Below are 57671 nucleotides of genomic sequence, written 5' to 3'. Positions count from 1 at the left end.
CTCGGATATCAGCTGTACCTGGGCGGGTACCGGCCCCTTGCCGAACGCCGGCACGTCGCAGATCACCGTAACGGTCGACGCTGTGTCTCCCGGCACCGCGAACAATACGGCAACCGTTTCCGCAGCGGCCGCTGCACCGGACACCAACCCGGGAAACAACAGCGCCACGGCCAGCGTGGTGGTCAACGCGCCCCCCATGACAACCATCGTGACGACGCTGGCTGACGATCCGGATCCGGTGGAGCCACAGGGGCAGTTCACCTTCAGCGCCACGCTCACCAATCAGGGACCGGTGTCGACGAGCAATCTCTTTGCCGTCTTCAGCCTCGATCCTGGCGTGACCTTCAATGGCTCAACTGCCGTCAAAGGCGGCGGTGGCTGGTCCTGCACGCTGCTTGGGGTCCTGGACAAGGGCTCGATCGGAAGCGGCAACACGGTGGATTGTTTTAATCCCGGTCCGCTGCCGGTGAACACCACCACCACGGTCACGCTCGACCTGACGGCGCCCGAGCAGCCAGGCATTATCACCACCGATGTGGAAATCGGATCCGATGAGTTTGGACCGGACCTGCTCAGCGAAACCACCCGCGTCGGGGCTGACGTCGACCTGTCGATCTCCAAGACGGTGAGCCAGGAAGAGGTAGAGGTGGGAGAAGAGTTCAGCTTCTCGATTGGCGTCAGCAACGCCTTGGGCACGGCGAGCGGTATCAGCGTGAGCGACGCGATAGCGCCGCAGCTGATGATTCAATCCATCAGCGGACGCGACTGGTCGTGCCAGCAGTTCCAGAACAACGTCGGCTGCGACTACCTGGGTGAGCCGCTGGCGGCAGACAGCCAGACGCCGACACTCACCATCAACGTACGCGCGGTTGAGGCCGGGCAAATCAGCAACACGGCGCGGGTCAGCTCCGACCAGAATGACGTCAATCCGTCGAACGACCGTCAGACCGTGCAGGTGAATGTTGGCGGCGTTGACACCGTGGACCTGGTACTGACCAAGCGCAGCCTCCCGGAGACTGTCGCCGCCGGCCAGCAGTTCCAGTATCTCCTGACGGTCGAAAACCTGGGGCCGTCGCAGGCAACCGGTGTGGTTGTCAGCGATCAGCTTCCCGACGGCGTACAGTTTGTCTCCGGCGGCGCGGCAGGCTGGACGTGCACCGACAACGGTGGTCTCGTGCAGTGTGTCCGGGAGGGCAACGTGTTGCCGCAGGTGGGGCCGGACACGCTGACGCTGACAGTGCAAGCACCAAGCGTTGCGGGTCAGCTCGTGAACACCGCGGACGTCACCTCGGATCAGCCTGAGGCCAATCAGGCAGACAATTCCGCCAGCGCGATCACCACCGTCGCTGACGCCGGACCGGACGTCGCAATTTCCAAGACGGTCGATCAGACCTCGGCGCGTCGTGGCGATCTCCTGACCTATGCCATCGACGTGACCAACCTCGGCGATGAACCGGCCAACGGCGTGACGGTCACCGATACTCTGCCGCTAGGCCTGAGCGTCGCTGAAGTCACCGCGCCGAACTGGGACTGCCAGGTCACCCCCCAGTCGGCCATCTGTACGCTGATGGACAATCTGGCGCCCGGCGCCAGCGCTCCGATCATCCTGACCGGTCGACTAACGGTTTCCAGCGGTCTGGTGGAAAACCGCGTAACGGTTACCACCCTCAGCGCTGACCCGATCACCGACAACAACGCCGCGGCGGCTGAAACGACCGTCATCGGCGATCCGCTGCCGGTTAACCTCTCGATCACGATCGACGACAGCGTCGACCCGGTGTTGACCGAAGAGCCCTTTGATTACCTGATAACGCTCGGTAACGAAGGCCCCGGGGCCGCCTCAGAGTACGCCATTACCGGCGATCTGCCGCCCGGCGTGGTGCCTGGCAATATTGTTGCGCCGGACCTGGTCAGCTGCAGCGTTGAGGGCCAGCGGTTTATCTGTCGCTCCGAGGGGCTGCTGCCACCCAACACCGAAAACCTGATCACGCTGTCCGTTACGGCACCGCCAGACCCCGCAGACCTGTCGTTTGTCGTGGAGATTCAGTTCACCGGCGCAGGGATTGATGAAGACGGCAGCGACAACACCGACAGCGAGCAGACGAGCGTGAGGCTGACGCCAACGGCTGAAGATCTCGAGCAGCAGCTGACGACCGCGCTGGGTGAGATCGACGATCCTCTGGTCACGAACAACCTGGCGCCTACGGCGGAACTCTGCGCTAATCCACCGGCCGGGCTCGTGCTCGACCTGTGCCGGGAAATTGCTGACGCACTGGGTGATGGTCGTGGCGGTGAGGTTGCCGAGGTCATTCGGGCCATTGTCGGTGCCCCCACCACCACGCAGCACACATCGCTCGTGGAGGCATCCACCACCCAGTTCAGCAACCTGTTTGCCCGCTTCAATCAGAACCGGCAGAACCAGGGTGCCGCCAATGGCGGAACGTTTAACGTTGACGGCCTGGCGTTTCGCTACGGCAACGAAATGATGCCGCTCAGTTTCATGCAGGCCGGTGACGAGGAACCCGCCATCGACTCTTCCGGCCTGATCAAGCCGTGGGCGTTCTTCATCAACGGTACGATCAGTGGCGGCGACCGCGATCCAACCACGCGTGAGCTGGGTTTCGATTTTGATACCCGCGGCATCACGATGGGCGTCGACTATCGCTTCAGCCCGCGTTTCATCGGGGGCGCAGCCCTGGGCTACAGCAACTTTGACTCGGACATTCAGGGGGGCGGAACGCTTGAGTCTGACACCCTGATGCTGCATCTGTTTGCGAATTACTACCCGACCGACCGGCTTTATATCGACGGACTCATCAGTTTCGGTAACGTGGACTTCGACCAGGTCCGACCGATCGACTTTTCCATCGGTGGCTTGACGGTTGATGACACGGCGATGGGCGCGACCGAAGCTGACATGCTCGCGGCGGCCCTGTCGGTGGGCTACAACTACAACTCCGGCAGCTGGAACTTTACGCCCAGCGGCAGTATCAGTCTTGTGGACGCCGATATCGACGCTTTCAGCGAATCGGGGACCGACCTGGCGCTGGACTACACCGAACAGAGCGTCGAGTCGCTGATCCTGAGCGCCAATCTGAGCGTGTCGAAGATCATCAGCCTGTCCCGGGGCATTCTGACGCCGACATTCGACGTGTCGTATCTGCACGAAACGTCGAACGACGACAGCAACGTGAACAGCCAGATTCTGGGTGCCCCGGCCGGGGCGAGCTTCCTGGTGGAGGCTGACAGCCCAGACACGAATTACGCCAGCGCCGGGCTGGGCCTGGTTTTTGTCGGAGCCAACGGAAAACAGGCGTTCCTCCAGTACCGAAATATTCTGGGGCTGAGCGGCTTCTCCCGGTGGACGGTTAATGCCGGCGTGAGGTTCGAATTCTGATCGGCTGAACTGAGACTGCACAGGAGAGTCGCAGTCTGGAGGTGTGATATGGAAACGTTATGCGCGAAGAGCAAGGATGACTCGATGGGCTTAAGAAAACTGTGGCTGACGCTGGCCGTCGCCGTGATGACGGGCGCCGCCGGCATGGCTGGCGCGCAGAAGGTTGACCCCAATGACTATGCAGGGGCGATTAAGGTCGATGATCTGTTTATCGTCGACTGCCTGTTGCCGCCTCAGGTCCGGCAGATGGGGCAACGTTTCACCTACCTCGCTGCTCGTAAACCCATCAGAACCTCAGCAAAAGATTGCGCGATCCGGGGCGGTGAGTATGTCGCTTACGATCGGGCCGACCTGGAAACCGCGCTGAAGGTGTGGCTGCCAGCCGCTGAGGGTGGCGACGCGCAGGCCCAAACCTACGTCGGCGAGATGTATGAAGAGGGGATGGGCGTACCGCCCGACTATGCCGCTGCAGCTAAGTGGTATTCGCTGGCCGCCGAACAGGGTCATCCGCGGGCACAGATTAATCTAGGGGCGCTGTACGAAAGCGGTCGGGGCGTCAGCCAAGACCTGACCCGCGCGATGAACCTCTACCGTGAGGCCTCCGGCATTACCGATGGGGTGCTGGAATACACCACCGACGAACAGATGGCTCGCCGTCGCGCGCTGGCGCAGGAGGCTGAGCGCCTTCGCGCGCAGGTGCTCGATCTGACCGACCGCCTGGACGGGGCGGAGAAGAAGCTGACTCGGCGCAAGCGAGACCTTCGTCGGGCCCGCGATGAGCTGGCCCGAACGCTGGACGAACTCGAACTGGAACGTAGCCAGTCGGCCGATCTATCCGCGGCCGAGCGCCAGGCCCTTGAACAGCTGCGTAGCGACAACACTCGGCTGAAAACCGATCTCGGTAAAGCCCGGGCGGCGCGCAGCGCGCTGCTGGCTGAGCTCGGTGAGGTACAGGAGCAGAGTGAGCTTGCGCAAGACGAGCTGTCCCGGGTACGGGGCGAACTCGATCGTCGTGAGGCGGCGGTCGATCAGTCGCGCCAGGAGGTTGAACGGCTGCGCCAGCAGCTCCAGACTGCTCGGAGCAGCGGGAGCGGCGAAGCCGACGAGCTGGCGACCACAATCCAGGCTAAAGAATCCGCCCTTGAGGCAGAGCGTGCGCTGATCGCGGCGCGCGAGGAAGAATTGGGCGAAGCGCTGCAGGCGGCTGAGGCCCAGCTGAAAGCGGCTCGCGATCAAGAGAGCGCGCTGCGCGCTCAGGTTTCCGGTCAGGCCGAAGAGATCGACATCATCCGCGGCTCACTGGCACAGGCGCAGAACGAACTGATGGAGAGTCAGCTCAAGCTGGCGGCCGGGCAGGGGGCCGCTGAGGAGCTGGAGGAACTCCGTCAGGAAATCGCTGACCGAGAGGCGGAAATTGCCGCCGCTCAGGCGGACAGCGATGCGCTGCTCGATCAGCTGCTGGTGCAGGAGATCGTGGCCGCAGAAGACGTAATAAGCATGATTTCTCCGGACGTCGGAGTCGCCAGAGGCGTGCGGGCGGTGACGCTCTTCTCGGACGTCGAGGACTACGACCTCATCGGCCGTATCTCGCCGAGTTCGGAGCTGCTTGCCTTCCGGGTTAACGACCGTAACGCGCTGGATCAGATCGATGGCAATGGCCTGTTTAAGGTGCCGGTCTCGCTGGAGGGCATGGAAACCCCCGTCTCCATCGAGGCGGTGACCGTGGATGGCGAACGAACTCGCGAGAGCTTCATCATCCAGAAGGATCTGCCGCAGGCAATCGCCACGCGCGTCACGTCGCGGCAGTTCCGCAAACGGCTCCGTCGCGACCTGGGCTCGTTTAACGCGCTGGTGATCGGCAACAACAATTATTCCCATCATCAGCCGCTCGCCACCGCCACCGCGGATGCCCGCGGCGTTGCCCAGGTTCTGGATGAGCGTTATGGCTTCAACGTTTCGCTGCTGCTCGACGCTACGCAGGCGGACATGGTGCAGGAATTTGCCAGGCTCACCGAATCGCTTGGCAAGAACGACAACCTGCTGATCTATTACGCTGGCCACGGCGTGGTGACGGACGACGGAAATGGTCACTGGCTCGGCGTGGATTCGGCGGCCGGGCCGGACGCCACCTGGATCGGCAACAATCAGATCAGCGACTTCATTTCAGAAATGACCGCCAAGCACGTGCTGGTGGTGGCGGACAGCTGCTACTCCGGCACGCTGTCGGGTGCCGCCATCCGACCGATCCCTCTGGAAGTCGACGATCAGGATCTGCTGTTTATCTCGCGCGTTCGCGCACGCACAGTGCTGACGTCCGGCGGCCTTCAGCCGGTGCTGGATGATGGCGGTGACGGAAACTCCATCTTCGGCGGAGCGTTCATTCGCGCGATCTCAGGCAACGCTGACGTGATGGAGGGTTACCGACTCTTCGAAGCGGTTGAGCGAGAGGTGGAAACGCGATCTCGGCTAGCGCAGCTGCGGCAGTCGCCCGAGTACACCGCCATGAAGTTTGCTGGACATGAAGGGAGCGAGTTCTTCTTTCTGCCGGAGTCCGATACGGCGCTGGCGCGCCAGCCGCAGCGGCTGTAGCGCCGCAAGCGTGACCGGGAAGGGGTCAAGCTTTGACTAGTTGCCATCGCAGATCTGGATGATCTCTTCGGCTCGTGTCGGGTTGAGGGCAAGCAGGCCGCGCCGCGCTTCCTCGTTTTTACAGTCGAATTCCGATAGCACCTTAAACAGGTTTTCTTCGGCCTGCTCGTAGTTGTTGATGCGGGACATGCTGGCCGCTGCGGCCAGCAGCTCCTGCATGCGCTCCCGCTCCGCCACGTCCAGGTTCTGGCCCATGCCTACGCGGATTCCCGAAGGATTATTCGGGGTGGTATCGGAATCGCCGCCCATCATGCGAACGCCGACCACGGCGGCCACCACCACCGTGATCACCACGGCAGCGATCGGCACTAGCGGCAGGCCGGAACGTGCCTCTGCCGGCGTGCTTGCCGAGGGCGTGGCGGCTGGCTGCGCGGCAGCCATCTCCCCTGAGGCGAGCTCGGAGGGGGCAACGGCCAGCGTTGCGCTGTTGGCAGGGTCCAGGGCCGCCACGGCGGCCGGTTTCTTGAGTGCCGCGAGCAGTTCCCCCGCACTTTGAAAGCGGCTGTCGGGTTCCTTGGCCACCAGCCGATTGAGCAGCGGCTGATACTTAACGTACGGCTCGGGCAGCATGGGTATCGGTTCGTAGACGTGTGCGTAGCTAATGGCAAACGTATCTGCGCCCTCGTAGAGCTTGTTGCCGGTCAGCATTTCGTAGAAGACCACACCCAGCGCGTACAGATCAGAGCGAAAGTCGATGGACTTGCCGGTCGCCCGCTCCGGGCTCATGTAGTGTGGCGTGCCGACGACGGCCCCAGCCTTGGTGAAATTGCTTTCGGTGTCCTGCTCCTTGGCAATACCAAAATCTACGAGCACCGCTTTGCCGCTCTCGTGAAACATGATGTTTTCTGGCTTGATGTCGCGGTGCAGTAGTTTGATTGAGTGGGCGTGGTCCAGCGCGCCTGCCATATCTTTCAAGATCGATAGTGCTTCTTCGGCGTCGATGCCCCGTTTGATCCGCTCGGTGAGGTCACCGCCGCTCAGGAGTTCCATCGCGAGGTAGTAGTGGTGATCAACCACGCCGCAAGCGTACACGGTCACGATGTTGGCGTGACTGCACTGAGCCGCCATATCGCCTTCGAGCTTAAGGCTCTCCATGAAGGCGTCATCCTGCCCGGTCGTTGGCGCAACAATCTTGATCGCCACCTTGCGCTTGGGCTGGAGCTGATTCGCGAGATAGACCCGGGCCATACCGCCGCGGCCCAGCTCTTCGATGAGCTCAAAGTTGGGTATCTCTATGGGTGCCTGCATGATCGTCCCTTATCGGTCTGTTCGATTCTCTCCCGCATCGTGCCCGGAACAGGCGCACCTGACCTCAGCACGGCCGGCGGCGAAAGCCCGCCCAGCGGCGCCGATTGCTGCAGGCATTTTGAAGCAAGGCCCAGTGTTCTGTCACGAACATTTGTCATGCTGGACTCAGTGGCGGTAGGCGTCGGCAAGCGCTCCCAGATGCGAGCGCTCCGGCTCGCGGAGATACGGTGCCAGCAGGGTCATGACCTGATAAGCCCCGCCGCCGGCCCGGGGCAAGTAGGGTGTTCCGGATGCAGACTCATAGCCGATCCAAAACGTCGCCACCATCACAACGTTGGTACTCAGGTCCTCTATTTCTTGCTGAGTCGCCGTCATCATGCCGCTGCGTTGCAGCGCCCGACACAGCGCCAGGGCAGCCTCGCGTTTTGACTTGAGAAGAAAACCAAACTGGCGGCGGACCGGACGCAGACGTCGCAAAATATCGGTCAGGTTGTCATAGATGAAACGGTATTCATTGACCCGCTCGAGCACGAGATGCAGGAAGAGCCAGACGTCCTCGAGCTCAAGGACAACGTCGGCCGGTACGTCGAGCAGGGAGGAAAGCTCATGGTGATAACGATCGTACAGTTCACTGACGATCTGATCTTTGTTGCGAAAGTGGTAGTAGAGGTTGCCCGGGCTGATGTCCATCTCATCAGCGATATGGTTGGTACTGACTGCGCCTTCACCCTGCTCGTTGAATAGCGCCAGGCTGGTTTGCAGTATCCGTTCCCGGGTCTTCAACCGCTGAGACGTTTGACCAGGTCAACATACTTGCGCATGGCCGTGTCTTGGTCGGTTCCAGCGAGGGCTTCCCACGCTTCATATTTGGCGGTAGCGACGAAGTCGAAGAAGCCGGGTTTTTCACCGCTGACGTCCCCTTCCGACGCCTGCTTGAACAGGGCATAAAGCTTTAGCAGCGTGTCGTTGTCAGGCTTCTCGGTCAGCTTTTTCGCGTTGGCCGTGGCCTCGGCAAAGGCCTTTTCTATGTCGCTCAAGTTGGCTCTCCCTCGTTACGCCGATTATGCTGCGCTGACAACGATTTCTCAACCTGCTGTCCCATGCGGCGGCTTTAGCTGGCACAATTGCAGGCCAACGGTCTGTTGAACAGCGCCCGATGCGCATATGGGTGAGGTCAGCCGGCAACTGACAACAACAAGAGGTATCCCCGATGTCCTACTTCGTTACCGGTGCCAGCGGTTTTATCGGCCGCCACCTCCTGCAGAACCTGCTCGACAATCGCAAGGGCAAGATCTATGTCCTCACCCGCAGCCAGTCGAAAAAAAGGCTGCAGGAGATGCTCAAGTCGATGCCGGGATCAGACAGGGTCATACCGGTAACAGGTGATCTCACTCGCAAAAGTCTTGGGGTGTCCAAAAAGTATCGGGAGGAGCTCGCCGGCAAGATTCGGCACGTCTTCCACCTCGCGGCCGTTTATGACCTGGGCGCCAGCGCCGAGGCCCAGATTCCGGCCAACATGGAAGGGACGCGCAACGCGCTGTCGCTGGCTGAAGAGCTCAAGGCCGGTTGTTTTCATCACGTGAGCTCTATCGCCGCAGCGGGGCTTTACGCCGGGGTTTTCCGGGAGGACATGCTTGACGAGGCTGAAAACCTCGACCATCCCTATTTCCGGACGAAACACGATTCGGAAAAGCTCGTCCGGGATCAAGCGGCGGTTAAGTACCGGATCTATCGGCCGGCGATTGTCATCGGGCATTCCAAGACGGGGGAAATGGACAAGATTGACGGGCCCTACTACTTCTTCAAGCTGATTCAAAAAATGCGCAGCGTTTTGCCGTCGTGGGTGCCGGCGATTGGCATTGAAGGCGGACGCGTGAACATGGTGCCGGTGGACTTCGTAGCGGATGCGCTCGATCACATCGCGCATCAGAAGGATCTGGACGGCGAGTGTTTCCATTTGACTGACCCTGATCCGATGCGGATTGGCGAGGTGCTGAATCTTTTTGCCCGCGCCGGCCACGCGCCGCAGATGAACATGCGCATCGATGCCCGGATGTTCGGCTTTATTCCGAAGAGCATCCGCCAGGGGCTGGCCATGTTGCCACCAGTCAAGCGGATTTCAGAAATGATTCTGAAAGATCTTGGTATCCCTGAGTCGGTGCTTCAGCTGATCAACTATCCCACCCGCTTTGATTCCCGGAACACCGAGAAGGCCCTCAAAGGAACCGACATCGGCGTGCCCAAGCTGGACGACTACGGCTGGCGAATCTGGGATTACTGGGAACGCCATCTGGATCCGGATCTGCACGTCGATCGATCGCTGGCTACGGCCGTCAAGGGCAAGGTGGTGGTAGTGACCGGGGGCTCCTCGGGCATTGGTCGGGCCTGCGCCATTCAGCTGGCCAGCCGGGGCGCCAAGGTGGTGGTGGTCGCTCGCAAGGAACAGGAGCTGAAGGAAACTGTCGCGGAAATGAAGGCGGCAGGCGGTGACGCGTATTACTACGTTTCCAACCTGACCGATCTGAATCATTGCGACAAGCTGATTGACGACGTGGTGGCCGACCATGGCTCCGTCGACATTCTGATCAACAATGCCGGGCGGTCGATCCGCCGCTCTATCGCGCTTTCCTACGACCGATTCCACGATTTTGAGCGCACGATGCAGCTCAACTATTTTGGTTCGCTGCGTTTGATCATGCGATGCCTGCCGCATATGACCGAGCGAGGCACAGGCCAGATCATCAACATCTCATCGATTGGTGTTCTTTCGAATGCACCGCGGTTCTCGGCCTACGTCGCCTCCAAGGCGGCGCTGGATGCCTTCTCGCGCTGTGCGGCGTCCGAGTTCGCGGACATGGGCATCAGCTTCACGACAATCAACATGCCGCTGGTGAGAACGCCGATGATTGCACCGACCAAGATTTACAACAGCGTGCCAACAATCAGCCCCGAGGAGGCGGCCGACATGATCGCGGATGCCATTATCCGGCGACCCCAGCGCATCGCGACCCGGCTTGGTGTCACCGCCCAGGTGCTGCACGCGATCATGCCGAAATCGGCCGAGGTGGTCATGAACACCGCGTTCCGTCTGTTCCCGGACTCATCAGCCGCAAAGGGCATCAAGAACGCCGAAGCGCGCCAACCGACCAGCGAACAGATTGCTTTTGCTTCGCTCATGCGAGGCATTCACTGGTAAAAGGAGAGCCCGTGCGGGTCAGGATTAACCTCCCAGCGCCATGCGCCGGGACAGGTTGGGCGGAAGGTTAGGAGAAAAAACGGATGCCGGGGCGAACCCCGGCATCCACATGGCCTGTTACGCGCAGCAGGGGAGGGGCCCAGCCGCGGCAGCGTCGGTGTAACAGCGCCAATCGGGGTCAGCTGCCGTCGTTAAGCGCGACGGGAGCTGGCTTTCTTGCTGCTGGCCTTCTTGCGAGTCGCCTTCTTCCGCACGGTTTTCTTGGCGGTGGCAGCTTTTTTGGTTGAAGCCTTAGCGGTCTTCTTCTTGCTTGCGAGCTTTTTGCGCGGGGCAGCTTTGGTGCCCGTCAGCTTGTCGACGGAGGTCTGCAGCTCGGCGATTCGCGCGCTAAGTGCTTTGACATCGTCGCTGGTGGGCACGCCCAGACCGGCGAGGGCCTTGGCGACGCGCTCTTCAAACACTTTCTCGAGCTTGTCCCAGGAAGCGGTGGCCTTGGCTTGCACCTGCTCTACCGTACCTTCAACGGCTTCGCGAACCTCGGTAACACGGCTCTCGGTCGCCTTCCGGGTTTTCTTCTCCATGGACAGTCCGTCACGCACCAGATTCTCAAAGAACCGGGCGCCTTCTTCACCCGCCTTGGACAGCGCGCCGAGGCCCGCGAGCCAGATCTGGCTGGCGGATTCCTTCACGTTGTCTCGTGCAGACTCAACTTGTGCGCTGCGTTTCGCAGAACGCTTGCTTGTTTTCTTCTTGGCCACTATCTACTCCATGTCGCTTACTGCGACGGTTTCTATTTGATGACGCACACGATACGAGTGATTTCTAGAATAAACACACTAGTGCAGCACCCGTTGAGCCGGTTTGTGGCGCGGAAATCGTTGCGCGAAGCCTGGGGTTCGCTGTGAACACCAACGACAGTATCCGTTTCCAGCTGGAGGTCAGCCATCAGTGGCAGCTGGAGACGGAGCAGGCCGGGCTGCGCCCTCAGGTGGAGGCGTTGGAGCGGTGGCAGAAAGACCGCTTACGACAAACCTATGGCGATTTCTGGGACCGCGAGAGTCATCGTGAGGCCATGCAGTTTTTTGTCGAAGAACTCTATGCGCCACCCAATCTTCACCTGCGCAACCAGCAGATGACCAAGATGCTGCCACTCCTGTTCAAGATTATGCCGCCCTCGGTCCTGGTGACGGTGGAGGAAGCGCTTTCAGCCCAGTCGCTAGCCCAGTCGCTGGATTTTAAGACCGCCCACACCCTGCGAACTGACGGAATCGACGTCGAGACTATGTCGGTGGAGCAGTACGCTGCGGCTTATCGCTCCAGCGCACCGGCCGAGGAGCGCGAGGAGCAGATTCGCCAGATTGTTCGCGTGGGTGAAGCATTGGAGCATCTCGTCAACCTGCCCATGATCTACGCGACGCTCAAAATGGCTCGATGGCCCGCCAAGGTAGCCGGGCTGTCCGATCTCCAGACGTTTTTGGAGCATGGCTTTCATGCGTTCGATGAGATGGGCGGCGCCGACGATTTCCTGCGAAGTATTGAACAGCGGGAGATGGCCATTGCCCAGCAACTCCGTGATCTTTCTACGGACGAGCTGGATTTTGCCTGGCGTCAGTTCTGGTAAGCCAGCGAGCAACGCGTCAGCGCGCCACACGGCTCAACTGGGTGGGCCGTCTAGGCCAGGTATTGATCGATGTAGTCGTGGATGCGTGATTCCAGGGCGGCTTTGAAGGGTGTGACCAGGAGTCCGAGCTTCGCGTCGACTTCGATCGCCTCCTCACTGACCTGAATCTGGCCACGTACAGCGCTGTGTGAAAACGCCAGCACGTCCCCCTGCCAGTTCGAGGTCACACCGAAACGCTCGCCCATTTCGCCGGCAATTTCGTCTGCCGCCTCCCGCGCTTTGTCCAGCCCGCTTTCGTGGCTGCGCCGAATCTTAATTCTACTCATGCCGCTATCCTAACAGGCGTCGACAAACGCGTGCCCAAGCGGTGTCCGGAGACTGTCTGCGGTATGATAAACGTATCGACGACTGCCGACGGCAAGAACCATGAAATTGATCAAATGGCTGTTTATCGGGGTAGGGCTTTTACTGGTGCTGGTGGTCGCAGCCGGCCTGATCCTGCCGATGGTGATCGACCCGAATGACTATCGCGAAAGGATCGCCAGCGAGGCCTCAAAGGCTCTGGATCGGGAGGTTCGTCTCAACGGTCCGCTGGCCCTGTCGGTTTTTCCCTGGGCGGCGATCGAACTGAACGAAGTCTCGATTGCTAACGACACGGGATTCAGCGCGCCACATCTGTTGTCGGTCGGTGAGGCTACGGTTCGCGTTCGTTTGCTGCCACTGCTTCGAGGACAGCTCCGGGTGGGTGAGGTCCTGCTGAGGGCCCCGCAGGTCAATCTGGAAATCGACCAGCAGGGTCGGAGCAACTGGGAAAGCCTTGTTTCTGGCTCCACCGAGACGACCACAACGACCAGTAGCGACGCACCGCAGGATATCGATTTGCAGGTCGCCGGTATCCAGCTCCTCGATGCCAGCCTGTCGTACAGCGACGCGCAGGCGGACCTCAAAGCGGCCGTGACGGACTTCAATCTCACCAGCAGCGCCATCGACCCGAGCGAGCCGTTGTCGCTTGATCTTTCCATGAACCTCGTCGTTGAAGGGCAGGTCACGGCGGCGCTTGAATCCAGCCTAGAAGGCAGCGGCCTGCTGGATGCCTCACCGATGTCGCTGGCGGTCTCCAAGCTTTCGCTGACCGGATCGACCGAAGGCGGTGCAGAACAGCCGGCGCTGCCGTTTAGCTTGAGTCTGAGTGAGCCCCTGAGCTATACGGAAGCTGATGACGCCTTGACGGCGCAGGGCCTGGTTTTGGAGTCCGGCGCGGCGCGGGTGGAATTTAACCTGACCGGGACCGAGGTAAGCGGCGACGGACAAAAGCTGGTGGGCCAGCTCACGGTGGCGGAATTCAACCTTCGCAGCTGGCTCGCCCAGGCGATGGGGGCGGCATTTCAGGCGGCGGATGAGTCGGCCCTGACGGCGTTTTCGAGTGACTTTCAGTTTGAGGTTAGTCCGAACCGAGCCGCTCTCACCGCCATGACCATCCGCCTGGACGAAACAACCATCACCGGCAGCGCAGACATTTCGGACATCGAGCGGCTGGTGGGCGCCTTTCAAGTTGATGTCGACGCGATCGATGTTGACCGCTACCTGCCGGAGGGCGAAACCTCGCAGGCGCCGACTGAGGCCAGCGCCCCGGTCAACCTTGCTGACCTCGATCTCGGGCAGCTGACGGGCGAGATTGGCATTGGATCGCTGGCAGTGGCGGGAGTCTCGGCCACCGACGTGAAGCTGAAGCTCACCTCCGGTCCTGAGGGGGTTGTGCTGGAGCCCATGAACGCCGGACTATACGGGGGCTTGCTGGATACGCAGATTGAATTGAGAACCGACGGTCAGGGCCGACTGTCCCTCGATCAGTCAGTCAGCGGGGTGCAGGCTGGGCCTCTGCTCAAGGACTTTCTTGGCACCCAGTACATGACCGGTACGGGTGACCTCAAGGCCAACCTCATCATGGACGACCCGCTCGGCGCCAACCCGCTGGCGGGAGCCAACGGTACCCTCAGCTTTAACTTCAGCGATGGGGCCATCTTTGGCATGGACATCTTTGGTGCGCTCAATCGGGCGACATCGTTGCTCAATCAATCTTCCGGTGACGGCAGCGCCCAGACCGAAGAGGGGCAGACGACGTTCTCCAGCATGGCACTGGAGGCCCGCGTGACCGACGGGGTATTGCGTACTTCACGTCTGGAACTGGCTTCGCCCGTGCTCACGGTCAACGGCGACCTCACCATCAATCTCGCAGACATGACCGTTGACGGAGAACTCGAGCCGGTCCTGCTCGACGCCACGGGGCTCAGCGGGCTGGACCGGATTGCCGGCCGCAAAATCCCTCTGAGCCTCTCGGGTGACCTCGCGGCACCTGGAATTTCGATTGATGTCGCCAAGCTGGTGCTCGCCTCCCAGCAGGAGAAAATCGATCGCAAAAAGGATGAATTGCTGGGGCGACTGCTCGGCGATGACGAGGAGGGGGATGACCCTGAAAGTGAGGACGAGTCCTCCGATCGTGACCGCGCCAAAAAACGGCTTCTGAAATCGCTGCTTGGCGACGACGACGATGATGATGACGGGAACTGAATCGCGCCTCCAACCGGCATTGCGGAGGCGTTTTTGCCGGCGGCTTAGCGGCGCCGCGGGCCCGGGGCGGAATAGGAAAAACCGCACCCCGATGGTACAGTGGCCGCCCAAGGATGGTAGGGAACGCATGCGGCATGCATCTGGTATTTCCTAACGGGGAGCACGAAAAAATTCAGCTCAGTACCGGCACCTTTTCGATCGGTGCTGCTGAGACCTGCGATATCACGCTGGCTGCCGACGGCATGCTGGACAATCACGCGTTGATCGCCGTTGACCATCGGGGTATTACGTTGATGGCTGACAGCGACGCCCTCGCGCTCACCGTCAACGAAAGGCCAGTCGCGGCAAAGTCTATCCTGCGCCTCGGCGACCACGTCAAGCTGGGCGAAATCGATATGGTTTTGCTGGGCGACGCCAGGCGTCTTGAAGACACCAGCGCCGCAACCGGAAAGCTGGTGAGCGTCAACCGAGATCATCCGCCCCGTTTTCTTATCCGAGGGTTAAATGGAGCCCTCAGCGGGCAGGCCATTGCGCTCTACGATCATGTGGCCCTGGGACCCGCTGATGCCGACGTCCCGCTGGACGGCGCGACAGCCTATATCCAGGTTGAAGAAACCGGCATCTACCTTCGCAACGCAGAGGGCATCGAGGTCAACGGGCATCCTGTGAGCGACGGTCATCTCGCGGCGGGCGACCAGCTTGTGGCCGGCGCGCAGCGTTTCTTGCTCGAAGCGCCGGGTTTTGTGCCCGGCAAAGCGTATTCAGGTGTGGCGGAGGCGGCCACCGGCTCGGGCAATACCCAGGTGTTCACCGCCCCGGTCATCGACGCGCCGACGGACGAGCCAACCGCCCCTGAAACGCAGCCCGAGCCCCCGCGCGAAGCGGATCATCGGCGCCGCGACGCCATCATTGTGGCAGTATGTCTGGTGCTGTCAGCGGCCATGATCGGTTGGCTGCTCGTGAACTATCTGTCCTGAGATGGCCGATCAGGAGGCTCTGCTGGCACTGCGCAAGCGCATCGATGCCATCGATGAATCTCTTCAGCAGCTCATCACGGAGCGGGCCGAGATTGCCCAGGAAGTCGGCCGCGTTAAAGGCAGCGGCCTGACCAGCCTTGAGCTTTTTCGGCCGGAGCGCGAGGCCGCCGTCTTGCGGCAGGTTGCCGAGCGTAACCAGGGGCCGCTGTCCAACGACGAAATGTTGCGCCTCTTCCGAGAGATCATGTCGGCCTGTCTGGCGCAGCAGAATCCGCTGAAAATCGCTTTTCTAGGACCCGAGGGAACGTTCTCGCAGGCCGCCGCGATGAAGCAATTCGGTCATTCGGTCATGTCGCTGCCGCTGGGCACCATCGAAGAGGTATTTGCGGACGTAGAAAACGGGCACGCTGACTTTGGGGTGGTGCCGGTTGAAAATTCGTCCGAAGGGGCGGTGAATAACACGCTCGACATGTTTCTGATTTCTCCCCTGAAAGTTTGCGGCGAGGTAGAAATCCCGATCCATCACAATCTCCTGAGCACCGGCGAAAGTCTCGAGGTCATCGAGCGCGTCTATTCCCACCGCCAGTCGCTGGCGCAATGCCGGCGCTGGCTGCGCGAGAACCTGCCGCAGGCTGAACAGGTCGCCGTGGACTCGAACGCGGAGGCGGCGCGCCGTGTCCGCGGTCGTCCGGAAGCCGCTGCGGTAGCCGGTGAATCCGCTGCCAGCATCTATGGTCTAAATCTGCTTCACGCTCAGATTGAGGATCAGCAGGACAACACCACCCGCTTTCTGGTGGTAGGGAGAAATCTGCTGCCGCCGAGCGGCCAGGATAAGACGTCGCTCCTGGTGTCCGCTGAGGAGCGGCCGGGCCTCCTTTATCACCTGCTGGATCCGCTCGCCAAGGCCGGGGTCAATATGACCCGCATCGAGTCACGCCCATCGCGCCAGGAGAAGTGGGGGTATGTTTTTTTTCTGGACGTGCTGGGGCACGCCGACCGCGATCCGCTGGCCGGTGCTCTGCGTGAACTCAAAGATCTGAGTTCGCTGTATAAGGTCTTAGGCTCTTACCCGGTGGCGGTCGTTTGAGGGGGACGTTCGGGCACTGCCCGCAGGTTTACCGGACTCCTATTGATCATGTCAGCTGAGCCTGAGTATTACTGTCGGTCGCCGGAGGGTGGGCTACGCGGGTCGATGAGCGTTCCGGGCGACAAATCGATATCTCACCGCGCGCTGCTGCTCGGCAGCCTGGCCAGGGGGCAGACAAAAGTCACGGGGCTGCTGGAGGCGGAAGACGTTAAGGCCACGGGCGTTGCGATGCAGGCCCTGGGGTCGGAGCTGGTTTCGGAGGACGACCACCTGTGCGTGCTAGGCACCGACGAGTGCCCGCTGTCGGCGCCCGTTCAGCCCCTGGACATGGGCAACTCGGGCACCGGTATTCGTTTGCTGACCGGCCTGCTGGCGGGGCAGGGACTGGGGGCAACCCTCACCGGCGACGTTTCCCTGCGCAGTCGACCGATGGGTCGGATCATTCGCCCCCTTACGCTGATGGGTGTGGACATCCGAGCTGCCGACGGCGGCAGGGCTCCGCTGGAAATTCTGCCAAGCCGCCGCTTAAGGGCCCTGCGCTACGAAATGCCGGTCGCCAGCGCCCAGCTGAAATCTTGTTTGCTGCTCGCCGGCCTCGGTGCTGACGGTCCAATTGAGCTGCTGGAACCCGCGCCGAGTCGAGACCACACCGAGTCGATGCTGCGCGCCTATGGCGTCACGCTGGCGTCCGAGGAGGTGACGGGACAGCGCTGGCTGCGCATGGAGGGAGGCCAGGCGTTGACGGGCCCCCAATCGATCCACGTGCCGGGAGATTTCTCGTCAGCCGCCTTTTTTTTGGTGGCGGGCAGCATCAGGCCGGAGTCCGATCTCACGCTGACCAACGTCGGCATCAATCCGATGCGAACGGGGCTGCTGGATCTGCTCCGGGAGATGGGAGCCTCGATCGAAGTGCTGGATCCGCGGGAATCCGGCGGTGAGCCGGTAGCGGATCTACGGGTCCGCACAGCGACATTGCGGGGTGTTGACGTCGATCCCCGGCTGGTCCCGCTGATGATCGACGAGTTTCCCGTGGCATTTATCGCGGCGGCGGTCAGCGAGGGGGTCACTCGGGTACGTGGCGCAGAGGAGCTGCGGGTGAAGGAAAGCGATCGTCTGGCGGTGATGGCGGAGGGCCTTCGCACGCTCGGAGTTGCCGTGACCGAGCGAGAGGACGGCATCGACATCGTCGGCCGGGACACGCTCGGCGGCGGTACGGTCCATGGTCAGCATGACCACCGTTGCGCGATGAGTTTTGCCGTGGCGTCTCTGCGTGCCGAAGCCCCGGTGACCGTGCAGTCGGTCGCCAACGTTGCCACCTCGTTCCCTGATTTCCGCGCGAGCCTCAACGCGCTTGGCGGGCACATCGAGGAGCGGGAAGCTCCAACATCGTGAGCGAAACCCAGGGACCCAAGCCTGGCGTGGAGGCGGCTGGTGCCGTCAACCCGGTCCCGGTTGTCACCGTCGACGGACCGAGCGGCGCCGGCAAAGGCACGCTATCGGTGGCACTGGCCGGAAGGCTGGGGTGGCATTTTCTTGACAGCGGCGCGCTGTATCGACTGACGGCCTGGCAGGCCCTTGAGGCGGGGCTTGCCCTGGAGGATGTGCCGGCGGTGGCCGAAGCCGCGCGTGAGCTGGACGTTCGCTTCGAGCTGGACGGGCAGGGCGGGTATCAATCGATGATCGGCGTGGAGCCGGTCGACCAGCTGATTCGCGACGAGCGGGTTGCCGCGGCTGCCTCAAAGGTGGCGGCGCTGCAGCCGGTGCGGGATGCGCTGCTGCAGCGGCAGCGAGATTTTCGCGCGGCGCCGGGCCTGGTGGCGGACGGACGCGACATGGGGACGGTCGTTTTCCCCGATGCACCCTGCAAAATCTTTATTACCGCCAGCCCCGAGGAGCGGGCCAGACGCCGCTACGAGCAGTTGAAGGCGCAGGGGGCAGGTGTTACCCTTCGCGCGCTTTTAGACGACATCCAGGCCCGCGACCAGCGGGATCGCGAGCGAAGCAGCGCGCCGTTAAAGCCCGCCGCAGACGCTCACCTGCTGGATACCACCGAGCTCACGATTGAGGCGGTGGTTGAAGCAGCCTGGTTATTCATCCAAAGGCAGCTGGTGCTTTAGCGCCGGCAAGCTGGCGCAGGAAGCGCCTCGGTTCCTTCGGGAGCCAACACAGTGAAACCGGAAACGCTCCAGCAGTGGGTTGGCCCGGTAACACAGGGAAATGGGTGTTCACCCTAGCGGCATTGAGTCAGGGGTGAGCTTGGATTGGAAGCCTTCAACCAACTACAAAGAGGTTTCTAACAACGAGCAAAGCGGCCTCGTGGGCTGTTTTGCGGATGCCTGTTCCAACGTTCGGCTGCGAAGCAGCGCGCCGTTGATTGGGCGCCGAACGATTTGGACACACGAAAAATATTATGAGCGAATCGATACAAACCGAAACCGGCAGCGAGTCGTTTGCCGAACTCTTCGAGCAGAGTCTCGCGTACAGCAACCTGAAACCTGGCGCGATTGTCACCGGCACGGTGATGGACATCCGCAACGACGTGGTCGTGGTCAACGCCGGGCTGAAGTCAGAAGGCATTGTGCCGATCCAGCAGTTCCTGGATCAGGACGGTGAGATCGAAGTTAACGTCGGCGACGAGGTGGAAGTGGCCCTGGACGCCGTGGAAGACGGTTTTGGCGAGACCCGCCTGTCCCGGGAAAAGGCCAAGCGCGCGCGCGTTTGGGATGAGCTGGAGTCCGCGCAGGAAGGCGAAGAGACCGTCACCGGTAAGATCAGCGGCAAGGTCAAAGGCGGCTTCACGGTCGACATCCGCGACATCCGGGCGTTTCTGCCGGGATCACTGGTCGACGTACGGCCGGTGCGCGACCCGAGCTATCTCGAAGGCAAAGATCTCGAGTTCAAAATTATCAAGCTGGACCGGCGCCGCAACAACGTGGTGGTGTCCCGCCGCGCGGTCGTGGAGTCTGAGTACAGCGCCGAGCGCGAAGAGCTTCTGGGTAACCTGGAAGAAGGTGCCACGGCCAAGGGTGTCGTGAAAAACCTGACCGACTACGGTGCGTTCATCGATCTGGGCGGCATCGACGGCCTGCTCCACATCACGGACATGGCGTGGAAGCGTGTGCGCCATCCCTCTGAAGTCGTGGATGTGGGTGACGAGGTTGAGGTCCGGGTGCTGCGCTTCGATCGCGAGCGCAATCGCGTTTCGCTGGGTCTGAAGCAGATGGGTGACGATCCGTGGAAGGACATCGCTCGACGTTACCCGGTGGGCTCACGTCTGTTTGGCTCCGTCAGCAACATCACCGACTACGGTTGTTTTGTTGAGGTCGAAGACGGTGTTGAAGGCCTGGTGCACGTGTCCGAAATGGACTGGACCAACAAGAACGTCAACCCGGCCAAGGCGGTCACGATCGGTGACGAGGTTGAGGTCATGGTGCTGGACATCGACGAGGACCGGCGTCGGATCTCGCTGGGTATCAAGCAGTGTCAGTCTAACCCCTGGGACGCATTCGCAGCGCTCCACAACAAGGGCGACAAGGTGCAGGGCAACATCAAGTCCATCACCGACTTCGGAATCTTTGTTGGCCTGGAAGGCGGCATCGACGGCCTGGTTCACCTGTCCGATATTTCGTGGCTGGAGACCGGCGAAGAAATGGTGCGCAAGTTCCAGAAGGGTCAGGACGTTGAGGCGGTTGTGCTGGCCGTAGACCCGGAGCGGGAGCGTATCTCGCTCGGTATCAAGCAGCTCGAACAAGATCCGTTTGCCACGTTTATGGCCGCCAATCCGAAGGGATCGCTGGTCGTCGGCAAGATTCGTGAGGTGGAGCAGCGCGGCGCGTTTGTGGACCTCGAAGACGGTGTTGAGGCCTATCTTCGTGCCTCGGAGATTTCCAAGGACCGCGTCGATGATGCGACTAAGGTCCTGGAAGTTGGTCAGGAGATCGAGGCCAAGTTCATTGGTATCGACCGGAAGAGCCGGGTGCTCAGCCTGTCGATCCGAGCGAAAGAGGACGACGAGCTTGCCGAAGCACTGGAGGAGTATCAGAACGCCAGCACCGGCACCACGAGTCTTGGCGATCTGCTGAAAGAGCAGATGAGCAAGAACGACGAGAAGGATCCCGACGCCTGATCGGACGGTCCTTTGGACCGGGCAGTGCGCCCGGTCACGCTCTTAAGCGACGCCGCCGGGCTCCACGTGGGCCCGGCGCTGACCATAGCGGCGCGAGACGGTCCGATGAGGGCGAAAAAGCTCGTAAGTCACTATCACGTCTCAGATCGTGGTCAATCGTCGGCTCCTCGTGTTACTCTTGCGACAGGGGGTTATGGGCGGTCCGGCAGCGGTGCCAGCGGGCACCGTGCGGGTACTCAGATCGACCACAGCAGGCGCAGCACACTGTAATTTCATGACGAAATCCGAACTGATTGAAGCGTTGGCCTTGAGCCAGCGACATCTGGCTTATACCGACGTTGAGATGGCGGTAAAGACGCTTATCGAGCAGATGAGCGACTCACTCGCCAGCGGAAACCGAATCGAGGTCCGGGGCTTCGGCAGCTTCTCGCTGCACTTTCGCCCGCCGCGTATGGGCCGTAATCCTAAAACCGGCGACGCGGTTGCGCTGCCGGGAAAGCATGTTCCTCACTTCAAGCCCGGCAAAGAGCTCCGCGAACGGGTCAATCGCGCCAACCAATCCTGAAGACTCGCAGGTTTCAGGGGTCCGATCGGAGGTTAAGTGTCTAGCTTATGAGTCGGATTTTTACCCTGCTGCTCGTGCTCGTTTTTGTCGCCTTCGGCCTGTTTTTTGGCACGCTCAACGAGGACCCGGTCACGGTCGACCTGTTTTTTCTCTCCGTTACCCAACCGCTCGCCCTGATTGTCATGGCCGCATTTCTCGCGGGTGTTCTGCTCAGTGGGACGCTGGTCTACCTGTCCATGTGGTTCGGGGTGAAACGCCGCATACGAGCGCTCAAGTCTGATCAGGCGGCATCTGCGAGCAAAGCCATGGCGAGCAGTCATGGCTGAGACTGGTTTATTCTGGCTGCTGCTGCCGGTGGCAGCAGCGTCGGGATGGCTGGCTCACGCGGTGGCTCAGAGGCGCCAGGAAGCCCTGTCGCTCAAACAGTTTTCGACCAGCTATTTCCGAGGGCTGAACTACCTCCTCAACGAGCAGCCCGACAAGGCCATCGAGGTGTTTCTTAAGATCGCCGAAGTGGACCGCGACACCGTCGAAACCCATCTGGCGCTCGGCAATCTTTTCCGCCGCCGCGGCGAGGTCGATCGGGCCATTCGCTTTCATCAAAATCTGGTGTCACGCGAGGGGCTGAGCCACGAGCAGCGCACGCAGGCGGTGCTGGAACTGGGCGAAGACTTTATGCGGGCCGGTCTGCTCGACCGGGCAGAAAAGCTGTTCGCTGACCTCCTGAAGATGAAAGAACATCGGCCTGAGGCGCTGCGTCATCTGATCAGCATCTATCAGCAGGAACGCGACTGGGACAAGTCGATTGAACACGCGCGAACACTGCAGGAGGTTTCCGGGCAGAACATGCGCCCGGTCATCGCTCAGTTCTTCTGCGAGATCGCCCAGGCGATGTCTGACGGGAACAACTTTCAGTCGGCCCGAAACCAGCTTCGGCGTGCCCTCAACGTGGACCCGGGCTGTGTCCGGGCCAGCATGCTTGAGGGACATATCTGTGTGCAGGAGGGGCAGTGTGATAAGGCGATTGCCGCCTATCGCCGCGTGGCCGAGCAGGACCTCGATTATATTCCCGACGTGCTCGAACCGATTCTGCGCTGTTTTGAGAGTGCGGGCAGGATCGAGGACTCCCGCGAATTTCTGACTGACGTTATTCAGCGTTATCGGGGCGTGTCGCCCGTGATTGCGCTGGCGGAACTCATCTTAGTGGAGGAAGGCCGCCAGGAGGCCGCGGAGTTTATCAGCGCGCAGCTACGGCAGCGTCCCTCGGTGCGTGGGCTCGCGTACCTGATCGGTCTCAATCTTCACGATACGGAGGGCCTGCAGCGGGATAACCTGCTTATTCTCCAGGACCTGACCTCCAAGCTGCTTGAGGGTAAGCCCGTGTACCGGTGCAATCAGTGTGGTTTCGGTACCCGGTCGCTGCACTGGCAGTGCCCAAGCTGCAAAAGCTGGAATAGCGTCAAGCCGATTCACGGCGTCGCCGGCGAGTAGGTCGGCGCCATGCCCCTGTTTGCCGCCGCTGCGCTGCTGACCCTCGCGGCAACCCCCCTCCTGGCCCGCTATGCTCGTCGACAGGGGCTGATCGACAAACCTGACCCACGAAGGCTGCACGTCGGCGAGGTCGTCCGCGGGGCTGGGGCCGCCATGGTCGGTGCCTTCCTGCTGTGCACCGCGGTTGGGCCATGGCTGGCGCCGGACCTGATGACGCGACCGTTGACGCTGCCCGCCGGGCTCTACGTGGCCGTGCTCGGTGCGCTGGGCTTCTGGGACGACCATCAGCCGATCGCTGCGCGCTGGCGGGCATCAATTCAGCTTGTGGCGACGGTAGGCCTGCTCCTGGCGCTGCCGCTGCCGGAGGGCGCGCTGGCGCCGCCGCTAGTCGCGGTGGCAGGCGTGCTGCTGATCGTTTGGTGGATCAACCTGTTTAACTTTATGGACGGCAGCAACGGCATGGCCGCCGTTCAGGCCCTGTTTATGGGACTCGCGGCCAGCTGGCTCGTTGCCGAGTCGGCGGTCGGCGGGACCGAGGCCTACCACGCCCGACTTTGTGCACTCCTCACCGCTGGTGTCGCCGCCGGATTCCTGCCGTGGAATTTCCCCCGTCCGCGCGCGTTCATGGGTGACGTGGGGAGCTACGGGCTCGCCGCCATGCTGACGGTCACCGCGCTGCTGGGGCTGCGCAGCGCGTCGCTGCAGTGGGCAGAGGTGCTCCTGCTCCCGGCCGTATTTGTGCTGGACGCAAGCCTGACGCTCCTACGCCGGGTCCTGGCCCGCCGCCGGTGGTATGATGCACACCGCGAGCACGTGTATCAGCGGCTGGCTGCCGGCGGTGTCGGCGCCGCCGGCGTACTGATGATTTACACCGTTGTTAATGCGGGGTTCATCTTGCCGGCGGTATGGTTTCAGCGGCGCAATCCGGAGTTGAGTACGCTCACGGTGTTCGTCGTTTACGGACTATTGATCGCTGCCTGGCTGATCGTCAGTCGGGCCCTTGACCGCAGGCAGGGCACATGAACCGAGCATGGCAGGCAACCTGGCATCCGCGAACGGCGGTCGCTCTGCACGATCTGTTTATGGTTTGGGCCAGCTGGAACGTCGCTCACTGGCTCCGCTATCAGCTCCTCCCCTTCGATAAAGCCCAGCCGTTATGGCCCACCGAAATGCCGGTGGTCCTCGTGGCTCAGGGGGCGGTTCTCGCCATCTTTGGTCTCTACCGCGGCATCTGGCGCTTCGCCAGCTTGCCCGATCTCTGGAACATCATCCGGGCAGCGGTTGTTGGCACGTCCCTGATCTTCCTGTCGCTGTTTCTGATCAGCCGACTCGAAGGCGCGCCGCGATCGGTGTTTCTGATTTATCCCCTCGCGCTGACGCTGCTCCTAGGGATGCCGCGCCTGTTGTTTCGTTTGTGGAAGGATCGGGCGCTGAGCTTTCGATCCCGGCCGGGGCAGACTCGCGTGCTGCTGCTCGGCGCCGGTGCAACCGGCGATCTGCTCGCCCGGGATCTGCCCCGGGATGGGGACTACTACCCGGTCGGATTTCTGGACGATGAGCGTCGGCTGGCGGGGAGCAAGCTACGTGGTTTGCCGGTTTTCGGCTCGATCGCCAAGCTGTCGGAAATCGTCCGCAGTCAGGCCATCGACCTGGCGATTATTGCGATCCCGTCCGCGAGCAACCAGCAGATGCAGCGTATTGTGGAGCTGTGTGAAGCAGACGGCGTGCCCTTTCGCACCGTTCCGCGACTCAACGATCTGGTGTCGGGTCGCTCGTCCATCCACGAACTGAAGGATGTGGCAATCGAAGACCTGCTGGGCCGGGACCCGGTCGCCCTCGACTGGCTGGCGATTGAAGGCGGGCTAAAAGGGCGGTCGGTCATGGTCTCCGGCGGCGGTGGTTCTATCGGCGGCGAACTCTGCCGGCAAATTGCTGATCTTGGGCCTGCCCGACTGACCATCCTCGAGCGGTCGGAGCACAATCTCTACGAGATCGAGCGAGAGCTTCGCCGTCACTGGCCCGAACTGATTCTCGACCCGCTGCTGATCGACGTCTGCGACCGCAGCGCGGTGGATTGGGCCATGAGCGAGTATCAGCCCGAGGTGGTTTTCCATGCGGCGGCCTTTAAGCACGTGCCGCTCCTCGAGCGGCAAACTCGCGAGGCTGCTCGGAATAATATTGTCGGAACACGCGAGCTGGCGATTGCCGCTGACCGGCAGGGTGTCGGCCGTTTTGTCCTGATCTCCAGCGACAAAGCGGTCAATCCGAGCAGCGTGATGGGTGCTACCAAGCGTGCCGCCGAGGTGCTCTGTCAGGCGTTGGCGGAGAACTCGTCCACCCGCTTTATCACGGTCCGCTTCGGCAACGTGCTGAATTCCGCCGGCAGCGTAGTACCGCTGTTCCAGGAGCAGATCAGCATGGGCCGGCCGGTGACGGTCACCCATCCCGAAGTCACCCGCTACTTCATGACCATCCCCGAGGCTTGCCAGCTCATCATGCAGGTTGCCAGCATCGGCGAGGGCGGGGAGATCTACGCGCTGGACATGGGGGAACCCATTCGTATTCAGTATCTCGCGGAGCAGATGATCCGTCTGGCTGGCAAAATCCCGTTCAAGGAAGTGGAGATCACTTTCACCGGCCTGCGTCCGGGGGAAAAGCTTAAGGAAGAACTGTTCCACGAACAGGAGCGCTACCAGCCGACGGAATGGGCTCAAATCCTCGTTGCGATGCATCGGCCCCACGACTGGCATCGCGTCGAGCAATCGGTCAGCGCCATTCGGCACGCCTGTGAAACGATGGACAGCGAAATCATTGAAAGCGCGCTGACCCACCTGGTGCCGGAATACCGCCGCGGACAACCCTCAGCGGAACAGGAAAACGTCGTGCCGCTGCCGGCGCGGCCTGCCAGCGGCTAACCTACTGAAAGGACTCGCATGTCGAAGATTCGAAAAGTCATGTTCCCGGTCGCTGGCCTGGGAACCCGATTCCTGCCGGCGACCAAAGCCGTGCCGAAAGAGATGTTGCCGATCATCGACCGGCCCTTAATTCAGTACGCGGCAGATGAGGCTGTCGGCGCGGGGGCGTCCGCTCTGGTGTTTATTACCAACAGCAGCAAACAGGCGATCAATCAGCACTTCAGTGCCGCTTTCGAGCTCGAATCCCGGCTCGAGAAAGACGGCAAGAACGACACGCTGGCGCTGGTGCGCGGCACGCTCGCAGAAGGGGTGAGCCAGGCGGCGGTGCCACAGCATCAGGCGCTGGGGCTCGGGCACGCGGTGCTTTGCGGTGCGGATGCGGTCGGCGACGAGCCCTTTGGCGTTATCTTGCCCGATGATCTGATCGTCAATCAGGGGCGGGGTTGTCTCGAGCAGATGGTGGAAGTTTACGAACAGACCGGCGCCAGCGTTATCGCCGTGGAGGAGGTGCCACCGGAACACACCAACCGCTACGGCATCGTCTCCACCAGCCCGCACAGCGAACGGGTAGAAAAGCTTGAGGCCATCGTAGAAAAGCCGGACCCAGCCGAAGCGCCGTCCAACCTGGCGGTGGTCGGACGCTACCTGTTAACGCCGAAAATCTTTGAGCTGCTGAGCACTACGGGGGCAGGCGCGGGCGGCGAAATCCAGCTCACTGACGCCATTGCGGCGTTGCTGCAGCATGAGCCCGTTTACTGCTATCGCTTCGAGGGAAAACGGTACGACTGCGGCAGCAAGCTGGGTTTTGTACAGGCGACGGTCGAGCTGGCGCTGGCGGATCCCGACCTCGGATCACCGGTGTCTGCGATGCTCAAACGCCTGACGTAGCGTCCTGCGGGATATGCCCTGCAGGACACTAGGCCGGTGACCGGGTAAGCCCCGCTTCGCTGAAGCGAACCAGCGAGTCGATCGTGGCGCGCAGATAGTCCTCGCGATCGGTGCCGTCAGCCAGCTTAGTCAAACCGAAATCGCCCATGCTGTAGGTCAGTGCGCCGATCGTGAAGTCGAGCCGGCGGGCAACCTCCTGGTCTGGCAGGTGCGGCAGATGCTTGGCAATGGCGGCAAAAAATCGCCGGTTGATGTCACCGTATTCGCGGGACAAAAACTCACGAAACTGGTCTTTGTACTCCACAAAGCCGCGCGTCACGATCTGCACAAAATACTCGCCGTGTACGGGATCGGTACTCAGCCGCAGCGCGGGTGCGATAAATGCCTTGAGGAGATCGCGGAGGGGCGGGTTGGCGTCCGCGGCCATCACTTCCTCGAAGGCTTTCTCTCGTTCGACGTTCAATCCATCCAGGTGCCGCCGGAAAACCTCCTGAATGAGGTTCTCCTTACTGCCGAAGTGATAGTTGACTGAAGCCAGGTTCACTTCCGCTAATTCGGTCACCTGGCGGAGGGATGCTCGAACGAAGCCATGGCTGGCAAACAGATGCTCCGCTGCCTGGATAATCCGCTGTTTTGTTTGCCCGGTTGCCATCGCTTTAAAAGACCGTTTTAAACAGGTCGGGGAGGGTAGCAGGTCTGATCCGCGAAATTCAATTGGCTGTGGGGAAGAAAAAGTTCGGAAATACGTGCACTTAGAGGCATTGGGCGCCCCCCCGGGAGCATCCCTCAGGAGCTTCGGGCGCAATTTGACCCTGATTGCTAAGAAAAGGGGGCTAAGCTCGCGTTTACTCGGGACATTCTGTGTTAAGATCCGGCGCTCGTACGCTCGGTTGGGGCAGCGTTCGGGACTCACCGATTTTCGGGTGGAATCCGCCCCAACCGCGCCAAAAAAATAGCAACAGGAGATCCGGTGAGCACTCAACGCACCCTTTCGATCATCAAGCCCGACGCGGTCGCCAAAAACATCATTGGCGAAATCTATCGCCGCTTCGAGGCGGCCGGCCTGAAAATTGTCGCGGCCGAGATGAAACACCTGACGTCAGACGAGGCCGGCGGTTTTTACGCTGTGCACAAAGAGCGGCCGTTCTACGCTGACCTGGTGAGCTTTATGAGCTCCGGCCCGGTCATGATCCAGGTTCTGGAAGGTGACAACGCCATCGCTGTTAACCGCGAGTTAATGGGCGCCACCAATCCGGCCGAGGCCGCGCCAGGGACGATCCGTGCGGACTTCGCCGACAGCATCGACGCCAATGCGGTTCATGGGTCCGACGCGCCGGAGACGGCTGCCACCGAAATTCAGTTCTTCTTCCCGGGCCTCAGCTGATGCCCCCGGCGGAATCCCGGTCGAGCGAGGCAGCGGCTGAGTCCGCTGCGAGCTCCGTGGTGACGCCAGCCAAAAAGAATCTGCTCGACTTCGACCTGCCGATGTTGGAGCAGGAGCTCGCGTCGCTCGGCGAGAAGCCGTTTCGCGCGAGGCAAATCCTTAAGTGGGTATATCACCAACATGTCCACGACTTCAGCGAGATGTCGAATATCTCGCTGAAGCTGCGCAGCGAGTTGTCCGCCCGCTACACCATCGCGCTGCCGCAAATCATGACTCAGCAAACCTCCGAAGACGGCACCCGCAAGTGGCTGCTTGCGTTGAGCGGCGGGAACGCGGTGGAGGTGGTCTACATACCGGAACCCAGCCGGGGCACGCTGTGCATCAGCTCACAGGTTGGCTGCATGCTGAACTGTACGTTCTGCTCCACTGCCACGCAGGGATTTAGCCGAAATCTCAGCACGGGCGAAATTGTTGGACAGGTGCTGACGGCCGCCCGGGAGCTCGGTCACTGCAACGCCGACCGAAAAATCACCAACGTGGTATTCATGGGCATGGGGGAGCCGCTGCTCAACCCAGACAACGTGTTCCCGGCCATCAGGCTCCTGCTGGAGGACCTCGCCCTGGGTTTTGCGGCGAGGCGGGTAACGGTCAGCACCGCTGGACTGGTTCCCGGTATCGACCAGCTCAAAGAGGTGGCGGATGTCAGCCTCGCGGTCTCGCTTCATGGCGCTGAAAACACGCTGCGAACCGAGCTGGTGCCGCTGAACAAAAAGTACCCGATTGCTGAGCTCCTCGCGGCCTGTCGACGCTACCTCGCCGGCAAGGCGCGAGCCCGCATTACCTTCGAATACACGCTGATCGAGGGCGTCAACGACCATCCGGAGCACGCACGTTCGCTGATCCGGCTGCTCCGCCAGGTACCCTCGAAGCTCAACCTGATTCCCTTTAACCCGTTTCCCGGCACCGATTATCAGCGCTCCACGCCGCAGCGTATTGCGACCTTCCAGAAAATCATTCAGGAGGCCGGCGTGGTGGCGACGCTGCGCCGCACCCGCGGGGACGATATCGATGCGGCCTGCGGACAGCTTGTCGGGCGGGTGAAAGACCGAACCCGAAGGCAGGAACGCCACCAGACGCGACTACTTGCCAAAGGCGTAGCAACCCCGGATGGTGGACCAAACCGCCGAGCGTTAGAGGTTTCGACATGACTCGAATCAATTTACGGACAGTTGCGCTGCTGGCGCTTTCCGTTTTCCTGTCAGGCTGCGCGAGCTCCGGCAATACCGTTAACGCTCGTCAACAGCAGGCGGATGCTGCGGCTAAAGCGGCGCAGACCAACACGCAGCTGGCCGTCGGCTATCTCGAAAAAGGTGATACCGAGCTGGCCCTGGAAAAAATTGCGCGGGCGCTGGTCCAGGATCCCCAGTCGGCCGGCGCTCACACCGTGGCCGGCGTCATCTATGAGCGGATCAACCGGTTTGATGATGCGGAAAAGCATTATCGGCAGGCCGTTAAGCTCGCGCCCGAAAACGGGGACGTGCTCAACAATTACGGTCAGTTTCTTTGTAAGGTCGAGCGATACCAGGATTCGATTCCGTACTTCGAACGGGCCGTCGAACAACCGTTCTATCAGAACCCCGAGGTAGCACTTACTAACGCCGGCACCTGCCTGGAGCAGTCAGGGAAGCTCGGTGACGCCGAAGATCGCTACCGTCAGGCGCTGGAAGCCAACGAACGCTATCCGGACGCACTTTATATGCTGAGTCGCGCGCTTTGTAAGCGCGGCGATGACTTCAGAGCTCGGGCGTTTTTGCAGCGGCTGCAGGCAGCACGCGGCGACTCCCCCGAATCCCTTTGGCTTTGCTACGCTATCGAAACCCGTATGGGTGATACTAAGACCGCCAGCGACTGCGCCCGGCAGCTCAAATCCTATTTTCCGGAGTCGAGCCAGGCACAGCGACTGGGGCAGGGGAACCAGAATGATGAGTACTGCGGATAGTTCTGACCAGCAATCCTCAAAATTAGACGACGGGGCTGCGGCAGCAGCGGAACTGGGCGAGCGGCTGCAAAACGCCCGTAATGCTCGCGGGCTGTCGGAACGCGACCTCGCCCGGCAGATCAACCTGACGGCGTCGACGGTGTCGCGTATCGAGACCGGGCATTGGGACCAGCTCGGCGCCCCGGTGTATCTTCGCGGTTACCTCGATGCGCTTTCGCGGCTACTGGAGGTAGACTGCTCAATCGCGGAGGCCTACTTCACGTCCCGGGAGCGAGCTGCGCAGGAAGCCGCGCGGTCGGAGTTCCTGGTATCGCCCAAGCCTTCAGCGCTCCAGCACTCTCACCGTCTGCTGGCCTACGTCGCGGCGACCGCGCTCCTCGCCATACCCGCAACCTGGCTGATCATGGGCGCATTCAAGGGAGAGATCGGAGCGCCGTCACCGGCGACAGTCGCCGCCCGCACCGCGCCCGAAGCTTCGGCGACCGACGGCGTTTCTGCTGATGACGCGGGAACCACGACTGCGGAAACTCGAATCGAGCCACGGCTGGCCTCGATTGCGCCGCTGCCCGAATTGCTGCGTGATAACGCCATTACGACACCGACACCGATGAAGCCGCTGCCGGTGCTGCGTCTGGACTTTGGCGAAGAGGCCTGGCTTGAAGTGAACGACGCCAGCGGCAAGCGCCTGGCGTTTGGCCTGATGGCGGCGGGCTCCAGCCGGTCGTTTGAAACCGAACAAGGCCTGATCGTGCGGCTGGGCAATGCGGACGCCGTCACGGCTTTTCTTGACGACGCGGTTTACGCACTCGATGCACACCGCACCGGCGAAATCGCCGAATTTTCGCTGCCCGCGAACTGATTGGCCCCACGCCCCACGCTTAACCGGCGCCGCGCCACGCCGCCGCTTCACCCTGCATGACGGAGCCCGATGTCGATAAAACGCGTTAAGGGAATGTATGACCTGGTGCCCGGCCAAACCGCTACCTGGCAGCGAGTTGAGGCGGCCGCCAGCCGCCTGCTTGAGAGCTATGGGTATCTCGAGTTACGCCTGCCGCTGTTGGAGCGCACGGAGCTTTTCAGTCGGGCGATTGGTTTGGCCACCGATGTTGTGTCCAAAGAGATGTACAGCTTCGTTGATCGCAACGATGAGGCGCTAAGCCTTCGACCGGAGGGCACCGCCGGGATCGTACGTGCCGCGATTAGCAATGGTCTGCTGCAGGGACACAGCAGCAAGCTGTGGTATGGCGGGCCGATGTTCCGTCGCGAGAACGTACAGCGTGGTCGAAACCGCCAGTTTTATCAGATCGGTGCCGAGGTCTTCGGCCTGCCGGGGCCGGATATTGATGCGGAACTCATCATCATGTTGGCCCGCCTTTGGCGACAGCTTGGCATTCTCGGCGTCACGCTCGAAATTAACTCGCTGGGAACACGCGACTCGCGCCAACGTTACCGTGAAGTTCTGCTGGACTACTTAACGACCCGGCGATCCGACCTCGACGACGACAGTATCCGTCGGCTTGACACCAATCCGCTGCGGATCCTCGACAGCAAAAACGCCGCCATGGCCGAGCTGATTGCCGGCGCTCCCAGTCTGCTCGAGCACCTCGACGAGGAATCCGGCCAGCATTTTTCGGAACTCAAGTCCATGTTGGAACGAGCTGGCGTCAGCTTTGAGGTCAATCCTCGCCTGGTCCGTGGACTCGACTACTACAGCCGCAGCGTTTTTGAGTTCAAAACGACGGAGCTAGGGAGCCAGGGCACGATCTGCGCCGGGGGGCGTTACGACGGATTGGTAGAAACTCTCGGTGGGCCCGCAACGCCAGGCATCGGCTTTTCCCTTGGCGTCGATCGGGTCGTTGCGCTGCTGCAGGAGCAGGGAGGCGAGCTCGAGCCCACCGCTCCCCACGTTTTTTTTGTTGCAGTCGGCGATCGCGCGTGGCCGGTTGCCATGACGCTGGCTGAGCGACTCCGGGACGAAGTGCCCGGCCTGAGGCTAGTACAAAATCTGGGCAGCGGCAGTTTCCGGGCGCAGTTTAAGCGTGCAGACAAAAGCGGTGCCGAACTCGCTCTGGTCCTTGGGGAAAGTGAGCTTGAAGCACAGACGGTCCAAATTAAGCCCCTTCGGCAGGCAGGCGAAGCGACGGTGGTCGGTTTTTCCGACCTTCCAGAAGCCTTGAAAAACCACCTGGCCATGAGCGGTTCAACCCCCTGAATCGCGAGTCGGCCTCACGATCGCGGGACAACAACCCCTTTTATTGCCATGGTGGAACGCCCTGGACCATTGAAAAATGTCTCTGGGGTTGAAAAAATGGCGGGTTACGCGCACCACATAAGCAAAACAACGGAGCCGATACGGCGGTGAGAAACGAATATTACGACGACCACGAGCAGGGCGAAGCGGTCAAGCAATGGCTTAAGACCAACGGTCTGTCCATCTTTTTTGGCATCGCGCTCGGTATCGGTGGTCTTTACGGCTGGCGTTTTTGGCAGGCCAACGAGCTTGCAGGACGTGAACAGGCGGCCAACGCTTATCAGCAGCTCCTGACCGATCTCGAGGGAGATGTTGAGGCGACGAGAGAGGTGCTGGATCAGTTCACCTCATCCAACAACAACGCCGCCTACGCCACGTTGGCGGCCTTTTCGCTGGCGGGCAAAGCCGTCGAAGAACGCAACTTTACTGAGGCCGTGTCGCTGCTGGAGTTTGCCGAGCAGTCTGGGGCGCCAGAGGCGCTCAAACCGGTTGCAGGCCTGCGGAAGGCTCGCGTGCTGGTACAGACCGGACAGCTGCCGGAGGCCCTGGCGGCAGTCAACCGTCATGATCGCGATGAGCATCGAGGGCTCGCATCGGAGATTCGCGGAGACATTTTGCTGGCCCAGGGCGACCAGAGCGGCGCGCGTGAGGCTTATCAGACGGCGCTGGACAATCTGGCCGGACGCGATCGGTCAATGCTGCAAATGAAGCTGGACGACCTGGCGCCCCCAGAGGCGGCAGCTGACGCAGCTGAGGCGGTCGAGGACGCCACATGATTTCGAGCCTTCGCGCTGGGGAATTCAGCGTGCTTCGAATGCTGCTGCTCTTAAGCTGCGTTGCCTGGCTTCCCGCGTGCTCGTGGTTCGGTGACGAGGAAGAGCTCGGCCCCGCACCGCTCGTGGACTTTGATACCACGATGCAGGTTGAACGATCCTGGTCAACCCAGGTGGGCAAAGGGGTGCCAGAAAGCGGGTTCCGTCTGTCCCCGGTGGTGGCCGACTTTAAAGTCTATGCCGCGTCCAGCAACGGTGTGGTCAAAAGTATCGGTCTTGAAGCGGGTGATACGCTTTGGGAAACACGCCTGGATTTCACGATCACCGGCGGGCCGGGGGTTGAAGACGACGTCGTTGCCGTTGGCGGGCTGGACGGCCAGATTGTCGCTTTATCTGCCGAGGACGGCAGCGAACTGTGGCGCAGCAACGCCACCTCCGACATCCTTGCGGCACCGGTCGTGCATCGCGGTATGGTCATCGTGAGATCGGAAGACAGCCGCGTCTATGGGCTGAACGCCTCAGACGGGCGACGTCAATGGGTCTTTGACAGCGCCGTGCCAACGCTGACGCTGCATGGCAATGGCGACCCGCTGGCCCGCGCAGGCTTTATCTACATCGGTTTGGACAACGGAAACCTCGTCGCCCTGCGGTCGAGCGACGGATCCCTGGTCTGGCAGGAGCCCGTCTCACCCCCCAGCGGCAGAAATGTCCTGGAGCGCCTTTCGGACGTCGACGGTCACCTGGCACTCGTCGCCGGCGACCTCTACGCGGTGGGGTTTCAGGGGCGTCTGAGAGCGTTTGCCGCGGATTCTGGCCGCCTGCTGTGGGCGCGAGAGTTTTCTGCTTATGAAGGGTTGACCGCCGATCGGAACCTGATTGCAGTCAGCGATGCTGACGACGCCCTCTGGGCACTTGAGCGGCTTTCGGGCGGCACGCTGTGGAAGCAGGACGCGCTGGTTCGGCGGCTGATTGGCTCCCCCACGCTGTTTTCCGATGCGGTGGTGGTCTCTGATTTTGAGGGCTATCTCCACTTTCTTTCTACCGACGACGGCAGCTTTGTGGCCCGTCTTCGTCACGACTCCGATGGCGTTGCCGGCTATATGATCACGGCGTCGAACCGCCTACTGGTGTATGGCCGCGGCGGTCGCCTGTCGGCCTACCAGGTCCCCTGACGCCCGCCCGCTGATGTTGCCCGTTGTCGCCCTTTGCGGTCGACCCAATGTCGGCAAGTCCACCCTGTTCAACGCTCTGACACGGAGCCGAGAGGCGCTGGTGGCTGACTATGCCGGGCTCACTCGCGACCGGCGCTATGGGCTGGCGCAGCTGGAACACCACTCGCTCATCCTGGTGGACACGGGCGGGCTGACCGACCAAGCCGCCGGTATCGACGCGCTGACCGTTGAGCAGGCACGAGCGGCCATCGCCGAATCAGACCTCTTGCTGTTTATGGTGGACGCACGCGACGGTTTGACACCGGATGATCAGCTGTTTGCGAAGCAGCTGCGCGCCACCGGAAAGCCGGTGGTGCTCGTCGTGAACAAGTCTGACGGTTTGAATGAGGCCACCATCAACGCTGAGTTTTCTGAGCTCGGCTTTTCCCACACTTGCGTAATCTCCGCAGCACATCGTCGGGGTCTGTCGCGTGTCGCAGCGGTGCTGGAGGAGCTTCACGAGGTTACCGTGGGGGAGGGCGCGCAAGACGGGCAGCGCGATCAGCTGTTTCCGCCCGGGCCCAAAATCGCCGTGGTCGGCCGCCCAAACGTCGGCAAATCAACGCTCATCAATCGGCTTATCGGCGAGGAGCGCCTGCTGGCGTATGATCAGCCGGGGACCACTCGTGACTCGATTGCCGTCCCCTGGGAGATCGACGGCGAGCCCTATGCATTGATCGACACCGCCGGCGTTCGACGTCGTTCAAGGGTCTCCGAGGCTATCGAAAAATTCAGCGTGATCAAAGCGCTACAGGCGATAGAGCAGTGTGAGCTGGCGCTGGTGGTGATCGACGCATCGGAGGGACTGGTCGACCAGGACACCACCATCCTGGGAGCCGTGCTGTCGGCGGGCAAGGCCCTGCTGGTGGTTGTTAACAAGTGGGACGGGCTGGAAGCCGAGCGGCGGCGTGTCGTCAAGGCCGAGCTTGAGCGAAAGCTCTCGTTTGTGCCGTTTGCCGTCCGCGTCACCATTTCGGCGCTGCACGGCAGTGGTCTGGGTGAACTACAGCAGGCGATCAGAAAGACACATGCGTCTACGCTCAGGCGGCCGAGCACACGAGAACTGAGCGATATCCTGGAGCGCGCGGTCGCTGGACACAGCCCGCCGCTGGTCCGGGGCCATACGCCGAAGCTGCGCTACGCTCACCTCGGCGGCCACAATCCGCTGCGGATTGTAATTCACGGCAGCCGCCTGGAAGACCTGCCGGACGCCTACCAGCGCTACCTGTCGAATACTTATCGAAAGGCGCTAAAGCTGACGGGCGTGCCGGTCTGGCTGCAGTTTCGGAAGGGCAAAAACCCGTATGAAGGTCGGCGAAACGTCCTCACCGCGCGACAGCTTGCCAAGCGAAAGCGCCTGAAGAAGTTTACGGGGCGGAAAAAGCGCCGCTGAGGCACTGACGGGCCTGACGAGCCGTCGATGACGGCTCATTTCGAGGAATCAAGAGTCGGCGTTAGCCGCTTTATAGGCCCTAACTTCGTTGTTGAACGCTTCTCCAACAAGATGCATTTCGTCAACCATGGCATTGTGGCGACGGGTACGCAAAGCGCGTTCCTCTTCGATGGCCTCTTCGCTCATGACCGCCGTGGCCATGTTTTTCTCCTCGTTTTCGAGACAGGCCAGATAGGCATCACCCTCCGCCATATAGGCCTTAACCTTCTTTTGGGTTTCGATCAAAACGTCCTTGCTGGCTTTGGCACCATCCGGGATGTCGACTTTATAAGGCTTTTCGCAGGTTTCAGCGCTGGCGGTCAGCGCGGTAGCGAGCAGCGGTGCGGCCAGCAGGGGGAAGACAAACAGGTTTCTCATCATGATAGTTTCTGCCGAAAAATCCGCCTCTAGTATAAAAGGTGCCACCGTGGTTCGCCAAACGAGACGACAACCGCTCAGTTCGGCAATAATTTTGTGATTTTTTTCACCGAAAAACGGTCAATATAACTGAGGCGGTGAATCGAGCTGTCATCGATGCTCCGGGAACGGAGAAGAAACGTTAAATTATTACAGCAACCCATTGAAAATAAATAATTTTTAGGCCTTTTTGTGACATCTAACCGGTTTGCCTTCCTGCTCCTGTCTCTGGCGACCCTGAGCGGCTGCTCCCAGATCATCAGCCGGGCGACCGATTCCTTTGCGGGGTCTCTGTCAGCGGGCATTCTGAATCAGAACGACCTGGCGACGGTGCGGGATGGGGCCCCTGCGTATCTGCTGCTCGTCGACGGCTTTATCGCGGACAATCCAGACAACGAGGCGCTGCTGCTGGCGGGAGCGGATCTCTACGGGTCGTATGCCGGGGCATTCGTTGACGATCCCCTGCGTGCCCAGCGCTTGTCTGATCGGGCGCGACAGTACGCGCACCGCGCACTTTGCGTGCGAAACGAGCAGCTGTGCGACGCAATGGATGAGCCTTTTGAGACGTTCGAAGCGGTCCTCGCCGCTGAGTCAGACGAGGCGGACGTTGAGGCGCTTTATGGTTTTGGTGCCGCGTGGGCGACCTGGATACAGATTAACAGCGCGGATTGGAACGCCATCGCGGAGATTCCCAAGGTTGAAGCGGTGATGCGCCGCGTCACCGAAATCTCGCCCTCGTTTCGCCAAGGCTGGCCATACCTCTATCTGGGGGTCGTGACCAGCCAGCTGCCTCCGGCTTATGGTGGCAAGCCTGACAACGCTCGGGCCAATTTTCAACAGGCCCTGGAACTGTCGGACCGACGAAACCTGATGGTGCACGTTTTGTTTGCCTCCGAGTACGCCCGGCTGGTTTTCGATCAGCCGCTGCACGACGAGCTGCTTTCCGAGGTACTCGAGGCTGACGTTAACGAACCTGGCCTGACCCTGATCAACACTCTGGCGCAGCAACAAGCCAAGCTGCTGCTGGAACAAAGCGCGGACTATTTCTAATGACACTCTTTCACTTCAAAAACTCAACCTTGCGTCGTCTCGGCTACTTGGGACTGCTCCTGACGATCCTTATGGCGAGCGGCGGCGCTACGGCGGTCACCCTGAAGATTGCTACCGTAGCCCCGGAAGGCACCGCCTGGATGCAGGAATTGCGCGACGCGGCGCAACGCATCAAGGACCAAACCGAGGGGCGGGTGCTCTTTAAGTACTACCCGGGCGGCGTCATGGGCAGCAGCGATACCGTGCTGCGAAAGATGCGGGTAGGTCAGCTTCACGGCGGCGCCTTTACGGCCAGCGAACTTGCCGGGCGCGATCCGGACCTGCTGCTCTACGGCATTCCGTTCCTGTTTGATTCAGCCGAGGAGGCGGTGTCCGTCCGGAAAACCCTTGACCCTCTCGTGACCGCCGGACTCGCCGATGCGGGACTGACGGTCGTGGGTATCTCCGGCGGCGGTTTTGTGAACCTGTTCAGCAACAGTCCCGTGCGGGAGGCCAGCGACCTGACCAGCGCCAAGGTCTGGACGCCTGAGGGAGATGCGGTTTCCGATCTGGCGTTCCGCATGGCCGGGGTATCGCCGGTTCCGCTCAGCCTGTCGGATGTTTACACCGCGCTGCAGACTGGAGCACTCGACACGGTGGTCAACACCACCGCGGGTGCCATCGCGTTCCAGTGGCACACCAAGATGAAGTATATGACCGATTTTCCTGTTGCCTACGTGCTCGGCGTCATGACCCTGGATCAGCGCAAATTTCAGCGCCTGACGGAAGCCGATCAGCAGGTGGTTCGCGACGCGATGGGTTTGGCCTTCAGCCGTATTGAAGCCACCAACCTCCAGGACGTCGTGGGGGCGCGGGACGCACTCGTAAACCAGGGCATCGAGCTGGTCAGCCTCAACGACGCCCAGCGCGAGCAGTGGCTGGGACTCGGAGAGCGTTTGATCGAGCGGCTCAAGCAGGAGGCGAAGTTTGACCTCGAGCACCTCGAAGCCATGATGCAGACCCTCGCTGAGGTTCGAGCGGCGGCCCGCTAACACCCCGAGCCGGGGGCCGGTCGTCACCGCCCGGCCCTGAACCTCAAACCAGCATTGAACGTGACCCATCCTGCCGGTATCGTGCGGCGATGAAAATTTCCCGTCTGATTGATCACCTGGAGGCAGCGCTACTCGCAGTGCTGCTGTTCGGGCTTGTCGGACTCTCCGGCCTACAGATTGTCCTTCGAAACGGGTTCGACGAGGGCCTGGTGTGGATCGACCCGCTGCTGAGGCTCGCGGTTCTCTGGCTCGGGTTGCTCGGTGCGGTGGCGGCGGCACGTCGGGGCAAAAATATTCAGATCGACCTGCTTGGCCACGCGGTTCCGCCGGTGCTCCGCCGATTGATCAATACGATCACCCAGCTGACCGCGGCCGCCGTCTGCGCGCTGATCTGCTGGCACGGCACTCGGATGGTGCTGCTGGAGGCGGAGTTTGGCGATACTGGTGTCCTTGGCCTGCCGGTTTGGCTCCAGCAAAGCATTATCCCACTTGCTTTTGGCCTTATGGCGGTCATTTACCTTATCGCCAGCGTGATTGAGGCGGCGGGCAAAGGCCAGTCAAAGCCCAACCTTCAGCCGCCAGGCGCCTCAGACGGCGTGCCCCGGGAGTTGCCTGAATGAGCTGGCTCTCTGGCCTGTTCCTGCTGCTGGCCCTACTGGGTACGCCGCTGTTTGTCATCATTGCGGGCGGCGCACTGCTGGGGTTCTGGCAGGCCGATATCGATCTGCAGATTGTCACTATCGAGATTTTTCGGATGGCCGAGATGCCGATCCTGGTGGCCATTCCGCTGTTCACCTTCGCCGGCTATCTGCTCAGCGAGAGTGAGGCGCCGCAGCGCCTGGTGCGCCTGACCCAAACCTGGATCGGCTGGCTGCCGGGCGGCTTGCCCATTGTTTCGCTGGTGACCTGCGCCTTGTTTACGGCGTTTACCGGCGCCTCGGGCGTCACGATTGTGGCGCTCGGCGCCATCTTGGCGCCGGCGCTGATGCAGGCGGGTTATCCGGAGCGGTTCAATCTAGGCCTCATTACCAGTTCCGGCAGCCTCGGTCTGCTGTTTGCTCCCTCGGTACCGCTGATCCTCTATGGCGTTGTGGCCCAGCAGATTGGTGTCGGCGCTCCGGTCAGCATTGATGATCTCTTCATCGCGGGCATCACGCCCGGCCTGCTGATGATCCTGGTTTTATCCATCTGGAGCGCCCGTCAGGGCGCGCTGCGGGCGCAGACGCGGCAACCCTTTGAGCTGGCGCCGGCGCTGGCTGCACTGCGCGAATCTTGGCTCGAGCTGCCGCTGCCGGTGATTGTGCTCGGCGGCATCTACTCAGGTCTGCTGGTCGTCAGCGAAGCGGCCGCCGTGACCGCCATCTACGTGCTGCTTGTGCAGGTGTTGATTCGGCGTGAGATCAGCGTCAGCCAAACGATTGGTATTGCGCGCGACTCTATGGTGCTTGTCGGCGCCATCCTGGTCATCCTCGGCGTCTCGCTGGCTTCGACCAATTACGTCATCGATGCTGAGCTGCCGACAGCCCTGTTTGATTGGATCAACGAACGGATCAGCAGCCGGACGAGCTTTCTGCTCCTGCTGATCGGCTTTCTATTGCTGCTGGGTATGCTGCTGGACGTTTTTTCCGCCATCGTGATTATGATCCCGATCATTCTTCCGATTGGGGTCGGCTATGGGGTTGATCCGGTTCATCTGGGCATCTTGTTCCTGGCCGCCATGCAGATTGGCTACTTCACACCGCCGGTTGGCATGAACCTGTTTATCGCGAGCTTCCGGTTTAACAAACCGGTGATGACCCTGTACCGGGCTACGCTGCCGTTTTTCTTCCTGCTGCTGGGCTGCGTGCTGCTGATCGGGCTCTACAGCCCTCTGTCACTCTGGCTGCTCGACCGCTAGGCACGGTTGCCGTTCGTCGACGTCGTCCATAAAAAAGGCCGCCCTGCGGCGGCCTTCATGAATTGGTGCGACGGCTGGTCGCCTCGGGGCTTGGTCAACCTCCGCCTAGCGGACGACCCTCGCTGCAGCGGTTCAAGCCGGCTGCGCGGGTATCACCGCAGGCGCCACCGATCAGACGCCGCTCCTGTTGATATCGGGTCTGGTCTGCCAGCTGCTTCCACTCGAGCTTGGTGCGGCATACCCGGACGATCATGTGCGTGCCGGTCTTACGCTGGCGCTCGCAGCGAATATCGCTTTCGTCATTGACCACAATTTCCCCGATGTTTTCGTTCTCCGAGAAGTACCGCTGGACGCCGGGCGACGTGAGCAGCTCACCCTTGTTGGTGTCAACAGGTACGGTCTTGCAGGCAGTCAGGCTGGCTGTCAGCAATGCGGTCAGCAGTCCGGTGTTCGCCACTTTCGCGGCGTTTTTCAAAAATTTGTGCAACATCAGGCGCTCCGATCGGTGGCATTTAGGGCCATTTTACGAATCTGGGGGCGAATAGACAGGGAGGATGTGATGAAAAATGCGGTTTGTGAGAGGTTTTCCGCCGCCTAAGACCTAGCACAGAGGGCCGACGAGTCGGCTGCTAAGAATGGTCGCCGACGAAAGGGAAGGCCGCTGACTCACAGGCTGCCAAGTTAGGGCCTGTGAGCCAGCGTAAGATCAGCCGTATTACCGGTTGGGTGCGCCAGCGCCGACCGGCCCGACACTGCGGCTGCTGTTGTGGGCCGCCGTATTGGGTTGAGTCCGGTCTTCGTCGGACTTCGCGTCGGGCGCCACACTCATGCGCTGCGGTTCGTCAGCCTCGTCGGTCACAAACCACGGATTACCGTCCCGATCGAGGTAGAGCTTCCGCTGCTCCTCCATGTTGAACGGGCGGGAGCCCAGTCGGCCGAATACCGCTACCTGTCCACCGGTCTCATCGACGCCCCGATCGCGCTCCAGCGCGCGTGAAAGCGCCGTCGCCGGATGCTTCGTCGGGTGCCAGGCAATCAGGTTTGGCTTGGGCTCCGGACTGAAGCCGTAGAAGTTAGGCTGCCGGTCGGGTGCCGTCAGGTGAACCACTTTCAGGCCGTTGCGACCGTCCGCTACGTACGCATAGAGCGACGCATTGGTCGTGGCCACCACAACATCACGGGCATCATTAAGTTGGCCGTTGGCGGTGTACATCTCGTGCAGCCGGGGTTTATCAGCCTGAGTAATATCCACAATGGCCAATCCCTCGCTGCCGGCCGCCACGTAGGCGTACGTTCTGGCGATATGCATGTGATGGGCATCGCGTAGCGGTATCCGGGCTTCCTTGAGCCAGACAGGTCGGGTGGGTTGGGTCACGTCGATGACGTGCAGACCGTCATCCGCGGTGGCGTACAGATAACGGAACTGCAGGTGCGTTGACCGTACGCCCGGGATCTCGATGGTCGTCACGTGTTCCGGGTTCATCGGGTCATCGAGGTTCAGCACGACAATGCCAGCGTCCGCTGTGATGTAGACCCAATAGCCGGCCATATAGATGTGCTTAGCGCCGTTGAGCAAGCCGCCCGGATTCCAGGTCAGCGCGCGCTCCAGGAAGTTGTTTCGTGGCTCCAGGTCGTGCAGCGTGTTGATGTCACTCAGAATCAAACCTTCCACCGAGTCGGTGATAAACATGTAGTTGTAAATCGGGTGGAAGGGTTGTTCTTTGTTGATTTCGCGCATCAGCTCGCCGCTGTTGCGGGCTGGATGAACCGGCTGGGTGGTCGCCATCTTCACGCACGTGGCGTTTTCGCTCTTGATCCGCGTGTTGTGACCCAGGGGAGAGAACGGCGCCGTGATGAGCCGCTGCGATATGCCTTTGTTGGCAATGGACGCGGCGTCATACACGCGGGTGCCTTTGGGGCCCTCGGAGACGAAGACGTACTCACCCCGCAGCTGGATACAACCGACCGGGCCAGAACGGTGCTTGTAAGCCTCTTTGAGCTCTCGGCCGTTGTCCTCGTGCTCGGCGTACCACTTCGGATAGGCGTATTGATGCAGGTAGCTGCCGATCACCGCCTGCGGCTCGTCCCATTCGGTCACGCGAACGGCGGCCACCTGGCCCTCGGTGCCCAGCCAGGCGTTGTAACCCATCAGGTCGATGAACTTGGTGCCGTGCATCAGCAGCTGCGCCATGATCGCGTTGTTGTCGTTCTCCTTCGACAGGTGACAATCGGTGCAGGTTTTGGTTTCGGTCAGGCGCGTGGTGTGCGGGAAGTGCGGCGCCATGGCCTGGGAGCTGTAGCCCGAAGCGGCGATCGGAGGCTGCTGAATGTAGATGAGCTCCCGGTTCGCGTTCCGCGATGACAATATCAGGGCAGAGGTCGAACGGACAGGGGCGATCTTGTTGTGCTTGATTTCGCCATGGCGGCCCAGCATGAAGATCTGATCGCGCGCCACCTGCGGGTTGTAGGTGGCGTAGCTTCGGCTGAACTCACCTTCAAAATGATGCTCTTTGGCTTTCCAGTTTGCCTGGATCGGCAGGTGACAGCCGCCGCAGCTGGTGGTCCAGGACGTGTGGCAGGTGTAGCACAACATGTTGTCATAGCCGTGAGCACGCTCGTCTTCCTCTACGTGCTGGCCCCAGTCCATGCTGGCTGTGTCTTTGGACATGAGCTTGGCCCGGGCAGACTTCACGTTGTACTCGGGATGGCCCGGGGTCGAGCTGTCCTTGAGCTGGTTCACCTCCCACTCAAGGCCAGGATTCACCAGCGAGCGCTGGATCAGCTTGCCGCCCCGCCACTCGAATCGGCGCTTGCCGTCCGGGTTGCGCTTAAGCGCCAGGTTGTTGCCAGCCGGTGGGGCCATGGCGCCACTGGTTAGCAGCGTGGCGTACTCATCGGGCGTGCCGTGACAATCAATGCACTTGATCTCGACGCCCGCCATCACCTCGCCAACGATGTGGCCGTTGCTGTGGCCGTCCTGATCGAAGTGGCAATCGACGCAGTGCATGCCAACGTCCGCGTGGATGGACGACATGTGTACCGCCTTATCCCACTTCTTCGGATCGTCGTTGGCAACCTGCGCACCCTCTGCGTCGAGCAGGTTCCCCTCGCGGTCGCGCTTGAAGATGCCGCGGAAGTTCCATCCGTGGCCGTGGTAGTCGGCAAACTGGGTGTCATTGAGATCGGGATTCATCTCCGACACCTGCTCCAGGAACTCGATGTCGGCCCATTTGCCTCGAATCACCGCTTCCTCGGGGTTGCGGTCGAGGAGCGTCCGCTTAATGTGGTGCGGATGATCCTGCTGCTCCTCGGGCCACATGAACGGTGCGTCGGACTCGTAGTCCCACATCGTGTTGCCCAGATACGTGTTGAGGAACATGTTCGGCTGGTGCATGTGGCAGTTCATGCACTGGCTGGTGGGAATAGCCCGGGTGAACTCATGTTTCAGCGGGTGACCCGGGATGTCTTTCGGAATTGTCGGATCCACCGTTTGTGTCAGGCCACGGTGGCCAAACTCGGCATACATGCCGGAGCTCTTCCATTCCCGGTCGTTGGCGTACACCACGTGACAGGAACTGCAGCCGGAATGGCGGAAATCGCCCGGATTGTCGTTGGTGCCCATAAACCAGAGGTTGGGATCGTTCAGGCGGGTCTTATGGATGTTAAGTACCGGGATCGCGACACGGTTACCGGTAGCAGGTCCGCGGTTGGACTGGCGGAAGTCCGGCCGACCCGGTTCTTCCAGCCGCTGGAGCTGACCGAGCGCGTTGGGAAGCCCGGTTTCCGGAAACAGGTTGACGATGTTCCGGCCGCCGCGCTCAAAGACGCGGAAGACGTCGGCCATGGGGGTCGTCTGCCACGTCGGCAGAGGCGCCAACGTCGGCAGGATCCCGCGCGCCATCATCTTTTCGTCCACTTCGACAGGGTTCTTGATCAGCGCCGGCTTACCGTCACGGGTGAAACTCTCACCCAAGATGTACCGCTTGAAAGGCAGAATACCGTTGTTATAAGACGCGCCGCCGTACAGCATAGCGCCGGTGGCCATGATGCTGCGCTCGGACGCCTGAATGATCGGCAGGTGGCAGGCGCCGCAGGCGTCGCGAGCGATCCGCAGATCGCCCGGGTTCACGAAGCGTACAAACTCGGGATCTTCTTTGTTGAATACCGCATAAGCCGACCGCGGATTGGTGCTGGAAGGGTAGGCAAAGGTGTCCGGGTATTTGGGCTGGACGTGCGACCGATCGATGTACGACTGATAGCGCTCGCCGTAAACCGGACGGTCGTGGGCATAACCCATCTTGCCGAGCTTCCAGCTGCCGCTATGGCCACCGCCGTGGCTTTCCTTGGCGCCGCCGTGGTCCGAACCATGGTCTCCGCCGTGATCGCCGCTGTGGTCACCGCCGTGATCATCACCATGATGCTCATCCGGATAGCCGGTTTCGTGTCGATGTATCGGCTCGTAGTACAGCGGCTCTTCCGGCTGGCCACTCCAGACGACGCTGGCGTCACCACCGTGACAGTCGGTGCAGCCGAGCACGACCGCTTCCGAGGCGTGCATGGTCTTGCGGTCGGTTTGAAGGTGACAGCTGACGCAGCCTGCGCTCTTGGCGTCTGCTTGTTCCCAGGTTTGAAAAGCCGGGGCTGCCGGTGCGCGCTCGTTATGAACTTCGCGGGCTTTTTCGCCTTCGGCGGCAAAGGCGCCGGAGCTCAGAAGCAGCAGCGCGGCAAGGGCGAGGGGATGACGGTATTTCATAGGTTTCCTCGCTCAGTAGGCCAAAATGATGTTGGCAAGTACGGAGTAATGATCTTCATCGCCAAACAGTTGCTCAAAACCTTCTCCTGGAATCATGCCGGCGGCGGACAGCCGGACGACCACGTTTTGCGACATAAACGGCCGCCAGATCAGCGCTGCGGACACGTCGAGTCCAAGCTCCGAGTCGATCGGACCCTGGTTTCTCGCCACCTCCAGAATCGACGTATCGTCAAACCACATCTGGTTGACGTTGAATGACAGGCGAGTCTGGGGCGTCAGATCGAGATCCGCGCCGATACCGATGAGTTTCAGGCCAGGGTTTTCGAAGTTGGATTGCCCGAGCTCTTTAGACGATCGCATCGAGGGAAGAATCGAGTTACGACCGGACAGCGTGACGATACCGCCGCCAACCAGCGGGACGGTCTGACGGATCCAGTAGGACGTATCCGCGCCGGCAAAAATGGGGTTTTCGAAGATGGCGTCGAAACCGTTGGCCTCGTCGTCGAAGGGGTCATTGTCACCCGAGGCGTACAGAGCCGAGAGCCGCAGCCGAACCCAGTCGAAGTCTGCGCCGGCCTCAGCCGCCACAAAGGCGGCTTCGATGTCGACCTTCTGGTCGGAAAACACGGCCGGCTCAACGTCACCAACCGCCAGGTAGGCGGACGCGGTCAGGTTGTAACGCCCGAAATGCCCGTCGCCGTTGAAACCCAGGTAGGTCACGTCATAGTTTCGGGGACGTTCGTTGCCGAGCGACGCCGGACGGGCGATGAACCCATTTTCGTCAAAAAAGAACTCATCTTCCCGGTTGCGGTTGTGCACCACCGTAGCCTGGGAGAAGAAACCGAGAACCGGCCAATCCTGCGCGTAGACGTTGGCGATAAACACGTCGTCATCGCGCAGCCCTTCTTCGATGTCGTTGAGACCGGTGTTCAGATCTTTCTCAAGCCGACGGAACCAGGCGAGGTTGTACTGGTACTTGTTGTTGTCCCGGTTACCGAACAGGCGTGCGCCCATCTGCAGGTCCTGGAACAGGAAGCCCCGGAAGTCCGAGGAAAACGGCTGGATGCCGAAGCGAAAGCTGTCGAAGTCGTAGCGGGTTGACACGTTGCGCAGGTGCTTATCGACAAATAGCTCCTGAACCCCCACGTGAAAATCTTCCCGGGTTTCCTCACGGAATCGCGGATCGACAAACAGGAAGCGCCGCTCGTCGACTTCAACCCGGTTGTACTGGAAGGCGAGGGTGAGTCGATACTCCCAGTCCGGCGGCCGAAACACCGTGTTTCCTTTGTAGTAGACGGCGCCGACAATCAGATTCTCCGCGAAGATCAGCTGATCGTTTTCGCCGAAGATATCGATGGCGCCCGCGTCGGTGGTTGACTGCAGACCCACCGGCGTGGGGATGCTGCGAGGCTCGATGACCGTATCGGAGATGGCCAGGATGTTCAGGAACCAGTCGTCAAACAGCGGCTTGTCCGCTTTATAGGTGTTGATGTTGTAGGGGTCCCACCAGTTCTGCTGCTGGCCCAAAGATTCCATGATGCGCCAGCGATCCGGAACCGGCGCGTAGAACTCCCCGGTGGTCTTGGCGGGCACCGGCATGATGCGCGCCGGATCAATTTCCGGCTCCGCCTGTTCCGCCGGCGGCTCTTTGCCGGGACGCCGGCGGCCTGCCCGCTTGCGGAGCACTTCGTCCGCGCTGCTCACCGACTGTGAGAGCAGGGCGGCCGCGTCGGTCAGGCTGAGCGCCTGGGATGACCCGCTGGTCATAACGGTCAGCAGGAATACGATTGCCGTGATGCGCTGGTTCATATTACTTACCCTCGCACGGATTGATTTCGGAGCTATCCAGGAACGGCGACTGCGGACACTGGATGTAGCGGAGCCGGACGCCTCTCGGCGTCAGGTTGTCAGCCCGGATCTCCGGCGGCGCGTTGTTGATCGTACCGAGGATTTCACCAGCGTTGTGCAGGCCGAGGAACGAAATCATGTCGTCCTGATCGATGCCGTCACCCGAGACGCCGATGCCGCCGATGAGCGTATTGCCGCGATACACGGGCACGCTGCCCGGGAAAATCTGAATGCCGTTGGGCAGCCGACCGATGGTGGTGCAGTTGTTGGTGACGTCCGTGCCGGTGACCCCAGCGACAAACGCCACGTGGCCGATCACCTGGTTGTAGACCAGATCGAGCTGCAGTCCGACGCTAAAGGGGCTCCACAGCGGAAAGGGTTTGCTGAACGGGCCGTTTTCGGTGCCGACAATGCCATCAGGAAAGTAGGGGCGCGACAGATTTCCGCCCGAGCGGTCCGCAAAGGCAAAAGCGCCGTCGTCCAGCGCGGTGGGCATCTCAAGGAAGTCCTGAGCTGCGGTGACGTAGCTACCGATCGGAATCGATTCGGTGACTTCGAGACTCGAGTTGATGTAGTTGGCGTCGGGTGCACCCCGAAGGTCGTCACCGGCGAACGCGCCGGAGAAAAAGTTGGCGGTACGGGATTTCTGCAGCGAAACGTCCAGGCCGAAGATCGGCGCATCGCGAGTCCGGGCGATGCCCAGAATCACGCCGTTCGTGTCGACGATGGAGATGCTGACGCGAGCCTGCGATCCCACCGGACGTCGGATCTGGGCCCGCGCGCTGTTGGCGACTCTCAGCGCTTCCTGGAGGAGGATCCTGACCTCGTTTTCGGTCATCCCGTTGGCGCCGTCCGTGCCCGCTCTCGGCGGGAAACGGTTCTGGTTGTTTTCATCAACCAGCACAAACGCATCGAGCCCCGGATAGTCTGCGTTATCCGGCCGAATGCCGGATTCCGGTTGGCCAAATGCGGTGCCGCGGATGACGTCGCCATTGGTATAGCCAGTAACCGCGACCAGACCGCCAAGCGGCCCGTTCACGGAGCCAAAACCGGCGGCTGAGGCCGGGTCGGTCGAGAGATCGGCCGGGCCGACGTCCGCAAAGCGGAAGGTTTTGCCGTCGACGGTAATCCGATCGGCCTGCCGATCGGCTGGCGGCGCAAAGCCGAAGCTGCCGGCGACGGCGATCAGCTCGTCCGGATCTCGATCAAAGTCAGCGATCGACAAATCTGCCGTGTAGTTGCCGTCGCTTTCGATGCCGATGCCGCCGACGGGCACGCCGTCGATATAAAGCGGCATGCCTCCGGGATCAGCTGAAAGGCCGAGGGGTGAACGTTTGGGCCCGGGCGGCGTGGCGCCGCCCGCATCGAAGCGCTGCATGAAGTCGGAGCACGCCAGCTGGCTGAACTGAACCCCGAACAGCGGACCGCCCGGCTGGTTGATTTCACCCGGGTTGAAGTGCTCCTGGACAATCTGGCTGGCGGTGCGGGTCGTAAAGCCATTGCCCTCTGAAGAGAGGTAGGCGCCGGTGACCGCTTTGGCAATGGCGGATAGCGTGCTGGGGATGATCGCAATCTCCTCCAGTCCGCCGATGGCGCCTTTGCCCGAAAAAATCCGGGTGGCCGCGGGCGCGCCGGTCATCTGGAAGACGGCGAGCACGTTACCGGGTCGGTCGACAACCGCTATGGTCGCCGGGGACCCGAGCGCGTTCGCCTCAGCCACGGCCTGCGCAATGATCTGCTGAACCTGCGTCTCGGATAAAAACGAGTTGGCGGTGGCGCATGAGCCGTCGCAACCCTGGTTTTGGGTCGTATCAGGAGGCGGTTCGGCCGTCCCAGGCTCCGTGCTGGTACTGCCGCCGCCACAGCCGGCCATCAGCGTTAGGCAGAAGGCTGCGATCCCCATCCCTGTCGATCTGGTCCAGCTGGTCCATTGGGTCGACATGTTGTTCCCCTTTTCTTTACTCGGCGTTTCCCGACGCCATGATCACTTCATCGTAGATGTGATAGTTATGACAGCTTACACACGTAGACGCGACTTTGCGGCTGTTGTCCTCACCCCCGTGGCACGCACGGCAGTTGTCGATCCCGGGAATCAGCACGTCGTCACTAAAAGCGGATTCCCTCGCGTCATGACAGCTTTCGCAGGTCATGGTGGTGTGTGAGCCGTGGGTGAATTCAGCCTTCGGGAACCAGACGCCGGCAACGCGAACCGGACTCACCTGCCAGGCCAGCGTGTCGCCTTCGCCGCTTCGCGTCACCCGGTGGCATACCGAACAGGCCTGGCCCTCAAACAGATCTTCCCCAACGCGGCGCGACTTGCTGCGGGCCCAGGCGAGCGCAGCCGCCCGCTCGGTCTGGCTCAGGCGCTGGATGCTGCCCACTCGACGCCGCTGGCGAACCACCGCCGGCGCCGTGACGTCCTCATAACCGCCTTCAAGTGCGCGATTGGCGTAGTACTCTTCGAGCATAAACAGGACCTCAGCAACCTTGCCGTGGGGGACCTGCCGATCGGGGGCCTGCGCATCAAAACCCAGCGTGTGACAGTCGGCGCACATGGTTTCGTATTTCACTGGCAGCATCTTGCCGCCCCCCGGCTCGGCCTGATGGCAGTCGCCACAGTCCAGCACCTGCTTGCCGTCGGGGGCGTTGATTCCCTCGGCGGCGACGTGAACGTCGTGCGGAAATTTCAGGTTGGAGTCTTCGCTGAGCAGGTCGCTGCTGAGCGACTCCCGGCGTGGCATAAACTCGCCGTCCGCGCCCCAGGCCGCCAGCTCCACCTTGAACTGCGGATGGTTGGCGGTGAAATCGTCAGCGTTGGCAAGCGTTGTGAGCCCGTTGCTGGTGGCATCAAGGTCAGCGTGGCAGTCCGAGCATAACCGCTGATCCTGCCGCACGAGACCGTCAAGGCCGTTGTGATCTTTGTGGCAGCTTGCGCAGCGCTCCTCGGCCAGCTCAGGCAGAGCGAAATACTCCGGATCCGCGTGCGCCGCTGTGGTCGCGTGACACGCGACGCAGGCTTCGTCCTTTACCATCCGAAAGGCTTCGGTGTGGCAGGTAGAGCAGTCTTCGCCAAAGAAGTGATGCGCCGCCTGGAGGGTGCCGCTCTCCCACTGATTGTCAGAGGGGAGGGGGCTTGCCCGGAGCTTCTCCTGCAGGCCGGGAACAAAATACCCGGCGACCGGCAGTGCCAGCCCGACGCCCAGGAACAGCAGAAAAAAGCCCCAGGCAGGGCCCCGCTTGCTGAGCCAGGTTTTACCAAGGCTGAAGGGGCGATCGCTGAACTTGGAGACGTTGGGTTCGTTAGCGGCTTCCGATTCACTGATTTCGATGGCAGCGTCGTAGCCTGCCGGCGGCTTGATGATGCGGATCAGGTGATGACCAATTTCGATCCGTGAGCCAACGCCGGCGCCGGCCGCCTGCTGCAGCTTGCCGTCGACCCGAACGCCCGCTGAAATCAGCGATTCGATTCGAAAACGGTTGCCTTTCAGCGACTCGATCCGCGCGTGCTCGAGGGCCACCCGGAGATCAGAAAGAAACACATCCTGGCCTGGCGAACGGCCAAGATTGAGCGAGTCAGCCGTCACCGATTCATCGCTGTGAGCGATGGTGCCCTTGGCCTTACGGGTGATGGTTCGGATCAGCCAACGCATAAACTATCTTCTCTTACCAATAGAAAAACACCGAAACGATGTGCGCGGTCAGCGCACCGAGTAAGGCAAATGTGATGGGCACATGGAAGTAAAGCCAGATATCCATCATCGCCTGCTGCTGCACGTCCTTGGCCACCTTCGAGGCCAGAGATTTCTTGCGGCTCAGTAGATCTAGGAGCTGCCTGAGCTTCTCAGACTCCTGCCCGCCGGCCCCCGATAGAAAATCCACCATCGCAAACATGGTGGGCATTTCCGCGGTCTGGGGTCGCTCGTTCGTTTCTTTGACCTTGTCCAGCATCTCTTTGGTTTTCTCTACCGCGTCTTTTGCGCCATCGTGCGCAAACAGCTGCGAGAAAACGCCGCCTCCGAGTCGCGTTCGCTCGATGGAGCGAAGGACCATCTGGTGCACCTTGGAATCGATTCGATCCGCCACCTTGATGCACTCTTCGTCCAGCTCGGCAATTTCCTCGAGCATCGACTCGCGGCTGGTGCTGGCACGGTTGCGCGTCATCAGGGTGGGATAGCGGAGATAGGCATAAACGCCAAAAAAGCCGCTGAGCACGACAATCATCATCAGCACGTAGGCCACCGTGTGGATGTTCATGCCGAACTGAAAGCCGGTGTGCAGCGTGGCGATGATGATCAACGAGCCACCCAGATAAACGTGGGCTGACAGCCAGCCTCGAAGCGTGCCCACACGGTTGTTGTAAGTCCGCTTGCGGTAGCCGAACAGCGTCAGCCAGATGATCAGGACGGCGCCGATAGACCCTAGCGTGTAACCCAGCCAGGTGCCGCCGTTCGGAGCGGTGACCGGCGAGTGCCAAAAATAAGCCACCACGGAGCCGAGCATCAGCAGGCCCGCAAAGGAGAGGTAGCGAAAGCCGCGGTAGGTGAGAAACGAATCATGCATAGCTGCGTCCCGTCAGCTCAGCGACTGCGCATAAGAAGACAGCTCTTCCGGGCTGATGCGAATCGCCGCTCCGGTCGGGCAGGATCGAACGCAGGCCGGCCCGCCCTTGATGCCTTTGCACATATCGCATTTGACGGCCTTTTTCTCTCCTTTTGCCTTTTTCTTTCCGGCGGGATCCTGGCCCGGCCCGGGCCCGCGGCCGAACATCAGCCACTGCAAAATCCCGGGTTTCTTGGGCATCTGCGCTGACATATGAATCACGCCGTAGGGACAGTTACGCTGGCAGTTGCCGCACCCGATGCAGTTGTCGGCAATGAAAACCTCACCATTAGGTGCCCGGTGAATCGCGTCGGGCGGGCAGTCCTTCATACAGTGCGGATGCTCGCAGTGGCGACAGGAGGTCGGCACGTGCACCGTGGCGTAAGTCGGGCCCGCCTCCCGATTTAAACGTGAGGTGCCGTTATGAGTCTCCGCGCAGGCCTTCTCGCAGTTATCGCAGCGAACACACAACGCCTCGTCGATCAGCAGAATATCGGTGGCTTCGCCCACACCCTGCGCAACCAGAAACGAGATGACGTCACCACCCTCCGGCTGCGCCTCCATGCTGAGGTTGGCGGCGGCCCGCTGTCGATACTCAGCCTGTAGCCTCAGTCGAAGCTCCGGCTCACGGAGCAGCAGCTGCTTGAACGCTTCGCCGTCGAGCTGAATCGTTTCCGTGGCGATGGCGGCTTTGGCCGTGGCTGAACGCGTGTTGTCACCCAGCAGCGCCATCTCCCCGACATAGTTACCGGCGGGGACGTACGACAGCACCACTTCGCGCCCTCCGATGGTTCGAGAAATGGTCAAAGAACCGACCCGTACCAAATGAATACAGTCGCCGCTTTCTCCTTCCTCAAAAAGCACGTCGCCAGCGCGAAAGTTTTGGATGGTGGCCGCAGCCACGATGTCCTGCAGCTTTTCGGCGGGGGTGTCCGGCGCAAAGCGCGACTGGATCACCCGCATAATGAAAGCCTCGTCGATCACCCGCTTGACGGCATCCACCGAGTTGATCAGCTTGTTCATCGTGCGCCGAGGCGTCTCGATCAGCACGGCCCCCTGGCCGGCGATGGCCGTCGCTGACCGACGGCGACCCGAGATGAGGCTCATCTCTCCGAAAAATTCGCCTGCACCAAGACTGATCGTGCGGCCGGTTTCCTCGTCAACCACGATATTGACCTGGCCTTCAACGATGCTGAAGAACGTGTTGGTGTAGTCGTTGAGCGAGAAGACTTTTTCGCCAGGCACGGGCGTGCGGACGTCGCTATCCAGCATGAATTCCCGCAGCTGCAGTTCGGTGATCGGCGCCAGCAGACGAACGTTTTTCTGCACCTTGACCAGCGCATCGTGAACCGTCGTAAATCCCGGCATGTCCTGGAACTTGCTGCGCAGAAGCGGTTCATCAGCGGGTTCAACGTCGTTGCCCTTGATGAACTCGACAACCTCGTAGCCCTGATTCATGGCCTGCTTGATCAGCGGGTAGCCAGCAAGCGCCCCGATAATGTAGAGCCCCTCGACGTTGGATTGGTACTTCGGCGTAATCTCCGGCACCGACACGGGGTCGTCGTTCGGAAAGACGATGCCGCAGCTCTCGACGAACCGGCGGGGCGGAATGGCGCCGAGACGCGCAATAATCCGATCCAGCTCAACCTCCGCCTGGCCGTCAGGCGTATTCAGGATGATTTTGCCGGGCTTTTCGGCCCCCTCCACGGCATCGACACGCTCGATCGTCGTGTTGTAAAACACTTCGACCTTGCCGTCTTCGATAGCCTTGAGGATGGCCGCCTCGTTCGCGTCTTTAGCTCGGGCAAATTCGTCGCGACGATTCACAATAATCACGCGGTTTTGTTTGGCCAGCGACACGGCGTTCTCGATTGCCGCATCCCCGGCGCCGATCACCATAATGGTTTCGTCAGCGTATTCGTCCGGATCATCCAGCGTGTACTGAACGAAGGGCAGGTCCTCACCCGGCGTCCCGAGTTTACGGAAATTTCCCTGAAGGCCGATGGAAAGCACCACGTTCTTGGCGTGAATCTCACCCCCGCCCTTGACCGTCAGCTTGAATTGATCGCCCTGCTTCTCGATCGCGATCACTTCGTTCTGGTGGTAAACATTGGTTTTGTGCTGGGCGATGCCCTTGTCCCAGGCACCGAGGACGGCTTCCCGGGGGCCGGCGACAAAGTCCAGCGGACTGCGAAGGGGCAGAATGTCAGGCTCGGCCATGACGTGTTTGCCCTTCTGGTAACGGTAGATCGTGTTGGATAGGTGCAGCTCGGTTTCGAGCAGCACATGGGAGACGCCGGTCTCCGCTGCTCTGGCGGCTGCGCTCAGGCCCGCTGGGCCTGAACCGACCACGGCAATATCAAAGACTTCCGCCATGGCGCTCCCCTGTAACTGACATCCTGTTCACGCGCGTGCTTCCCCTACAAGCCGGTGCCCTGTGAAACCTGTTGCGAGCTCATCACCATGCCCCTATGCAGGTGTATTGAGCCAGTTCCAAAGGACCTTAAGTTTTATAGATCAATCCCTTGCCGAAAGCAAATTCGACACGGCTGTGTGTCTGGTGTTAGTGACACTCAAAACGCCCTCTCTTTATGCACCCTCGGAACCCGCCTGAAGCCAGGCAAAAAGCTCCTGCCACCAGATTTTGGCGGCGTTCGGGCGGCTGATGCTGTGCCCCTCATCCGGAAACAGGACGAGCCGGGACGGAACGCCGAGGTCTGTGAGCACGTTGTGCAGCAATCTGCTGTGGGTTGCGGAAACCCGCGAGTCGGCTTCACCGTGTAGCGCAAGCACCGGAGTGCGGATGTTTTGAAACCGATCGCTCGGCGAGGCGGTCAGCTCCGCCCCCCCCTCAGTCGATGGCTGACGCCAGGGTGGGCGTCCCCAGGTTACCTCCCGGCCCCAGGGGTAGTCGCTGCCATAAATCATTCGTTGCTCGGCCACCGGCGCGTGGACCACGGCCCGGGCAAAACGGTTGCTTTGCGACACCGCCCACAGCGTGAGCAGCCCACCGTAGGATCCGCCGACAAGCATGATCTTTTGCGGATCCACGTAGGGCTCAGCCGCCAGCTGCGACGCGGCCGACAGGACGTCCTCGGCTGGCAAAGCCAGCGGGCTGCCGTTAAGGGCGCTCGCGAACCCCTGGCCATAGCCGGTTGAGCCGCGGACGTTCAGCGCCACCACCAGGTAGCCTCGGCTTGCCAGCAAGGCCAGGTTCCAGCGCCAGTTGAATTCATCCAGCCAGGCGCTGTGCGGACCACCATGCAGCGCGATCACAGCCGGCCAGCGAACTGAGGGTCGCCAGCCCGGCGGCCGGACCACCAACGCATGGATTTCGGTTCCGTCGACGCTGCTGAAGCGTTGTTCGCCGACCTCGGGACGGCGGGTGTTTTGCAAAAACGCTTCGTTGAATCGGGTCAGCTGCCGAGGATGCCGACCGTTTTCGTCCAGGCGCTGAATCGCCGGAGGGTCAAGCAGGGATTCGTGCAGAGCAAAAAGCTCGTTGTCTGCGCCGGCATGCAGGCCGCTGTAGCTACCCTCGTCGGTCAACGCGCGAGCCTTGCCGCCGGCTGCGCCTACGCGGAACACCTTTCGGCGCCCCTGTTCCTGGGCCAGAAAATACACCTGTCGACCATCCTCCGAGGTCAACCACTGCTCGGGCGAGAGGCGGCCAGGATCGGTCAACGCGGTGTTTCGCCCGCTGCGCAGGTCGTGGTGCAGCAGCGCGCGAAACTCATCCAGCGCATCCGGGCGGCGACGCTGCCCAAAGAGCAGGGCATCGCCCGCGCGCGAGAAAACGGGTTTGGTATCGCTGCCGGGATTGGCTGCGGTCAGGTTTCTGGTCTCGCCCGACTCCAGGTCGAGCAGAAAGACGTCTGAGTTCCGGGACACATACGGAGGCGGTGAGCTATTGGCCGTGTAGGCAAGAAATCGGCCACTTGGGGAAAGGTCCCACTCGAAGGGCACAACCGTGCCCGTCGCCGCCACGGTTGGCATCAGGTCGATGATCAGGCCGGTATCCAGCCCCAATCTAAACACATGCTGGACAAGCTCCGGATCCCGCCCATCGCTGCCGACGACACGAGTGTCTGTTGCGCGCGCAAAGCGCCGCCGCCTTTCGGCTTCGGCAACCCGCTGGCCGACCGTCTCAAAATCGGCACCGGTGTCCGGATAGCTGGCGGCCTCAAAAAAGACGGTGTCGCTGCTGCCGGCAAAGCGGGGGCGGACCGCGGCGGTTGGTAGATCCGTCAAAGGCTGTGGCGCGCCGCCACGGAGATTCAGCAAAAAGATCTGACTGTGGGGGTTGTCGTCGGTCACCGCGGCGTAAACGATGCTGCGGCTGTCCGGCGCCCAGGCCGGATCAAAGTCGACCCCGGCGTTGCGGGTTAGCTGGCGAGGCTCATCTTTGCCAGCGCTGTCCACCAGCCAGATATCGATGCTGGGTAAATCGGCGTTTTCGGCGTAGGCCGTGACCGTAAAGGCGACCCACTTTCCGTCCGGGGAGACCGCGGGCTCGCCGGCTCGCACCATTTGCCAAAGCCGATCGGGGGTCAAACCCGAAAAAACGGTCTGTGCCGCAGGTGCGACACAGACCGCCAAACTCAATGTCGCCCAGAGTGCCGTCGCAAAAAGACGTCGGGCGACGCAGCGCTGTATGGTGGCCTGCCGGCCCCTCAGCAGCGCACCAACCGAGCTAAACCGCATTCGGCTGGCTGCTTTCGTCAATGACCGTTCGTCATTGAGTGTGATCGTAGAGGCAGCCTTAGACCACTCCGTAGGCCAGCATGGCGTCAGCCACCTTCACGAAGCCGGCGATGTTGGCGCCCTCCAGATAGTTGACCCAGCCCTCTTTTTGGCCGTATTCCACGCACTGGCCGTGAATCCCCAGCATGATCTCCCGAAGCCGCGTGTCCAGCTCTTCGCGGGTCCAGGACAGGCGCATGCTGTTCTGAGTCATCTCCAGCCCGGACACCGCAACACCGCCGGCGTTGGCGGCCTTACTCGGTCCATACATCAGATGGGCTTCGAGATACTGGTCGATCGCCGCCTGATCGGACGGCATGTTCGCACCCTCAGCGACCCCTTTACAGCCGTTGCTGATCAGGGCCTTGGCATCGTCCGCGCCAATTTCATTTTGGGTGGCACAGGGGAAAGCCAGGTCGCACGGTACAGACCAGGGTCGGGTGCCCTCGTGATAGGTTCCGCCGTACTTCTCCGTGTAATCGGAGATGCGTCCACGCCGGTTGTTCTTGAGGTCTTTGACGAATTCGAGTTTTTCTTCGTTGATACCCTCGGGGTCGTGTATAAAACCACCCGAGTCAGACAACGTCACCACCTTGCCGCCCAGATGGTTGATTTTCTCGACCGTAAACTGCGCCACGTTGCCTGAACCTGAGACCAGGCAGGTCTTACCCTCAAAACCGTCGTTTTGATGCGCCAGCATGTCCTCCATGAAATACACCGCGCCGTAGCCGGTGGCCTCCGTTCGGATCAAGCTGCCACCGAATGCCAAGCCTTTGCCTGTTAGAACGCCGGTAAACTCGTTTTGCAGCCGGAGATATTGACCAAACATGTAGCTGATTTCGCGAGCGCCGACGCCGATGTCTCCGGCCGGAACATCGGTGTAAGGACCGATATGACGCCGCAGCTCAGTCATAAACGACTGGCAGAATCGCATCACCTCGGCGTCGGACTTACCTTTCGGGTTGAAGTCTGAGCCGCCCTTGCCACCCCCCATGGGTAGGCCGGTCAAACTATTCTTAAAGGTCTGTTCAAACGCCAGGAACTTCAGAATGCTTTGCGTCACGTTGTGGTGAAAGCGGATTCCGCCCTTATACGGGCCGATCGCATTGCAGTGCTGCACCCGGTAACCGCGGTTGACCCGAACCTGGCCCTCGTCGTCCTGCCAGCAAACCCGGAAGGAAATAATCCGATCCGGCTCCGACAGGCGCTCCAGGATCTGATTGTCCCGATACTGCGGCTTGTCTTTAATAAACGGAAGAATCGACTGGGCGACTTCATAGACGGCCTGATGAAACTCGTGCTCTCCCGGATTACGGCGTTTCAGGCCGTTCATGAACTCGTCTAGCGAATGAACGGTATCGTACGGCATGGTGTTTTCCCCTTTCCCTTGGTGAACGTAAACTTCGGTGAGCACTAAAGATAGTCCGTAAGGTGGTCGAGTACAATCTGACGCACCGGCGACGCAGACGGCGCGACAGAGTCATCATCAAGCGGCGCTAAAAAGGGTCGGAAGGCGACGCCGACCACAAAAATAGCCCGGTTCTATAGAGCCTAT

The 57671-nt window shown here is 61.1% G+C and carries 44 protein-coding genes (1 of these 44 running past the window's edge); 28 read left to right on the top strand and 16 right to left on the bottom strand.

The genetic code is table 11. The features are described 5' to 3' along the window. Both AAF358_09165 and AAF358_09160 read left to right on the top strand, forming a co-directional pair. On the top strand, nucleotides 1-3397 hold the 3' portion of the coding sequence (locus tag AAF358_09165) for an autotransporter domain-containing protein (protein ID MEM7705708.1). The gene continues 2360 nt to the left of window position 1, outside the view; the window shows 3397 of its 5757 coding nt (coding positions 2361-5757); the start codon falls outside the window, past its left edge; its stop codon occupies nucleotides 3395-3397. 48 nt (nucleotides 3398-3445) lie between these two features. Continuing rightward, a complete protein-coding gene (locus AAF358_09160) occupies nucleotides 3446-5986 on the top strand; it encodes a caspase family protein (GenBank protein ID MEM7705707.1) in 2541 nt (846 codons plus the stop codon). A 36-nt stretch (nucleotides 5987-6022) separates the two neighbouring features. On the opposite strand, the gene AAF358_09155 is transcribed toward AAF358_09160, so the two are convergent. The 3 genes from AAF358_09155 to AAF358_09145 form a co-directional block, all read right to left on the bottom strand. Next, nucleotides 6023-7294: a serine/threonine-protein kinase gene (locus tag AAF358_09155; GenBank protein MEM7705706.1), complete on the bottom strand. Its 1272-nt coding sequence runs from the start codon at nucleotides 7292-7294 to the stop codon at nucleotides 6023-6025. Between the two features lie 165 nt (nucleotides 7295-7459). Further along, a complete protein-coding gene (locus AAF358_09150) occupies nucleotides 7460-8077 on the bottom strand; it encodes a TetR/AcrR family transcriptional regulator (GenBank protein ID MEM7705705.1) in 618 nt (205 codons plus the stop codon). Further along, nucleotides 8074-8331 carry an acyl-CoA-binding protein gene (locus tag AAF358_09145; protein MEM7705704.1) on the bottom strand — a complete coding sequence of 86 codons (258 nt, stop codon included), beginning with the start codon at nucleotides 8329-8331 and terminating at the stop codon, nucleotides 8074-8076. Before AAF358_09145 ends, AAF358_09150 begins: the two co-directional genes overlap by 4 nt. Before the next feature lie 173 nt (nucleotides 8332-8504). Here AAF358_09145 and AAF358_09140 point away from each other — a divergent pair, with 173 nt between their 5' ends. Continuing rightward, nucleotides 8505-10490, top strand: coding sequence for an SDR family oxidoreductase (locus AAF358_09140; protein ID MEM7705703.1), 1986 nt, complete (start codon nucleotides 8505-8507; stop codon nucleotides 10488-10490). Nucleotides 10491-10681: 191 nt separating this feature from the next. Here AAF358_09140 and AAF358_09135 read toward each other — a convergent pair whose 3' ends face one another. Next, on the bottom strand, nucleotides 10682-11248 hold the full coding sequence (locus tag AAF358_09135) for a phasin family protein (protein ID MEM7705702.1): 567 nt from the start codon (nucleotides 11246-11248) through the stop codon (nucleotides 10682-10684). Nucleotides 11249-11391: 143 nt separating this feature from the next. Here AAF358_09135 and AAF358_09130 point away from each other — a divergent pair, with 143 nt between their 5' ends. Next, nucleotides 11392-12111 (top strand): hypothetical protein, encoded by a 720-nt coding sequence (locus AAF358_09130; protein MEM7705701.1) that lies wholly within the window; start codon nucleotides 11392-11394, stop codon nucleotides 12109-12111. A gap of 50 nt (nucleotides 12112-12161) precedes the next feature. Here the strand turns inward: AAF358_09130 and AAF358_09125 are convergent, their stop codons facing one another. Continuing rightward, nucleotides 12162-12437 carry a polyhydroxyalkanoic acid system family protein gene (locus AAF358_09125; protein MEM7705700.1) on the bottom strand — a complete coding sequence of 92 codons (276 nt, stop codon included), beginning with the start codon at nucleotides 12435-12437 and terminating at the stop codon, nucleotides 12162-12164. Between the two features lie 100 nt (nucleotides 12438-12537). Here AAF358_09125 and AAF358_09120 point away from each other — a divergent pair, with 100 nt between their 5' ends. The 12 genes from AAF358_09120 (at nucleotide 12538) to galU (ending at nucleotide 26728) form a co-directional block, all read left to right on the top strand. Continuing rightward, nucleotides 12538-14679, top strand: coding sequence for an AsmA family protein (locus AAF358_09120; protein MEM7705699.1), 2142 nt, complete (start codon nucleotides 12538-12540; stop codon nucleotides 14677-14679). A 134-nt stretch (nucleotides 14680-14813) separates the two neighbouring features. After that, on the top strand, nucleotides 14814-15656 hold the full coding sequence (locus AAF358_09115; GenBank protein ID MEM7705698.1) for an FHA domain-containing protein: 843 nt from the start codon (nucleotides 14814-14816) through the stop codon (nucleotides 15654-15656). A gap of 1 nt (nucleotide 15657) precedes the next feature. Beyond that, on the top strand, nucleotides 15658-16743 hold the full coding sequence (gene pheA, locus AAF358_09110) for a prephenate dehydratase (GenBank protein ID MEM7705697.1): 1086 nt from the start codon (nucleotides 15658-15660) through the stop codon (nucleotides 16741-16743). 48 nt (nucleotides 16744-16791) lie between these two features. Then, complete coding sequence (gene aroA / locus AAF358_09105) at nucleotides 16792-18135, top strand: 3-phosphoshikimate 1-carboxyvinyltransferase (GenBank protein ID MEM7705696.1); 1344 nt, start codon at nucleotides 16792-16794, stop codon at nucleotides 18133-18135. Next, nucleotides 18132-18860: a (d)CMP kinase gene (gene cmk / locus AAF358_09100; protein ID MEM7705695.1), complete on the top strand. Its 729-nt coding sequence runs from the start codon at nucleotides 18132-18134 to the stop codon at nucleotides 18858-18860. Before aroA ends, cmk begins: the two co-directional genes overlap by 4 nt. Before the next feature lie 293 nt (nucleotides 18861-19153). Continuing rightward, nucleotides 19154-20869 (top strand): 30S ribosomal protein S1, encoded by a 1716-nt coding sequence (gene rpsA, locus AAF358_09095; protein MEM7705694.1) that lies wholly within the window; start codon nucleotides 19154-19156, stop codon nucleotides 20867-20869. A 274-nt stretch (nucleotides 20870-21143) separates the two neighbouring features. Further along, nucleotides 21144-21434: an integration host factor subunit beta gene (locus AAF358_09090; GenBank protein MEM7705693.1), complete on the top strand. Its 291-nt coding sequence runs from the start codon at nucleotides 21144-21146 to the stop codon at nucleotides 21432-21434. Between the two features lie 47 nt (nucleotides 21435-21481). After that, nucleotides 21482-21760, top strand: coding sequence for a LapA family protein (locus tag AAF358_09085; protein MEM7705692.1), 279 nt, complete (start codon nucleotides 21482-21484; stop codon nucleotides 21758-21760). Beyond that, nucleotides 21753-22925 (top strand): lipopolysaccharide assembly protein LapB, encoded by a 1173-nt coding sequence (gene lapB, locus AAF358_09080; GenBank protein ID MEM7705691.1) that lies wholly within the window; start codon nucleotides 21753-21755, stop codon nucleotides 22923-22925. Before AAF358_09085 ends, lapB begins: the two co-directional genes overlap by 8 nt. Nucleotides 22926-22934: 9 nt before the next feature. After that, on the top strand, nucleotides 22935-23948 hold the full coding sequence (locus tag AAF358_09075; protein MEM7705690.1) for a hypothetical protein: 1014 nt from the start codon (nucleotides 22935-22937) through the stop codon (nucleotides 23946-23948). Next, nucleotides 23945-25840, top strand: a complete 1896-nt coding sequence (locus AAF358_09070; GenBank protein MEM7705689.1) for a nucleoside-diphosphate sugar epimerase/dehydratase — start codon at nucleotides 23945-23947, stop codon at nucleotides 25838-25840. The genes AAF358_09075 and AAF358_09070 overlap by 4 nt, the downstream gene beginning before the upstream one ends. Nucleotides 25841-25858: 18 nt before the next feature. Beyond that, the gene (gene galU / locus AAF358_09065; protein ID MEM7705688.1) at nucleotides 25859-26728 is read left to right on the top strand and encodes a UTP--glucose-1-phosphate uridylyltransferase GalU; all 870 of its coding nucleotides are present in this window, start codon (nucleotides 25859-25861) and stop codon (nucleotides 26726-26728) included. Nucleotides 26729-26756: 28 nt separating this feature from the next. On the opposite strand, the gene AAF358_09060 is transcribed toward galU, so the two are convergent. Next, the gene (locus AAF358_09060) at nucleotides 26757-27380 is read right to left on the bottom strand and encodes a TetR/AcrR family transcriptional regulator (protein ID MEM7705687.1); all 624 of its coding nucleotides are present in this window, start codon (nucleotides 27378-27380) and stop codon (nucleotides 26757-26759) included. A 318-nt stretch (nucleotides 27381-27698) separates the two neighbouring features. On the opposite strand from AAF358_09060, the gene ndk reads away from it, so the two are divergent. The 8 genes from ndk (at nucleotide 27699) to der (ending at nucleotide 35739) form a co-directional block, all read left to right on the top strand. Next, entirely contained in the window at nucleotides 27699-28112 is a 414-nt protein-coding gene (gene ndk, locus AAF358_09055) for a nucleoside-diphosphate kinase (GenBank protein ID MEM7705686.1), read from the top strand. Beyond that, the gene (gene rlmN, locus AAF358_09050; GenBank protein MEM7705685.1) at nucleotides 28112-29320 is read left to right on the top strand and encodes a 23S rRNA (adenine(2503)-C(2))-methyltransferase RlmN; all 1209 of its coding nucleotides are present in this window, start codon (nucleotides 28112-28114) and stop codon (nucleotides 29318-29320) included. The genes ndk and rlmN overlap by 1 nt, the downstream gene beginning before the upstream one ends. Further along, on the top strand, nucleotides 29317-30111 hold the full coding sequence (pilW, locus tag AAF358_09045) for a type IV pilus biogenesis/stability protein PilW (GenBank protein MEM7705684.1): 795 nt from the start codon (nucleotides 29317-29319) through the stop codon (nucleotides 30109-30111). Before rlmN ends, pilW begins: the two co-directional genes overlap by 4 nt. Further along, nucleotides 30092-30970 carry a RodZ domain-containing protein gene (locus AAF358_09040; GenBank protein MEM7705683.1) on the top strand — a complete coding sequence of 293 codons (879 nt, stop codon included), beginning with the start codon at nucleotides 30092-30094 and terminating at the stop codon, nucleotides 30968-30970. Before pilW ends, AAF358_09040 begins: the two co-directional genes overlap by 20 nt. 69 nt (nucleotides 30971-31039) lie before the next feature. Further along, entirely contained in the window at nucleotides 31040-32323 is a 1284-nt protein-coding gene (gene hisS / locus AAF358_09035) for a histidine--tRNA ligase (GenBank protein MEM7705682.1), read from the top strand. Between the two features lie 146 nt (nucleotides 32324-32469). Continuing rightward, nucleotides 32470-33138 carry a tetratricopeptide repeat protein gene (locus tag AAF358_09030; protein ID MEM7705681.1) on the top strand — a complete coding sequence of 223 codons (669 nt, stop codon included), beginning with the start codon at nucleotides 32470-32472 and terminating at the stop codon, nucleotides 33136-33138. Beyond that, nucleotides 33135-34307 carry an outer membrane protein assembly factor BamB gene (gene bamB / locus AAF358_09025; protein ID MEM7705680.1) on the top strand — a complete coding sequence of 391 codons (1173 nt, stop codon included), beginning with the start codon at nucleotides 33135-33137 and terminating at the stop codon, nucleotides 34305-34307. The genes AAF358_09030 and bamB overlap by 4 nt, the downstream gene beginning before the upstream one ends. Nucleotides 34308-34320: 13 nt before the next feature. Next, nucleotides 34321-35739: a ribosome biogenesis GTPase Der gene (gene der, locus AAF358_09020; protein MEM7705679.1), complete on the top strand. Its 1419-nt coding sequence runs from the start codon at nucleotides 34321-34323 to the stop codon at nucleotides 35737-35739. A 48-nt stretch (nucleotides 35740-35787) separates the two neighbouring features. Here der and AAF358_09015 read toward each other — a convergent pair whose 3' ends face one another. After that, nucleotides 35788-36159 carry a hypothetical protein gene (locus AAF358_09015; protein MEM7705678.1) on the bottom strand — a complete coding sequence of 124 codons (372 nt, stop codon included), beginning with the start codon at nucleotides 36157-36159 and terminating at the stop codon, nucleotides 35788-35790. A gap of 228 nt (nucleotides 36160-36387) precedes the next feature. On the opposite strand from AAF358_09015, the gene AAF358_09010 reads away from it, so the two are divergent. From AAF358_09010 to AAF358_08995, 4 genes are all read left to right on the top strand, one after another. Then, nucleotides 36388-37245, top strand: coding sequence for a TRAP transporter TatT component family protein (locus AAF358_09010; protein ID MEM7705677.1), 858 nt, complete (start codon nucleotides 36388-36390; stop codon nucleotides 37243-37245). Then, on the top strand, nucleotides 37245-38276 hold the full coding sequence (dctP, locus tag AAF358_09005) for a TRAP transporter substrate-binding protein DctP (protein MEM7705676.1): 1032 nt from the start codon (nucleotides 37245-37247) through the stop codon (nucleotides 38274-38276). The genes AAF358_09010 and dctP overlap by 1 nt, the downstream gene beginning before the upstream one ends. A gap of 89 nt (nucleotides 38277-38365) precedes the next feature. Then, nucleotides 38366-38896, top strand: coding sequence for a TRAP transporter small permease (locus AAF358_09000; protein MEM7705675.1), 531 nt, complete (start codon nucleotides 38366-38368; stop codon nucleotides 38894-38896). Continuing rightward, nucleotides 38893-40173, top strand: a complete 1281-nt coding sequence (locus tag AAF358_08995) for a TRAP transporter large permease subunit (GenBank protein MEM7705674.1) — start codon at nucleotides 38893-38895, stop codon at nucleotides 40171-40173. The genes AAF358_09000 and AAF358_08995 overlap by 4 nt, the downstream gene beginning before the upstream one ends. A 94-nt stretch (nucleotides 40174-40267) precedes the next feature. Here the strand turns inward: AAF358_08995 and AAF358_08990 are convergent, their stop codons facing one another. From AAF358_08990 to gdhA, 9 genes are all read right to left on the bottom strand, one after another. Then, on the bottom strand, nucleotides 40268-40663 hold the full coding sequence (locus tag AAF358_08990; GenBank protein ID MEM7705673.1) for a hypothetical protein: 396 nt from the start codon (nucleotides 40661-40663) through the stop codon (nucleotides 40268-40270). A 225-nt stretch (nucleotides 40664-40888) separates the two neighbouring features. After that, nucleotides 40889-44926: a hypothetical protein gene (locus AAF358_08985; GenBank protein ID MEM7705672.1), complete on the bottom strand. Its 4038-nt coding sequence runs from the start codon at nucleotides 44924-44926 to the stop codon at nucleotides 40889-40891. Between the two features lie 12 nt (nucleotides 44927-44938). Continuing rightward, nucleotides 44939-46735 carry a hypothetical protein gene (locus AAF358_08980; GenBank protein ID MEM7705671.1) on the bottom strand — a complete coding sequence of 599 codons (1797 nt, stop codon included), beginning with the start codon at nucleotides 46733-46735 and terminating at the stop codon, nucleotides 44939-44941. A gap of 1 nt (nucleotide 46736) precedes the next feature. Continuing rightward, the gene (locus AAF358_08975) at nucleotides 46737-48716 is read right to left on the bottom strand and encodes a heme-binding protein (GenBank protein MEM7705670.1); all 1980 of its coding nucleotides are present in this window, start codon (nucleotides 48714-48716) and stop codon (nucleotides 46737-46739) included. 16 nt (nucleotides 48717-48732) lie between these two features. Next, on the bottom strand, nucleotides 48733-50424 hold the full coding sequence (locus AAF358_08970) for a cytochrome c3 family protein (GenBank protein MEM7705669.1): 1692 nt from the start codon (nucleotides 50422-50424) through the stop codon (nucleotides 48733-48735). 13 nt (nucleotides 50425-50437) lie between these two features. Continuing rightward, nucleotides 50438-51334: a hypothetical protein gene (locus tag AAF358_08965; protein MEM7705668.1), complete on the bottom strand. Its 897-nt coding sequence runs from the start codon at nucleotides 51332-51334 to the stop codon at nucleotides 50438-50440. Between the two features lie 12 nt (nucleotides 51335-51346). Further along, on the bottom strand, nucleotides 51347-53749 hold the full coding sequence (locus tag AAF358_08960) for a cyclic nucleotide-binding domain-containing protein (protein MEM7705667.1): 2403 nt from the start codon (nucleotides 53747-53749) through the stop codon (nucleotides 51347-51349). Nucleotides 53750-53962: 213 nt separating this feature from the next. Then, nucleotides 53963-55903 (bottom strand): S9 family peptidase, encoded by a 1941-nt coding sequence (locus tag AAF358_08955; protein MEM7705666.1) that lies wholly within the window; start codon nucleotides 55901-55903, stop codon nucleotides 53963-53965. 232 nt (nucleotides 55904-56135) lie between these two features. Beyond that, nucleotides 56136-57485 (bottom strand): NADP-specific glutamate dehydrogenase, encoded by a 1350-nt coding sequence (gdhA, locus tag AAF358_08950; GenBank protein ID MEM7705665.1) that lies wholly within the window; start codon nucleotides 57483-57485, stop codon nucleotides 56136-56138. Nucleotides 57486-57671 lie beyond the last annotated feature (186 nt).

It is taken from the genome of Pseudomonadota bacterium (genome assembly GCA_039033415.1).
In the GTDB taxonomy this organism is placed as follows: domain Bacteria; phylum Pseudomonadota; class Gammaproteobacteria; order Xanthomonadales; family SZUA-38; genus JANQOZ01.
This window is presented reverse-complemented; position numbering and strand designations above follow the sequence as displayed.

Bases quoted from the DNA above. Each gene is read 5' to 3' on its own strand.
- AAF358_09160 (MEM7705707.1), top strand. From the start codon at position 3,446: ATGGAAACGTTATGCGCGAAGAGCAAGGATGACTCGATGGGCTTAAGA.
- AAF358_09155 (MEM7705706.1), bottom strand. From the start codon at position 7,294: ATGCAGGCACCCATAGAGATACCCAACTTTGAGCTCATCGAAGAGCTG.
- AAF358_09140 (MEM7705703.1), top strand. From the start codon at position 8,505: ATGTCCTACTTCGTTACCGGTGCCAGCGGTTTTATCGGCCGCCACCTC.
- AAF358_09125 (MEM7705700.1), bottom strand. From the start codon at position 12,437: ATGAGTAGAATTAAGATTCGGCGCAGCCACGAAAGCGGGCTGGACAAA.
- AAF358_09120 (MEM7705699.1), top strand. From the start codon at position 12,538: ATGAAATTGATCAAATGGCTGTTTATCGGGGTAGGGCTTTTACTGGTG.
- AAF358_09115 (MEM7705698.1), top strand. From the start codon at position 14,814: ATGCATCTGGTATTTCCTAACGGGGAGCACGAAAAAATTCAGCTCAGT.
- pheA (MEM7705697.1), top strand. From the start codon at position 15,658: ATGGCCGATCAGGAGGCTCTGCTGGCACTGCGCAAGCGCATCGATGCC.
- aroA (MEM7705696.1), top strand. From the start codon at position 16,792: ATGTCAGCTGAGCCTGAGTATTACTGTCGGTCGCCGGAGGGTGGGCTA.
- rpsA (MEM7705694.1), top strand. From the start codon at position 19,154: ATGAGCGAATCGATACAAACCGAAACCGGCAGCGAGTCGTTTGCCGAA.
- AAF358_09090 (MEM7705693.1), top strand. From the start codon at position 21,144: ATGACGAAATCCGAACTGATTGAAGCGTTGGCCTTGAGCCAGCGACAT.
- AAF358_09085 (MEM7705692.1), top strand. From the start codon at position 21,482: ATGAGTCGGATTTTTACCCTGCTGCTCGTGCTCGTTTTTGTCGCCTTC.
- lapB (MEM7705691.1), top strand. From the start codon at position 21,753: ATGGCTGAGACTGGTTTATTCTGGCTGCTGCTGCCGGTGGCAGCAGCG.
- AAF358_09075 (MEM7705690.1), top strand. From the start codon at position 22,935: ATGCCCCTGTTTGCCGCCGCTGCGCTGCTGACCCTCGCGGCAACCCCC.
- AAF358_09070 (MEM7705689.1), top strand. From the start codon at position 23,945: ATGAACCGAGCATGGCAGGCAACCTGGCATCCGCGAACGGCGGTCGCT.
- galU (MEM7705688.1), top strand. From the start codon at position 25,859: ATGTCGAAGATTCGAAAAGTCATGTTCCCGGTCGCTGGCCTGGGAACC.
- AAF358_09060 (MEM7705687.1), bottom strand. From the start codon at position 27,380: ATGGCAACCGGGCAAACAAAACAGCGGATTATCCAGGCAGCGGAGCAT.
- rlmN (MEM7705685.1), top strand. From the start codon at position 28,112: ATGCCCCCGGCGGAATCCCGGTCGAGCGAGGCAGCGGCTGAGTCCGCT.
- pilW (MEM7705684.1), top strand. From the start codon at position 29,317: ATGACTCGAATCAATTTACGGACAGTTGCGCTGCTGGCGCTTTCCGTT.
- AAF358_09040 (MEM7705683.1), top strand. From the start codon at position 30,092: ATGATGAGTACTGCGGATAGTTCTGACCAGCAATCCTCAAAATTAGAC.
- hisS (MEM7705682.1), top strand. From the start codon at position 31,040: ATGTCGATAAAACGCGTTAAGGGAATGTATGACCTGGTGCCCGGCCAA.
- bamB (MEM7705680.1), top strand. From the start codon at position 33,135: ATGATTTCGAGCCTTCGCGCTGGGGAATTCAGCGTGCTTCGAATGCTG.
- der (MEM7705679.1), top strand. From the start codon at position 34,321: ATGTTGCCCGTTGTCGCCCTTTGCGGTCGACCCAATGTCGGCAAGTCC.
- AAF358_09015 (MEM7705678.1), bottom strand. From the start codon at position 36,159: ATGATGAGAAACCTGTTTGTCTTCCCCCTGCTGGCCGCACCGCTGCTC.
- dctP (MEM7705676.1), top strand. From the start codon at position 37,245: ATGACACTCTTTCACTTCAAAAACTCAACCTTGCGTCGTCTCGGCTAC.
- AAF358_09000 (MEM7705675.1), top strand. From the start codon at position 38,366: ATGAAAATTTCCCGTCTGATTGATCACCTGGAGGCAGCGCTACTCGCA.
- AAF358_08995 (MEM7705674.1), top strand. From the start codon at position 38,893: ATGAGCTGGCTCTCTGGCCTGTTCCTGCTGCTGGCCCTACTGGGTACG.
- AAF358_08990 (MEM7705673.1), bottom strand. From the start codon at position 40,663: ATGTTGCACAAATTTTTGAAAAACGCCGCGAAAGTGGCGAACACCGGA.
- AAF358_08985 (MEM7705672.1), bottom strand. From the start codon at position 44,926: ATGAAATACCGTCATCCCCTCGCCCTTGCCGCGCTGCTGCTTCTGAGC.
- AAF358_08980 (MEM7705671.1), bottom strand. From the start codon at position 46,735: ATGAACCAGCGCATCACGGCAATCGTATTCCTGCTGACCGTTATGACC.
- AAF358_08975 (MEM7705670.1), bottom strand. From the start codon at position 48,716: ATGTCGACCCAATGGACCAGCTGGACCAGATCGACAGGGATGGGGATC.
- AAF358_08970 (MEM7705669.1), bottom strand. From the start codon at position 50,424: ATGCGTTGGCTGATCCGAACCATCACCCGTAAGGCCAAGGGCACCATC.
- AAF358_08965 (MEM7705668.1), bottom strand. From the start codon at position 51,334: ATGCATGATTCGTTTCTCACCTACCGCGGCTTTCGCTACCTCTCCTTT.
- AAF358_08960 (MEM7705667.1), bottom strand. From the start codon at position 53,749: ATGGCGGAAGTCTTTGATATTGCCGTGGTCGGTTCAGGCCCAGCGGGC.
- AAF358_08955 (MEM7705666.1), bottom strand. From the start codon at position 55,903: ATGGTGCGAGCCGGCGAGCCCGCGGTCTCCCCGGACGGAAAGTGGGTC.
- gdhA (MEM7705665.1), bottom strand. From the start codon at position 57,485: ATGCCGTACGATACCGTTCATTCGCTAGACGAGTTCATGAACGGCCTG.